58 protein-coding genes and 1 riboswitch (2 of these 59 running past the window's edge) are annotated in these 54,803 nt (G+C 70.6%); of the genes, 31 read left to right on the forward strand and 27 right to left on the reverse strand.

Annotated features, from left to right (window positions below):
• The 9 genes from ACLBXX_RS04400 to ACLBXX_RS04440 all read right to left on the reverse strand — a co-directional run.
• Positions 1–737, reverse strand: partial view of an RNA polymerase sigma factor gene (locus ACLBXX_RS04400; RefSeq protein ID WP_447656991.1) — the 5' portion only. It extends 319 nt beyond the left edge of the window; 737 of the gene's 1,056 nt are visible here — the first part of the coding sequence; its start codon is at positions 735–737; the stop codon falls past the left edge of the window.
• Positions 737–1,117, reverse strand: coding sequence for a YciI family protein (locus ACLBXX_RS04405; protein WP_447656992.1), 381 nt, complete (start codon positions 1,115–1,117; stop codon positions 737–739). Before ACLBXX_RS04405 ends, ACLBXX_RS04400 begins: the two co-directional genes overlap by 1 nt.
• 77 nt (positions 1,118–1,194) lie before the next feature.
• Positions 1,195–1,758 carry a hypothetical protein gene (locus ACLBXX_RS04410; RefSeq protein WP_447656993.1) on the reverse strand — a complete coding sequence of 188 codons (564 nt, stop codon included), beginning with the start codon at positions 1,756–1,758 and terminating at the stop codon, positions 1,195–1,197.
• A 123-nt stretch (positions 1,759–1,881) separates the two neighbouring features.
• Positions 1,882–2,685 carry an HpcH/HpaI aldolase family protein gene (locus tag ACLBXX_RS04415; RefSeq protein ID WP_447656994.1) on the reverse strand — a complete coding sequence of 268 codons (804 nt, stop codon included), beginning with the start codon at positions 2,683–2,685 and terminating at the stop codon, positions 1,882–1,884.
• Positions 2,670–3,455, reverse strand: coding sequence for a 2-keto-4-pentenoate hydratase (locus tag ACLBXX_RS04420; RefSeq protein ID WP_447656995.1), 786 nt, complete (start codon positions 3,453–3,455; stop codon positions 2,670–2,672). The genes ACLBXX_RS04415 and ACLBXX_RS04420 overlap by 16 nt, the downstream gene beginning before the upstream one ends.
• A 9-nt stretch (positions 3,456–3,464) precedes the next feature.
• Positions 3,465–4,625 (reverse strand): 3,4-dihydroxyphenylacetate 2,3-dioxygenase, encoded by a 1,161-nt coding sequence (gene hpaD, locus ACLBXX_RS04425; RefSeq protein WP_447656996.1) that lies wholly within the window; start codon positions 4,623–4,625, stop codon positions 3,465–3,467.
• A 44-nt stretch (positions 4,626–4,669) separates the two neighbouring features.
• Positions 4,670–6,202 carry a 5-carboxymethyl-2-hydroxymuconate semialdehyde dehydrogenase gene (hpaE, locus tag ACLBXX_RS04430; RefSeq protein ID WP_447656997.1) on the reverse strand — a complete coding sequence of 511 codons (1,533 nt, stop codon included), beginning with the start codon at positions 6,200–6,202 and terminating at the stop codon, positions 4,670–4,672.
• 56 nt (positions 6,203–6,258) lie between these two features.
• Complete coding sequence (locus ACLBXX_RS04435; protein WP_045300865.1) at positions 6,259–6,948, reverse strand: GntR family transcriptional regulator; 690 nt, start codon at positions 6,946–6,948, stop codon at positions 6,259–6,261.
• The gene (locus tag ACLBXX_RS04440) at positions 6,945–8,444 is read right to left on the reverse strand and encodes a fumarylacetoacetate hydrolase family protein (RefSeq protein ID WP_447656998.1); all 1,500 of its coding nucleotides are present in this window, start codon (positions 8,442–8,444) and stop codon (positions 6,945–6,947) included. The genes ACLBXX_RS04435 and ACLBXX_RS04440 overlap by 4 nt, the downstream gene beginning before the upstream one ends.
• A gap of 127 nt (positions 8,445–8,571) precedes the next feature.
• Between ACLBXX_RS04440 and ACLBXX_RS04445 the strand changes: the two genes are divergently transcribed.
• A complete protein-coding gene (locus ACLBXX_RS04445) occupies positions 8,572–9,957 on the forward strand; it encodes an MFS transporter (protein ID WP_447656999.1) in 1,386 nt (461 codons plus the stop codon).
• 124 nt (positions 9,958–10,081) lie between these two features.
• On the opposite strand, the gene ACLBXX_RS04450 is transcribed toward ACLBXX_RS04445, so the two are convergent.
• Complete coding sequence (locus tag ACLBXX_RS04450) at positions 10,082–10,690, reverse strand: TetR/AcrR family transcriptional regulator (RefSeq protein ID WP_447657000.1); 609 nt, start codon at positions 10,688–10,690, stop codon at positions 10,082–10,084.
• 114 nt (positions 10,691–10,804) lie between these two features.
• On the opposite strand from ACLBXX_RS04450, the gene ACLBXX_RS04455 reads away from it, so the two are divergent.
• From ACLBXX_RS04455 to ACLBXX_RS04505, 11 genes are all read left to right on the forward strand, one after another.
• Entirely contained in the window at positions 10,805–11,539 is a 735-nt protein-coding gene (locus ACLBXX_RS04455) for an enoyl-CoA hydratase/isomerase family protein (RefSeq protein WP_447657001.1), read from the forward strand.
• On the forward strand, positions 11,539–12,459 hold the full coding sequence (locus tag ACLBXX_RS04460; protein ID WP_447657002.1) for a 3-hydroxyacyl-CoA dehydrogenase family protein: 921 nt from the start codon (positions 11,539–11,541) through the stop codon (positions 12,457–12,459). The genes ACLBXX_RS04455 and ACLBXX_RS04460 overlap by 1 nt, the downstream gene beginning before the upstream one ends.
• Positions 12,456–14,570 carry a phenylacetic acid degradation bifunctional protein PaaZ gene (gene paaZ / locus ACLBXX_RS04465; protein ID WP_447657003.1) on the forward strand — a complete coding sequence of 705 codons (2,115 nt, stop codon included), beginning with the start codon at positions 12,456–12,458 and terminating at the stop codon, positions 14,568–14,570. Before ACLBXX_RS04460 ends, paaZ begins: the two co-directional genes overlap by 4 nt.
• Positions 14,567–14,992, forward strand: coding sequence for a hydroxyphenylacetyl-CoA thioesterase PaaI (gene paaI, locus ACLBXX_RS04470; RefSeq protein ID WP_387143642.1), 426 nt, complete (start codon positions 14,567–14,569; stop codon positions 14,990–14,992). The genes paaZ and paaI overlap by 4 nt, the downstream gene beginning before the upstream one ends.
• A 20-nt stretch (positions 14,993–15,012) precedes the next feature.
• On the forward strand, positions 15,013–16,323 hold the full coding sequence (gene paaK / locus ACLBXX_RS04475; RefSeq protein ID WP_447657004.1) for a phenylacetate--CoA ligase PaaK: 1,311 nt from the start codon (positions 15,013–15,015) through the stop codon (positions 16,321–16,323).
• A gap of 72 nt (positions 16,324–16,395) precedes the next feature.
• On the forward strand, positions 16,396–17,370 hold the full coding sequence (gene paaA / locus ACLBXX_RS04480) for a 1,2-phenylacetyl-CoA epoxidase subunit PaaA (RefSeq protein ID WP_447657005.1): 975 nt from the start codon (positions 16,396–16,398) through the stop codon (positions 17,368–17,370).
• Positions 17,370–17,675, forward strand: coding sequence for a 1,2-phenylacetyl-CoA epoxidase subunit PaaB (gene paaB / locus ACLBXX_RS04485; protein ID WP_310241776.1), 306 nt, complete (start codon positions 17,370–17,372; stop codon positions 17,673–17,675). Before paaA ends, paaB begins: the two co-directional genes overlap by 1 nt.
• Positions 17,676–17,752: 77 nt before the next feature.
• Positions 17,753–18,550, forward strand: a complete 798-nt coding sequence (gene paaC / locus ACLBXX_RS04490) for a 1,2-phenylacetyl-CoA epoxidase subunit PaaC (protein ID WP_447657006.1) — start codon at positions 17,753–17,755, stop codon at positions 18,548–18,550.
• Positions 18,544–19,038, forward strand: coding sequence for a 1,2-phenylacetyl-CoA epoxidase subunit PaaD (gene paaD / locus ACLBXX_RS04495; RefSeq protein ID WP_447657007.1), 495 nt, complete (start codon positions 18,544–18,546; stop codon positions 19,036–19,038). Before paaC ends, paaD begins: the two co-directional genes overlap by 7 nt.
• Positions 19,038–20,234, forward strand: coding sequence for a 1,2-phenylacetyl-CoA epoxidase subunit PaaE (gene paaE, locus ACLBXX_RS04500; RefSeq protein WP_447657008.1), 1,197 nt, complete (start codon positions 19,038–19,040; stop codon positions 20,232–20,234). The genes paaD and paaE overlap by 1 nt, the downstream gene beginning before the upstream one ends.
• 9 nt (positions 20,235–20,243) lie before the next feature.
• The gene (locus ACLBXX_RS04505; RefSeq protein ID WP_447657009.1) at positions 20,244–21,005 is read left to right on the forward strand and encodes an enoyl-CoA hydratase/isomerase family protein; all 762 of its coding nucleotides are present in this window, start codon (positions 20,244–20,246) and stop codon (positions 21,003–21,005) included.
• A gap of 9 nt (positions 21,006–21,014) precedes the next feature.
• Here the strand turns inward: ACLBXX_RS04505 and ACLBXX_RS04510 are convergent, their stop codons facing one another.
• Positions 21,015–22,667: a thiamine pyrophosphate-binding protein gene (locus tag ACLBXX_RS04510; RefSeq protein WP_447657010.1), complete on the reverse strand. Its 1,653-nt coding sequence runs from the start codon at positions 22,665–22,667 to the stop codon at positions 21,015–21,017.
• A gap of 151 nt (positions 22,668–22,818) precedes the next feature.
• On the opposite strand from ACLBXX_RS04510, the gene ACLBXX_RS04515 reads away from it, so the two are divergent.
• Entirely contained in the window at positions 22,819–23,127 is a 309-nt protein-coding gene (locus ACLBXX_RS04515) for a hypothetical protein (RefSeq protein WP_447657011.1), read from the forward strand.
• A 16-nt stretch (positions 23,128–23,143) separates the two neighbouring features.
• On the opposite strand, the gene ACLBXX_RS04520 is transcribed toward ACLBXX_RS04515, so the two are convergent.
• The gene (locus ACLBXX_RS04520) at positions 23,144–23,857 is read right to left on the reverse strand and encodes an IclR family transcriptional regulator (protein WP_447657012.1); all 714 of its coding nucleotides are present in this window, start codon (positions 23,855–23,857) and stop codon (positions 23,144–23,146) included.
• A 125-nt stretch (positions 23,858–23,982) separates the two neighbouring features.
• Here ACLBXX_RS04520 and ACLBXX_RS04525 point away from each other — a divergent pair, with 125 nt between their 5' ends.
• The 5 genes from ACLBXX_RS04525 (at position 23,983) to ACLBXX_RS04545 (ending at position 29,016) form a co-directional block, all read left to right on the forward strand.
• Positions 23,983–25,902 (forward strand): FAD-binding monooxygenase, encoded by a 1,920-nt coding sequence (locus ACLBXX_RS04525; RefSeq protein ID WP_447657013.1) that lies wholly within the window; start codon positions 23,983–23,985, stop codon positions 25,900–25,902.
• Between the two features lie 241 nt (positions 25,903–26,143).
• Complete coding sequence (locus tag ACLBXX_RS04530; protein ID WP_447657044.1) at positions 26,144–27,613, forward strand: NAD-dependent succinate-semialdehyde dehydrogenase; 1,470 nt, start codon at positions 26,144–26,146, stop codon at positions 27,611–27,613.
• A gap of 149 nt (positions 27,614–27,762) precedes the next feature.
• Positions 27,763–27,969: a dodecin family protein gene (locus tag ACLBXX_RS04535; protein ID WP_159845939.1), complete on the forward strand. Its 207-nt coding sequence runs from the start codon at positions 27,763–27,765 to the stop codon at positions 27,967–27,969.
• 84 nt (positions 27,970–28,053) lie between these two features.
• Positions 28,054–28,419, forward strand: a complete 366-nt coding sequence (locus ACLBXX_RS04540; protein ID WP_387143600.1) for a hypothetical protein — start codon at positions 28,054–28,056, stop codon at positions 28,417–28,419.
• 24 nt (positions 28,420–28,443) lie between these two features.
• Positions 28,444–29,016, forward strand: a complete 573-nt coding sequence (locus tag ACLBXX_RS04545) for a GNAT family N-acetyltransferase (RefSeq protein ID WP_387143597.1) — start codon at positions 28,444–28,446, stop codon at positions 29,014–29,016.
• A 48-nt stretch (positions 29,017–29,064) separates the two neighbouring features.
• Here ACLBXX_RS04545 and ACLBXX_RS04550 read toward each other — a convergent pair whose 3' ends face one another.
• The 4 genes from ACLBXX_RS04550 to ACLBXX_RS04565 form a co-directional block, all read right to left on the reverse strand.
• Entirely contained in the window at positions 29,065–29,271 is a 207-nt protein-coding gene (locus tag ACLBXX_RS04550; RefSeq protein ID WP_387143594.1) for a three-helix bundle dimerization domain-containing protein, read from the reverse strand.
• Positions 29,272–29,340: 69 nt separating this feature from the next.
• Positions 29,341–30,012 carry a VOC family protein gene (locus ACLBXX_RS04555; protein WP_447657014.1) on the reverse strand — a complete coding sequence of 224 codons (672 nt, stop codon included), beginning with the start codon at positions 30,010–30,012 and terminating at the stop codon, positions 29,341–29,343.
• An 8-nt stretch (positions 30,013–30,020) separates the two neighbouring features.
• The gene (locus ACLBXX_RS04560; protein WP_375871358.1) at positions 30,021–30,161 is read right to left on the reverse strand and encodes a hypothetical protein; all 141 of its coding nucleotides are present in this window, start codon (positions 30,159–30,161) and stop codon (positions 30,021–30,023) included.
• A 95-nt stretch (positions 30,162–30,256) separates the two neighbouring features.
• Complete coding sequence (locus ACLBXX_RS04565; RefSeq protein ID WP_447657015.1) at positions 30,257–30,622, reverse strand: DoxX family protein; 366 nt, start codon at positions 30,620–30,622, stop codon at positions 30,257–30,259.
• Positions 30,623–30,735: 113 nt separating this feature from the next.
• Between ACLBXX_RS04565 and ACLBXX_RS04570 the strand changes: the two genes are divergently transcribed.
• Together ACLBXX_RS04570 and ACLBXX_RS04575 are read left to right on the forward strand one after the other, a co-directional pair.
• A complete protein-coding gene (locus tag ACLBXX_RS04570) occupies positions 30,736–31,167 on the forward strand; it encodes a winged helix-turn-helix transcriptional regulator (protein ID WP_447657016.1) in 432 nt (143 codons plus the stop codon).
• 45 nt (positions 31,168–31,212) lie between these two features.
• Entirely contained in the window at positions 31,213–32,292 is a 1,080-nt protein-coding gene (locus tag ACLBXX_RS04575; protein WP_447657017.1) for a winged helix DNA-binding domain-containing protein, read from the forward strand.
• 48 nt (positions 32,293–32,340) lie between these two features.
• Here the strand turns inward: ACLBXX_RS04575 and ACLBXX_RS04580 are convergent, their stop codons facing one another.
• A complete protein-coding gene (locus ACLBXX_RS04580) occupies positions 32,341–33,777 on the reverse strand; it encodes a helix-turn-helix domain-containing protein (protein WP_447657018.1) in 1,437 nt (478 codons plus the stop codon).
• Between the two features lie 116 nt (positions 33,778–33,893).
• Here ACLBXX_RS04580 and ACLBXX_RS04585 point away from each other — a divergent pair, with 116 nt between their 5' ends.
• Complete coding sequence (locus ACLBXX_RS04585) at positions 33,894–35,774, forward strand: phosphoenolpyruvate carboxykinase (GTP) (RefSeq protein WP_387143573.1); 1,881 nt, start codon at positions 33,894–33,896, stop codon at positions 35,772–35,774.
• A gap of 221 nt (positions 35,775–35,995) precedes the next feature.
• Here the strand turns inward: ACLBXX_RS04585 and ACLBXX_RS04590 are convergent, their stop codons facing one another.
• Positions 35,996–37,996 (reverse strand): ABC transporter ATP-binding protein, encoded by a 2,001-nt coding sequence (locus ACLBXX_RS04590; protein ID WP_447657019.1) that lies wholly within the window; start codon positions 37,994–37,996, stop codon positions 35,996–35,998.
• Positions 37,997–38,022: 26 nt separating this feature from the next.
• Complete coding sequence (locus ACLBXX_RS04595; protein ID WP_045300911.1) at positions 38,023–38,238, reverse strand: transcriptional regulator; 216 nt, start codon at positions 38,236–38,238, stop codon at positions 38,023–38,025.
• Between the two features lie 155 nt (positions 38,239–38,393).
• Here ACLBXX_RS04595 and ACLBXX_RS04600 point away from each other — a divergent pair, with 155 nt between their 5' ends.
• The 8 genes from ACLBXX_RS04600 to ACLBXX_RS04635 all read left to right on the forward strand — a co-directional run bounded on the left by ACLBXX_RS04600 (position 38,394) and on the right by ACLBXX_RS04635 (position 44,281).
• On the forward strand, positions 38,394–39,335 hold the full coding sequence (locus ACLBXX_RS04600; RefSeq protein ID WP_447657020.1) for an ABC transporter ATP-binding protein: 942 nt from the start codon (positions 38,394–38,396) through the stop codon (positions 39,333–39,335).
• A complete protein-coding gene (locus ACLBXX_RS04605) occupies positions 39,332–40,204 on the forward strand; it encodes an ABC transporter permease (protein ID WP_447657021.1) in 873 nt (290 codons plus the stop codon). The genes ACLBXX_RS04600 and ACLBXX_RS04605 overlap by 4 nt, the downstream gene beginning before the upstream one ends.
• Positions 40,201–41,028 (forward strand): ABC transporter permease, encoded by an 828-nt coding sequence (locus ACLBXX_RS04610; protein WP_045300913.1) that lies wholly within the window; start codon positions 40,201–40,203, stop codon positions 41,026–41,028. The genes ACLBXX_RS04605 and ACLBXX_RS04610 overlap by 4 nt, the downstream gene beginning before the upstream one ends.
• Positions 41,029–41,032: 4 nt before the next feature.
• Positions 41,033–41,815 carry a hypothetical protein gene (locus tag ACLBXX_RS04615; protein ID WP_447657022.1) on the forward strand — a complete coding sequence of 261 codons (783 nt, stop codon included), beginning with the start codon at positions 41,033–41,035 and terminating at the stop codon, positions 41,813–41,815.
• Between the two features lie 96 nt (positions 41,816–41,911).
• Positions 41,912–42,586, forward strand: a complete 675-nt coding sequence (locus tag ACLBXX_RS04620; RefSeq protein WP_447657023.1) for a TetR family transcriptional regulator — start codon at positions 41,912–41,914, stop codon at positions 42,584–42,586.
• A complete protein-coding gene (locus tag ACLBXX_RS04625; RefSeq protein WP_447657024.1) occupies positions 42,583–42,990 on the forward strand; it encodes a hypothetical protein in 408 nt (135 codons plus the stop codon). Before ACLBXX_RS04620 ends, ACLBXX_RS04625 begins: the two co-directional genes overlap by 4 nt.
• Entirely contained in the window at positions 42,987–43,592 is a 606-nt protein-coding gene (locus tag ACLBXX_RS04630; RefSeq protein ID WP_447657025.1) for an SRPBCC family protein, read from the forward strand. Before ACLBXX_RS04625 ends, ACLBXX_RS04630 begins: the two co-directional genes overlap by 4 nt.
• A complete protein-coding gene (locus ACLBXX_RS04635; protein ID WP_447657026.1) occupies positions 43,589–44,281 on the forward strand; it encodes a DUF4166 domain-containing protein in 693 nt (230 codons plus the stop codon). The genes ACLBXX_RS04630 and ACLBXX_RS04635 overlap by 4 nt, the downstream gene beginning before the upstream one ends.
• A 63-nt stretch (positions 44,282–44,344) precedes the next feature.
• Here the strand turns inward: ACLBXX_RS04635 and ACLBXX_RS04640 are convergent, their stop codons facing one another.
• The 7 genes from ACLBXX_RS04640 to ACLBXX_RS04670 all read right to left on the reverse strand — a co-directional run bounded on the left by ACLBXX_RS04640 (position 44,345) and on the right by ACLBXX_RS04670 (position 51,273).
• Positions 44,345–45,826, reverse strand: coding sequence for an MFS transporter (locus ACLBXX_RS04640; protein ID WP_387145223.1), 1,482 nt, complete (start codon positions 45,824–45,826; stop codon positions 44,345–44,347).
• 228 nt (positions 45,827–46,054) lie between these two features.
• On the reverse strand, positions 46,055–46,408 hold the full coding sequence (locus ACLBXX_RS04645; RefSeq protein ID WP_387143545.1) for a Fe-S protein: 354 nt from the start codon (positions 46,406–46,408) through the stop codon (positions 46,055–46,057).
• 139 nt (positions 46,409–46,547) lie between these two features.
• Entirely contained in the window at positions 46,548–47,024 is a 477-nt protein-coding gene (gene ribH, locus ACLBXX_RS04650; protein WP_310289212.1) for a 6,7-dimethyl-8-ribityllumazine synthase, read from the reverse strand.
• Positions 47,021–48,295 (reverse strand): GTP cyclohydrolase II, encoded by a 1,275-nt coding sequence (ribA, locus tag ACLBXX_RS04655; RefSeq protein WP_387147966.1) that lies wholly within the window; start codon positions 48,293–48,295, stop codon positions 47,021–47,023. Before ribA ends, ribH begins: the two co-directional genes overlap by 4 nt.
• Positions 48,292–48,942: a riboflavin synthase gene (locus ACLBXX_RS04660; RefSeq protein WP_387147964.1), complete on the reverse strand. Its 651-nt coding sequence runs from the start codon at positions 48,940–48,942 to the stop codon at positions 48,292–48,294. The genes ribA and ACLBXX_RS04660 overlap by 4 nt, the downstream gene beginning before the upstream one ends.
• Positions 48,942–49,979: a bifunctional diaminohydroxyphosphoribosylaminopyrimidine deaminase/5-amino-6-(5-phosphoribosylamino)uracil reductase RibD gene (gene ribD / locus ACLBXX_RS04665; protein WP_447657027.1), complete on the reverse strand. Its 1,038-nt coding sequence runs from the start codon at positions 49,977–49,979 to the stop codon at positions 48,942–48,944. Before ribD ends, ACLBXX_RS04660 begins: the two co-directional genes overlap by 1 nt.
• A gap of 69 nt (positions 49,980–50,048) precedes the next feature.
• A riboswitch (FMN riboswitch) is annotated at positions 50,049–50,221 on the reverse strand.
• A gap of 92 nt (positions 50,222–50,313) precedes the next feature.
• A complete protein-coding gene (locus tag ACLBXX_RS04670; RefSeq protein ID WP_387147958.1) occupies positions 50,314–51,273 on the reverse strand; it encodes a sugar-binding transcriptional regulator in 960 nt (319 codons plus the stop codon).
• 87 nt (positions 51,274–51,360) lie between these two features.
• Between ACLBXX_RS04670 and ACLBXX_RS04675 the strand changes: the two genes are divergently transcribed.
• Both ACLBXX_RS04675 and glpK read left to right on the forward strand, forming a co-directional pair.
• Positions 51,361–53,088 carry an FAD-dependent oxidoreductase gene (locus ACLBXX_RS04675; RefSeq protein ID WP_447657028.1) on the forward strand — a complete coding sequence of 576 codons (1,728 nt, stop codon included), beginning with the start codon at positions 51,361–51,363 and terminating at the stop codon, positions 53,086–53,088.
• 72 nt (positions 53,089–53,160) lie between these two features.
• A complete protein-coding gene (gene glpK, locus ACLBXX_RS04680; protein ID WP_447657029.1) occupies positions 53,161–54,699 on the forward strand; it encodes a glycerol kinase GlpK in 1,539 nt (512 codons plus the stop codon).
• A gap of 3 nt (positions 54,700–54,702) precedes the next feature.
• On the opposite strand, the gene ACLBXX_RS04685 is transcribed toward glpK, so the two are convergent.
• Positions 54,703–54,803 carry the 3' portion of an Fpg/Nei family DNA glycosylase gene (locus tag ACLBXX_RS04685; protein WP_447657030.1) on the reverse strand. It continues 760 nt past the right edge of the window, so the window shows 101 of its 861 coding nt (coding positions 761–861); the start codon falls outside the window, past its right edge; the stop codon is at positions 54,703–54,705.

Raw genomic sequence — 54,803 nt, forward strand, 5'->3', positions numbered from 1 at the left:
GTGAGCAGCGCGGCGAGGCCCCACGCCTCCGGCTCGTCGTCGAGGAGGGTCGCGGTGAGCACCGCGAGCCAGCGCGCCTCGTCGGCGAGCGACTCGCGCGGCTCCTCGCCCTGGTCGAGCCAGCCGATGGCGTACGCGCCGTAGATCGCCTCGAGCACGGCCGGCAGCCGGGACGGCATGTCGGCGCGGGTCGGGACGCGGAACGGGATGCCGGCATCCCGGATCCGCCGCTTCGCCCGCACGAGCCGCTGGGCCATCGCGGAGGGCTCGACCGCGAACGCGCGGGCGACCTCGGCCGCGTCGAATCCGAGCACGGTCTGCAGCATCAGCGGCGTGCGGACGGCGGGTTCGATCGCCGGGTGCGCGCACGCGAAGAGCAGTTCGAGTCGGCGGTCGGGGATGGCCTCGGCGCGCTCGAGGGCGGTGAGCGCGTCGACCTCGCGCTCGTCGGCGCGTATCGCGGCGATCCCCTCGTCGAGCGGGACACCCGTGCGGTGCGCCGCTGACGAGAGGGCGTCGCGCAGTCGGTTGCGGGCCACGGTGACCAGCCACCCTTCGGGATTGGCGGGGATGCCGGCATCCGGCCACGTGCGCAGCGCGCGCTCGAACGCGTCGGCGAGGGCGTCCTCGGCGAGCACGACGTCGCGCGTGGAGGCGGCGACCACGGCAAGGATGCGGCCGTACGACTCCCGCGCGGTGCGTGCCGCGACCGCGCGGGAGTCGGAAGCGGACGGCATCAGTTTGCGAACGGGGTCCAGGCGCCGTTCTCGAAGAAGGTCGCGCTCGGACGCACCTCGACGGTGCCCCAGCTGATCGACGGCGCCTTGCCGGCCCAGCCGATCGCGGCGTCGAGGTCGGCGACCTCGACCACGAACGTGCCGCCGAGCTGTTCCTTGGTGTCGGCGAACGGACCGTCCTGCACGCGCAACGTGCCGTCGGGCGCCGTCACCGTCGTCGTGACGGCAGAAGGCTGGAGCACCTCGGCCGACACGAGCACGCCGGCGGCGTCGAGCGCCTTCGCGTACTCGTCGAACTCGCGCATGCCCTCGGCCCAGGCGTCGTCGCCCATGTCGTCAGGGGTCATCTCGGGGTAGTGGAGGAGGAGTGCGTACCGCATGGCGTCGTCCTTTCTTTCAGGGGTATCGACACCCTGATGACGATCGGCGCCCGCCCCGATCGACAGGTCGGGCGGAATCAGCCCTTGCCGAGTTCGTCGAGCATGCGTCGCTGCTCGTCGGTGAGCCCGTCGTTCAGTTCGCGGCGGCCCGCGGATGCCTCGGGGGAAGGGATCGGCGGGGCCGCAGCATCTACTGATCCGGCGTTCGAACCGGTCGCCTTGTCGTAGAGCGTGCCGGCGTGGGTCTCGACCTTGTCGTCGATGGCGCCGTAGATCGCCCAGCCGATCAGGAGGATCACCGGCGGGATGACCCAGCCCCAGAACGCGCCGAAGATGCCGCCGCCGATCGAGACGCCGGTGAAGACGACGGTGACGATCCAGACGAGGAACGCGACGGCGAAGGCGAGCAGGAACTCGACGAGCTTCTCGCCGGCCTTGGTGCGCTGATTCGCGGACTTCGCCGCCATCGAGCGGAACCACTTCTCGACGAGCGGCTTGATCCAGATGACGAGCGCCGTCAGCACGATGCCCGCCCAGAGCGCGGCCCAGCCGACGCGCGCGGGCGTGAGCCAGCCGACGATCAGCAGCACGACGATGTTGAACACCAGCAGCGACGCGAACCGCACGACCCACTTCTTCATGGATTCACTGTGCCACGTCCGGCAGCGGCAGGGGAACGGTCCCCACGCCCCCTCCACCCGCCGCTGGCGCGTCGGGCGGAGCCTCTGGGCGCGTGGGCCCAGCCGCGTCCGCCGCGTGGACGCTCAGTACGAGGCGCGCTCGCCGGAGGCGTCTGTCGGGATGAAGCGTGCGGCGAGGGCCTCGGAGCCGCGGGCGAGGAGGGCGACGTCGGCGCCGACGAGGACGAACGAGGCGCCGGCCTCGAGGTAGGCGTCGGCGGTGGCCGGGTCGAAGGCGTTGACGCCGACGGGCTTGCCGGCCGCGCGGACGGCGTCGAAGGTGCGCCTGACGGCGGAGACGACGTCGGGGTGGGTCTGCTGACCGAGCACGCCCATCGAGGCGGCGAGGTCACTCGGACCCACGAAGACGCCGTCGACGCCGTCGACCGCGGCGATCTCGGCGGCCGCCTCGACACCGGCCGTCGTCTCGATCTGCACGAACAGCGAGACGTGCGCGTCGGCGTCCTGCAAGTACCCGTCGACGCGGTTCCAGCGGGCCGATCGCGCGAGCGCGGAGCCCACGCCCCGCGTACCCCTCGGGGGATAGCGCACGGCGGCGACGGCGGCTTCGGCATCCGTCTTCGACGACACCATCGGCACGAGCAGGTTCTGGGCTCCGAGGTCGAGCACCTGCTTGATCGTCACGACGTCGCCGATCGGCACGCGCACCACGGGGGTGATCGGGGAGGCGGCGACGGCCTGCAGTTGAGCCAGCACCGACTCGAGGCCGTTGGGGGAGTGCTCCATGTCGATGAGCACCCAGTCCAGGCCCGAGCCGGCACAGATCTCGGCGACGAGCGGCGAGCCGGTGCACACCCAGATGCCCGCGAGCGGGTGGTCGGCGTGCGCGAGTGCGTCGCGGAAGGTCGGGCTCAGACGAAGCGGCATTCGATCACTCCCATGGGTCCGTAGTCGCACCTGACGGTATCGCCCCGCGACACCCACATGGGGCGCGTGAAGGAGCCCGCGAGGATGATCTCGCCCGCCTCGAGCCGCGCGCCGTGCTGGTGGAACTTGTTCGCCAGCCACGCGACGCCGGTGGCGGGGTGCCCGAGGACTCCGGCGGCGACGCCGGTCTCCTCGATCTCGCCGTTGCGGCTCAGCACGCCGGGAACCCAGCGAAGGTCGATCTCGTCGGGGCGCTTGTGGACGTCGCCGAGCACCATCGCGCCGTAGGCGGCGTTGTCGCTGATCGTGTCGACGATGGTGCGGCCCTCGAGCTCGATGTGCGAGTTGAGCACCTCGAGCGCGGGCACCGCGTAGTCGATCGCCGCGAGGGCGTCATCGAGGGTGCACTCGGGGCCCTCGAGCGGGGTCTTCAGCACGAACGCCAGCTCGACCTCGATGCGCACGTTCGAGAACTTCTCGACGGGGATCTCGGCGCCGGAGCGGTACACGGTGTCGTCGAACATCACGCCGTAGTCGGGCTCGGTGATGCCCGTCGCCTGCTGCATGGCTTTCGACGTGAGCCCGATCTTGCGGCCCACCAGCGTGCGCCCGGCGGCGATGTTCTGGTCGCGCCACACACCCTGGATGGCGTACGAGTCCTCGACCGTCGCGTCCGGGTACCGCGCCGTGATGCGCGGGATCACACCGTGCGTGCGGTCGGCCTCGGCCAGCTCGGCCGCGATCGCGGCGATGTCGTCGGGGTGCAGCATCCGTTCCCCTTACAGCTGGTGGCCGAGCTTGTACTCGCCCTGCTTGTACTCGGGCATCGAGTCCTCGTCGGGGCGGGTGTACGAGAAGCCGTCGGCGCCGATCGTGACCGCCATCTCGGACGAGTCCGTGCGCGCCACCACGGGCTGCGGGTTGCCGTCGAGGTCGAGCACGAGGGACGCCTCGGTGTACCAGGACGGGACGACGGGGTTGCCCCACCAGTCGCGGCGCTGGTTGTCGTGGACGTCCCAGGTGACGACGGGGTTGTCGGGGTCGCCGGTGTAGTAGTCCTGGGTGTAGATCTCGACACGGTGCCCGTCGGGGTCGCGCAGGTACAGGTAGAACGCGTTCGAGACGCCGTGGCGGCCCGGTCCGCGCTCGATCGCGTCGGAGCGGCGGAGGGCTCCGAGCTTGTCGCAGATCGCGAGGATGTTGTGCTTCTCGTGCGTGGCGAACGCGACGTGGTGCATGCGCGGGCCGTCGCCGCCGGTCATCGCGGTGTCGTGCACCGTGGGCTTGCGGCGCATCCACGCGGCGTAGACGGTGCCCTCCTCGTCCTGGATGTCCTCGGTGACGCGGAAGCCCAGCGACTGCATGAAGTTCACCGCGCGGGGGACGTCGGGGGTGACCTGGTTGAAGTGGTCCAGGCGCACCAGTTCGCCCGGGGTGTGCAGGTCGTAGCGCCACGACAGGCGCTCGACGTGCTCGGTCGCGAAGAAGAACTCGTACGGGAAGCCGAGCGGGTCGGTGACGCGCACCGAGTCGCCGATGCCCTTCGTGAACCCGTCCGGGCGGCGCTCGATGCGGCAGCCGAGCTCCTCGTAGAACGCGACGGCCTTATCGAGGTCCTGCGCCGACCGCACCCGGTACGAGAACGCGGCGACCGCGGCGACCGGGCCCTGGCGCAGCACCAGGTTGTGGTGGATGAACTCCTCCGTCGAGCGGAGGTAGATCGTGCTCTCGTCCTCCTCCGTCACGTACAGGCCGAGCACGTCGACGTAGAACTCGCGCGAGGCGAGCAGGTCGGTGACGACGAGCTCCATGTACGCGCAGCGCAGGATGTCGGGCGCCGGCACGGACGGGGTGGGGATCGGGTTGTCGGAGAGGATCGGCGCCTCCTGGCTCACGTAGAAGCCGGAAGAGGTGCGGGTCATCTGGTCACGGTGGGTCATGTCGCGTCCTTGCGTGGGGTATTCGGAGATGGATGCTGCGGCCCTCAGTGGCCGGCGGCATCCGCCTTTCCGAAGGTGGGGTTGTGGGCGGGGCCGAGCGTGATGTGCACGGCCTGCTGGTCGGTGTAGAAGTCGATGGAGCGGTAGCCGCCCTCGTGTCCGAGGCCCGAGGCCTTGACGCCGCCGAACGGCGTGCGGAGGTCGCGCACGTTGTTCGAGTTCAGCCAGACCATGCCGGCCTCGATGGCCTGCGAGAAGTTGTGGGCGCGCTTGAGGTCGTTGGTCCACACGTAGGCGGCGAGCCCGTACCGCACGCCGTTGGCGAGCTCGAGCGCCTCCTCGTCGGTGTCGAACGGCGTGATCGCGACGACCGGGCCGAAGATCTCCTCCTGGAAGATCCGCGCGTCCGGGGCGACGTCGGCGAACACGGTCGGCCGCACGAAGTTGCCGGTCTCGAATCCCTCGGGGCGGTCGCCGCCGGCGACCAGGCGCGCCTCGGACTTGCCGATCTCGATGTACGAGACGACCTTGTCGTAGTGCTCGGGGTGCACGAGCGCCCCGACCTCGGTCTTCGGGTCGTGCGGGTACCCCACGACGACGCGGTCGGCCTGCGCCGCATAGCGCTTGACGAACTCGTCGTAGATCGGGCGCTCGACGAGGATGCGCGAGCCGGCGGTGCAGCGCTCGCCGTTGAGGGAGAAGACGCCGAAGATGGTGGCGTCGATCGCGGCGTCGAGGTCGGCGTCGGCGAACACGACGGCGGGCGACTTGCCGCCGAGCTCCATCGACAGGCCCTTCAGGAACGGCGCCGCGTTGCCGAAGATGAGCTGCCCGGTGCGGGACTCGCCGGTGAACGAGATCAGCGGCACGTCGGGGTGCTTCACCAGCGCGTCGCCGGCGTCCTCGCCGAGGCCGTTGACGAGGTTGAAGACGCCCTTCGGCAGCCCGGCCTCCTCGAAGATCCCGGCCCACAGTGACGCCGACAGCGGCGTGAACTCGGCGGGCTTGAGCACCACGGTGTTGCCGGTCGCGAGCGCCGGGCCGAGCTTCCACGACTCGAGCATGAACGGGGTGTTCCACGGCGTGATGAGGCCTGCGACGCCGATCGGCTTGCGGTTGACGTAGTTCATCTGCCGGCCCGGCACCTTGTAGGCGTCGTCGGCCTGCGCGACGATCAGGTCCGCGAAGAACCGGAAGTTCTCCGCCGCCCGCCGCGCCTGGCCGAGCGCCTGCGTGATCGGCAGGCCCGAGTCGAACGACTCCAGCTCCGCGAGCCGGGCGTCGCGGGACTCCACGATGTCGGCGATGCGGTGCAGCACGCGCGAACGCTCGCGCGGCAGCATCCGGGGCCACGGTCCCTCGGTGAACGCGCGGCGCGCGGCGGCGACGGCCCGGTCGATGTCGGCCTTCTTGCCGGCCGCGGCCTGCACGTACGTCTCGTTCGTCACCGGGTCGAGCACGTCGAACGTGTCGCCGTCGGCCGAGTCGACGAACTCGCCGTCGATGTAGTGCCGGATGCGGCTCGGCAGGCCCTCGGGCACATGCCGCGTCGCGAGAACGGTCTGGGTGTCGGTCATTGTTGCTCCTTCGTCGGAGGTCGTGGGGACGGATGCCGCGGGCAGCGGCATCCGGTTCAGAACGCGGGAAGGCCCAAGGCCTCGTCGGGGTGCTCGTGGATCATGTAGGCGTCGAGGGTGGCCGAGCGGTGGCGCCGGGCCGCCTTCTCGATCTCACCGAGCGGGGCACCGGTTTCGATGAGGACGAGGATGTTCTCGTGCTCGCGCACCGATTCCTGCGCGCGGCCGGGCACGAAGCTGAAGGTGGAGTCGCGCAGGTGCCCGAGACGTGCCCACTCGGCGTGCACGAGGTCGAGCATCCGCGGGTTCGCGCATTTCTCGAACAGCGCCGCGTGGAACTCCTGGTTGAGCGCAGTGAACGCGCGCGGGTCGAAGTGCTCGAGCGTCTCGATCATGAGCTCGTTGATGCGGCGGGCGTTGCGGATGTCGTCGGCCGTGAGCCGGCGCGCGGCGAGCGCGGTGGCAGTGCCCTCGAGGATCGACAGCGCCTGCATGCTGTAGCGGTACTGCGAGTCGTCGACCATCGACACCCGGGCGCCGACGTTGCGCTCGAACGTCACGAGCCCCTCGGCCTCGAGCTGGCGGATCGCCTCGCGCACCGGCACGACGCTCATGTCGAGCTCGCCGGCGATGCTGCCCAGCACGAGCCGGTAGCCCGGCGTGAACTCCTGGTTGGCGATGCGCTCCTTGATCCAGCGGTACGCCTGCTGCGACTTGCTGAGCGTGTCGGCTTCGGTCGGGCTCATGCGCGGCCTTCCTCTCGGGCGTTCCGGGCGGCGTACTTCGCGCGCCATTCGGCGTTCATCGGGAAGAGCCCGTCGACGGGATGCCCCTCCGCGACGCGGTCGGCGATCCAGGCGTCCTCGTCCTCTTGGGCGAGGGCGGCGTCGACGACCTCCTCGGCGATCCCCGGCGGGATCACGACGACTCCGTCGGCGTCGCCGACGATGATGTCGCCCGGCTGGACGGCAGTGCCACCGCACGCGATCGTCACGTCGGCGTCCCACGGCACGTGCTTGCGACCCAGCACCGCGGGGTGCGCGCCGGACGAGTACACGGGGATGCCGACCGCGGCGACGGCCGCAGCATCCCGAACTCCGCCGTCGGTGACGATGCCGGCGGCACCGCGGGCGTGCGCGCGGATCGCGAGGATGTCGCCGAGAGTGCCCGAGCCGGCCTCGCCGCGCGCCTCGATCACGACGACCTCGCCGTCGCCGACGGCGTCGAACACGCGCTTCTGCGCGTTGTAGCCGCCGCCGTGGGACGCGAACAGGTCCTCGCGGTTCGGCACGAAGCGCAGCGTGCGCGCGACACCGACGACCTTCGCCTCGGGATGCAGCGGACGCACGCCGTCGACGTGCACGTTGTTCAGGCCGCGCTTGCGCAGCTGCGCCGAGAGCCCGGCCACGGGCACGGCCTCGAGCTTCGCGCGCAGTGCGGGGGAGAGCGCCGGGGTCGCGGCCTCCCCCGCGGGGAGCCCGGCCGCCTCGCGGGAGCCCCAGGCTTCCGTCCGCTGCAGATCGTCGACCGCGGGAAGCGAGCCGAGCTCGGCATCGAAGGCCGCCGAACCCTGCGCCACCGTCGTCACGAGTCGTCCCGACGACGGGCCGCCCGGAACGTCGACCTCGACCTCGACGACATCGCCGGGCCGCGCGACCGATGAGCCTGCGGGCGTGCCGGTGAGGATCACGTCGCCGGTCTCGAGCGTGAAGTGCTGCGAGAGGTCTGCGACGAGCTGGGCGAGCGGGAAGATCATGCCGGCGGCGGTGTCGTCCTGGGCGATCTCGCCGTTGAGCCACGTGCGCACACGCAGCGCCTCGGGGTCGATGGTGCGGGCGTCGATGAGCGACGGGCCGACGGGCGTGTAGCCGTCGCGACCCTTGGAGCGCACGTTCGAGCCCTTGTCGTTCGCGCGCAGGTCGTAGAGGCCGAAGTCGTTGGCGGCGGTGACCCACGCGACGTGGTTCCACGCGTCGGCGAGTCCGACGCGGCGCGCCGGGGTGCCGATCACGAGCGCGATCTCGCCCTCGAACGCGAGCAGCTCGGTGCCGTCCGGACGCTCGATGGCGTCGCCCGACGCCGCGACCGAACTCGACGGCTTGAAGAAGTACGACGGATGCTGCGGCCGACGCCCGCGCTGATCCGCACGCGACGCGTAGCTGAGGTGGATGGCGATGATCTTGCCCGGGCGGCCGGGAAGCGCCGCGAAACGGCGGTCTGCGGTCTCCGTGATCTCGTCCATGAGCTCCCTTACTCGAAGCGACCTGTTGCGTCGTATTCGAAATCGTATATGATCGTGCAGCATCCGGCAACCATTCCCCAGCGGTTCGCCGGCGACGATGTCGTCAGCCCCCGACACAGGAGTCACCATGAGCAGCGCATCCGGACCCACAGCAGGGTTCACCCCCACCGGAACCATCGCGTCCACCACGGACCGACGCCGGGTCGTGTTCGCGACCGTCGTCGGCACGACCGTCGAGTGGTACGACTTCTTCATCTACGCGACCGCGGTCGGCCTGGTCTTCGGCCAGCTGTTCTTCGCACCGCTCGGCGCCAACAGCGCGATCGTCGCCTTCGCGACCGTCGGTGTGAGCTTCCTCTTCCGCCCGCTCGGCGCCTTCCTGGCCGGGCACTTCGGCGACAAGTACGGCCGCAAGGTCGTGCTGATGTGGACGCTGATCCTCATGGGTGCCGCGACCGCCCTCATCGGATTCCTGCCGACATACGACGCGATCGGCGTCTGGGCGCCGATCCTGCTCGTGTTCCTGCGCATCATCCAGGGCATCTCCGCCGGCGGCGAGTGGGGCGGCGCGGTCCTGATGGCCGTCGAGCATGCGCCGAAGCAGCGCCGCGGCGCGTTCGGCGCCTCGCCGCAGATCGGCGTGCCGCTGGGTCTCCTGCTCGCCTCGGGCGTCATGGCGCTCATGGCGATGATCGCCCCCGGTGACGCGTTCCTCGTGTGGGGCTGGCGCGTGCCGTTCCTGCTCAGCGTCGTGCTCATCCTCGTCGGCTACTACGTCCGCCGCCGTGTCGAGGAGAGCCCGGTCTTCGCCGAGCTCGCCGAGCGCAAGGAGAAGGCGCGGATGCCGATCATCACGCTCTTCCGCAAGCACCTGCTCCTCGTGTTCATCGCCGCTCTCGTGTTCGCCGGCAACAACGCCGTCGGGTACATGACCACGGGCGGCTACATCCAGGGCTACTCGACCAACCCCGAGGGCCCGCTCGCCCTCGAGCGCGGACCGGTGCTGTGGGCCGTCGCGGGCTCGGCGGTCACGTGGCTGCTGTCGACGTTGGCCGCCGGCTTCATCTCCGACCGCATCGGCCGCCGCACGACGTACATGATCGGCTGGATCCTGCAGCTCGTCGGTGTGTTCCTGCTCTTCCCGCTCGTGAACACCGGGAACATCTGGCTGCTGTTCCTCGGCCTCGCGATCCTCACGATCGGCCTCGGATTCACCTACGGCCCGCAGGCCGCGCTCTACTCCGAGCTGTTCCCGGCATCCATCCGCTTCTCGGGCGTCTCGATCTCGTACGCGATCGGCGCGATCCTCGGCGGCGCGTTCGCCCCGACCATCGCGACGGCCCTCGTGCAGGCGACCGGCTCGACGATGTCGGTCACGTGGTACCTCGCAGGGATGACCGTCATCGGCCTGATCGCGACCCTGCTCCTGCGCGACCGCTCCGGCATCCCGCTCGGCCCGGACCACGAGGCCGAGCAGTCGGTCAGCCCGATCTACGGCCTCTCGAAGGCCTGATCGCCCTTCTGCTCAGCTGTCACGATGTGCCGGCCCGGCCGGCCGCTCGTGACAGGTGAGCAGTGGGGATGGATGCCGCGCACCCGAGCCCTGCGCGGGCTCGGGTGCGCGGCATCCGTGCGTCTCAGCGGGTGCGCATGCCGTCCAGCGCGACCGCGACGACGTCGTGCGCGAGGCGCTCGCGGTCGACGGCGCCGCCCGGCCGATACCACTCGACGATCGAGTTGACCATGCCGAAGACGAGGCGCGTGGTCACGGCGCCGTCGACGTCGGCCCGCACCTGACCCGCGCGCTGCGCTTCGTTCACGAGCGCGGTCACGCGGTGGTCGAACGCGCGCCGCCGCTCGAGAGCGGCACGTTCGACGTCGCTGTTTCCGCGCACGCGCAGGAGGAGTGTCACGTAGGGGAGCTTGTCGACGAGCACGAGCACCGCGCCCCGCAGCACCGCGCCGAGCCGTTCTGCCGGGTCGCCGGCAGAGGCCTCGGGCTGGTCGAGCACGCCCTCGAGTCCGTCGAGCGCTTCGTCGAGCGCGAGCGAGAGCAGCTGCTCCTTGGAATCGAAGTGGTGGTACAGCGCCGACTTCGTGAGGCCCAGGCGCGAGGCGAGGTCGGCGACCGACGTCGCGTCGTACCCCTGCTCGTTGAAGAGGGTGACGGCGACTGCGAGCACCTGATCGCGGTCGTAGCCGGGGCGGCCGCGTCGCGCGGGGGAGGCGTCGGTGCTCGCGGACATGCGCCCAGTCTCGCACCCTGCCGGTGTCGACGCCGCGCGACACGGTGACATTACTGAACGATCGATCAGGTAATATGGGTGCCGATCCGCGAAGAGGCGGACGCAGGAGGACGGATGCCTGAGCCGCTGAAGATCCAGCGCCGCGAGGACCGCGTCGTCGCGACGCTGTCGCGGCCGGAGGTGCGCAACGCCATCGACCAGGACACCATCGACCGGCTGCACGAATTGTGCGGCGAGCTCGAGCGCGAGCCGCGCACGCTCATCCTCACGGGCTCCAACGGTGTGTTCGCCTCGGGTGCCGACATCGCCCAGCTGCGCGAGCGCCGCGCCGCCGACGCGCGCCGGGGGATCAACACCCGCGCGTTCACCCGGGTGCGGAACCTGCCGATGCCGGTCATCGCGGCGATCGACGGCTACGCCCTCGGCGGGGGCGCCGAGCTCGCGTACGCTGCCGACATCCGCATCGGCTCGCCGAGCCTCAAGATCGGCAACCCCGAGACGGGCCTCGGCATCATCGCGGCCGCGGGTGCGACGTGGCGCCTGCCTGAGATCGTCGGCGAGGCACGGGCTGCGGAGATGCTTCTGACGGGACGGATCCTCGATGCCGACACCGCGGTCGAGTGGGGCCTGGTGTCGTCGCTGTTCGAGCCGGGCGACCTCCTCCCCGCCGCCCACGCGATCGCCGACCGCATCGCGCGCAACGACCCGCTCGCGACACGCCACACGAAGACGGCGCTCCTCGCCCCGCGCGCCGCACACCCCGAGATCGAGCTCGAGCTGCAGGCCCAGCTCTTCGAGAGCCCCGAGAAGGACCGCCGCATGACCGCGTTCCTCGAGAGGAAGCGCTGATGGGCGTGGCGCACGAAGCCCCCCGGTCGTTGAGCGAGCGGAGCGAGACGAAACGCGCTGAGCCCACCGGAGTGCCCGGGCGGGTCGGCGTCATCGGCGGCGGGCGCATGGGTGCGGGCATCGCCCACGCGTTCGTGCTCGCCGGCGCCGACGTGGTCGTGGTCGAGCGTGACGACGACGCGGCGGGGGCAGCATCCGCTCGCCTTCTCGAAAGCGTGCGTCGCAGCGTCGAGCGCGGCACCACCGATCGCGGGTTCGACGCGCTCGCCGCGGCGGTCGAGACGGCGACGGATGCTGCGGCGCTGGCCGGCTGCGACCTCGTGGTGGAGGCGGTCCCGGAGGATCGGGAGCTCAAGCTCGACGCCCTCGGGCGTGCGGAGCGCGTGCTCACGCCGGAGGCGGCGCTGGCCACCAACACGTCGTCCATCTCGATCGACGACCTCGCATCCGGTCTGGACCGGCCCGAGCGCTTCCTGGGGCTGCACTTCTTCAACCCCGTGCCGGCGTCCGAGCTCGTCGAGGTCGTCACCGGCACCGCGACCGATGCCACGCTCGTCGACGCGGCGAAGGGCTGGATCGCGGCGCTGGGCAAGACGCCGATCGTCGTGCGCGACAGCCCGGGCTTCGCATCGAGTCGACTCGGTGTCGCGCTCGGGCTCGAGGCGATCCGCATGCTCGAGGAGGGCGTCGCCTCGGCCGCCGACATCGACGCGGCGATGGAGCTCGGGTACCGGCATCCGGTCGGTCCGCTCCGGACGACCGACCTCGTCGGCCTCGACGTGCGCCTCGGCATCGCCGAGGAGCTCCACCGCGAACTCGGGGAGCGCTTCGCGCCCCCGGCACTGCTCAGGCGCCTCGTCGCCGACGGACATCTCGGCCGCAAGACCGGCCGCGGCTTCTACGAATGGAGTGACAAGTGACCGACATCCTCCCCAGCTACCTGCGCGACGCATGGTGGAGCCCCGCCTCCGAATCGGGCGCGACGGAAGTGCGCGACGCGTCGACCGGCGAGGTCGTCACGCTCGTCAGCACCGACGGCATCGACCTCGGCGCGGCGATCGCCCACGCTCGGACCGTCGGCCAGGCGAGCCTCGGCGCGCTGACGTTCCACCAGCGCGCCCTGCTGCTGAAGGAGTTCGGCATCGCGCTCACCGCGCGCAAAGAGGAGCTCTACGAGCTGTCCAAGCGCGCCGGCGCGACCACGCGCGACTCGCTGAGCGACGTCGACGGCGGCATCGGCGTGCTCTTCACCTACTCGTCGAAGGGGCGGCGCGAGCTGCCCAACGCCCAGGTGTATCTCGACGGTCCGGTCGAGCCGCTGTCGAAGGACGGCTCATTCCTCGGGCGCCATGTGTACACGCGGCTGCCCGGCGTGGCCGTGCAGATCAACGCCTTCAACTTCCCGATGTGGGGCGCGCTCGAGAAGTTCGCCCCCGCGTTCCTCGCGGGCGTGCCGACGATCGTGAAGCCCGCGACGCCGACGGCGTACGTGGCCGAGGCGTGGGTGCGGATCCTCGTCGAGACCGGGAAGCTGCCGGCGGGCTCGCTGCAGCTGGCGAGCGGCGCCGTCCCCGGGCTGTTCGACCACCTCGGGCTCGGCGACCTCGTCGGGTTCACGGGGAGCGCGTCGACGGCGTCTCGGCTTCGCGAGCAGGCCGCGCCAGGCGTCAGGTTCACGAGCGAGACCGACTCGATCAACGCGTCGGTGCTCGGCCCCGACGCGGTCCCGGGCACGCCCGAGTTCGAGGCTTACGTCAAGCAGCTCCTGGTCGAGCTCACGACCAAGGCGGGGCAGAAATGCACGGCGATCCGTCGTGCCATCGTGCCCGCCGACGCCGTCGACCCGCTCGTCTCCGCCCTCCGCGACAAGATCGCCGAGCGCGTCGTCGTGGGTGACCCCCACGCCGACCGGGTCACGATGGGCCCGCTCGTCTCGCTCGCACAGCGCGACGAGGTGCTGCGCGCCGTCGGCGCGCTCGAGGCCGCGGGCGGCCGCATCCTGCTCGGCACGACGGAGGCTCCGGACGTGACGCTCGCCGACGGCTCGACCGGTCCGGCTCCCGACGGAGCGTTCGTCACGCCCATCCTGATCGGGTTCGACGGCGCAGCCGACGCGCTTCCCGTCGCGGTGCACGACGTCGAGGCCTTCGGCCCCGTGGCGAGCGTGCTCGCCTACCGCACCGTCGACGAAGCGGCCGACCTCGTCGGCCGCGGCGGCGGGTCGCTCGTGACGAGCGTCGCGACCGCCGACCCGTCGGTGGCGGCGACCCTCCTCGCCCGCACCGCCGCGTACAACGGACGCCTGCTGTTCCTCGACCGCGACGACGCGCGTACCTCGACGGGCCACGGCGCGCCCGTGCCGCACCTCGTGCACGGCGGACCCGGCCGCGCCGGCGGCGGCGAGGAGCTCGGCGGCATCCGCGCGGTGCTGCACCACATGCAGCGGACCGCGGTGCAGGGCTCGCCCGCGATGCTCACGGCTCTGACCGGCGTGTGGCATCAGGGCGCAGCATCCCGATCCGATCGTCACCCGTTCCGCAAGTCGCTCGCTGAGCTCGCCATCGGCGACCAGATCGCCTCGCCCCTGCGCCCCGTGACCCTCGACGACATCGAGACGTTCGCGAACTTCACCGGCGACCTCTTCTACGCGCACATGGATGAAGAGGCCGCCGCCGCGAACCCGTTCTTCCCGGGTCGTGTCGCCCACGGCTACCTGCTGGTCTCGTGGGCGGCGGGGCTCTTCGTCGACCCGGAGCCGGGCCCCGTGCTGGCCAACTACGGCCTCGAGAACCTCCGGTTCATGACGCCCGTGTCGCCCGGCGACGAGATCCGCGTGGTGCTGACCGCCAAGCAGATCACGCCCCGCGAGACCGACGAGTACGGCGAGGTGCGGTGGGACGCCGTCATCCTCAACCAGCGCGATGAGATCGTCGCGACGTACGACGTCCTCACGCTGGTCGCGAAGACGGCGGACACGGATGCCGCGGCAGCCGTATCCGTTCCAGCCGAGGCCGAAGGGGTGACGGCGTGAGCGACCCCGCCGCGCACTTCGTTGGCCAGCGCCGCATGCTGCAGCGCGATCGTGCGTCCGCCGCGCTCGGCATGGTCGTCGAGCGTGACGAGCCGGGCGAGGCGATCGTGTCGATGCGTGTGCGCGACGACATGACGAACGGGTTCGCCATCACGCACGGCGGGATGGTGTTCGCGCTCGCCGACACGGCGTTCGCGATGGCCTGCAACGAGGACGACGACGTGACGGTGGCCGCCGGTGCCGACATCTCGTTCCTCAAAGCGACGCACGCCGGCCAGACCCTCACCGCGCATGCGCGGCGCCGCATCCTCTCGGGCCGCAACGGCCTCTACGACGTGACAGTGACCGACGAGACCGGCGACGTGGTCGCCGAGTTCCGCGGTCGGTCGCTGACGACCCGGCGCACCCACCCCACCGACTGACCCGACCAAGAAGAGGCGAGATGTCGACGATGACAGCGAACCCCGCAGCCCCCACCGAGACGCTCGATCCCGAGGAGCGCATGTCCCGCGACGAGATCCGGGCGCTGCAGCTCGAACGGCTGCAGTGGACCGTCCGGCACGCCTACGAGAACGTGCCGCTCTATACGCGCAAGCTCGATGACGCCGGCGTCGCGCCCGGCGACATCCGCTCGCTCGAGGACGTGCGCCTGCTGCCGTTCACGACGAAGGAGGACCTGCGCCAGACCTATCCCTTCGGCATGTTCGCGGTGCCGATGGACCGGGTGCGCCGCATCCACGCGTCGTCCGGCACCACCGGGCGGCCCACGGTCGTCGGCTACACGCAGGGCGATCTCGATCGTTGGGCCGCGCTCGTCGCCCGGTCGCTGCGCGCGAGCGGCGTGCGGCCCGGCATGAAGGTGCACAACGCGTACGGCTACGGCCTGTTCACCGGCGGACTCGGGGCGCACGCCGGCATCGAGCGTCTGGGCGCGACCGTGATCCCGATGTCGGGCGGGCAGACCGCGCGGCAGGTTCAGCTGATCCGGGACTTCGAGCCCGACGTCATCATGTGCACGCCGAGCTACCTGCTGACGATCGCCGACGCGATGGTGGCGGCGGGGATCGACCCGACCTCTACCTCGCTCAAGGTCGCGATCCTCGGCGCGGAGCCGTGGACGAACGAGATGCGCGCCGAGCTCGAGCGTCGCATGGGCGTCGACGCCGTCGACATCTACGGGCTCAGCGAGGTCATGGGGCCGGGCGTCGGCAACGAGTGCGTCGAGACCAAGGACGGCCCGCACCTGTGGGAGGACCACTTCCTGCCCGAGATCATCGACGACGAAGGGATGCCGCTTGCCGACGGCGAACGCGGCGAACTGGTGTTCACGTCGCTGACGAAGGAGGCGTTCCCGGTGCTGCGCTACCGCACCCGTGACCTCACGCGGCTGCTCCCCGGCACCGCCCGACCGGGCATGCGGCGCATGGAGAAGATCACCGGGCGCAACGACGACATGATCATCCTCCGCGGCGTGAACATTTTCCCGACGCAGATCGAGGAGCTCGTGCTCGGAATCGAGACGCTCACGCCGCACTTCGTCATCGAGCTCACCCGCGAGGGCGCGCTCGACGCCATGGCGGTGCGCATCGAGCGCCACCCCGACCTCTCCCGCGAGACGTGCGAAGCGGCCGCCGAGGTGCTCGGGCAGCGCATCAAGACGCACATCGGGTCGACGGTCGCGGTGCGCCTCGAGGAGCCCGGAACGCTGCCGCGCAGCGAGGGGAAGTACAAGCGGGTCTACGACCTGCGGTGAACGCTGGGGCGCAGCATCCGTCCGCCCGAGGTAGACTTACTGAACGAACGGTCTGTAAATAAGGAGTCGATGATGACGACCGAGGTGCTGATCGACGAGGCCGCCGAGCAGGCGGCGTTCGACGCGATCATCGAGGCGGACTCGCGCATCGAGCCGCGGGACTGGATGCCGGCGGCCTATCGCAAGACGCTGATCCGGCAGATCTCGCAGCACGCGCACTCCGAGATCATCGGGATGCAGCCCGAGGGCAACTGGATCTCGCGCGCGCCGAGCCTCAAGCGCAAGGCGATCCTGATGGCGAAGGTGCAGGACGAGGCCGGCCACGGCCTGTACCTGTATTCGGCCGCGCAGACACTCGGGATCACGCGCGACGAGATGACCGAGCAGCTCATCGAGGGCCGTGCGCGCTACTCGTCGATCTTCAACTACCCGACGCCGACGTGGGCCGACATGGGCGCGATCGGCTGGCTCGTGGACGGCGCCGCGATCTGCAATCAGGTCCCGCTGTGCCGTGCCTCGTACGGTCCGTACGGCCGGGCGATGGTGCGCATCTGCAAGGAGGAGTCGTTCCACCAGCGGCAGGGGTTCGAGATCCTGCTGACGCTCATGCAGGGGTCGCCCGCGCAGCGCGAGATGGCTCAGGATGCTGTGAACCGCTGGTACTGGCCGTCGCTCATGATGTTCGGGCCTCCTGACGACGAGTCGCCCAACTCGGCGCAGTCGATGGCGTGGAAGATCAAGCGCTTCTCCAACGACGACCTCCGGCAGCGGTTCATCGGGATGCTGGTGCCCCAGGCCGAGGTGCTGGGAGTGACCCTCCCCGATCCCGAGCTGCGGTGGGACGAGGCCGCCGAGCGGTGGCGGACGAGCGAGATCGACTGGACGGAGTTCCACGAGGTGCTCGCCGGCCGCGGGCCGATGAACGTCGAGCGCATCCGCAACCGGCGCAACGCCCACGAGGAGGGTGCGTGGGTGCGCGAGGCCGCCGCCGAGTACGCCCGCAAGCAGCAGCTGCGCGAGGCCGCCGCCACGAAGGGAGCCGCGTGATGGCCACTCCAGGTACCTCGCCGCGCGAGTCGTGGCCGCTGTGGGAGGTGTTCGTGCGCGCGAACCGCGGACTCAGCCACGTGCACGCCGGGTCGTTGCACGCGCCCGATGCCGAGCTCGCGCTGCGCAACGCCCGTGACCTCTACACGCGTCGGGGGGAGGGCACGTCGATCTGGGTCGTGCCCGCCGATGCGATCACCACGAGCGACCCCGACTCGAAGGGGGCGTTCTTCGAGAGCCCCGCGGGCAAGAACTACCGCCACGCCACGTACTACACAGCGTCGGAGGGGGTGCCTCACCTGTGACCCTTCGACAAGCTAAGGGACCGGTCGGGGCTCAGGGACCGGTCGGGGTTCAGGGACCGGTCGGTGATCACGGCGAGGTGACCGTCGAGCAGGTCGAGCTGTCGGCCGAGCTGGCCGGCGGCGAGGGCCGCGCCGCGACGGCGGACGTCGCCGAGTACGCGCTGTGGCTCGGCGACGACGCGCTGGTGCTGTCGCAGCATCTCGGCGCGTGGATCGCCCGCGCGCCCGAGCTCGAGGAGGACGTCGCCCTCGCGAACATCGCACTCGACCTGCTCGGGCATGCGCGGTCGTTCCTCCGCTACGCAGGAACCTACGACGACCGCACCGAGGACGACCTCGCCTACTGGCGGGACGAGCCCGAGTTCCGCAGTGCCTGGCTCTTCGAGCAGCCCAACGGAGACTTCGCGCAGACGATCGCGCGCCAGTTGGCGGCATCCGTGTACCTGTTCGAGCTGTACACGGCGCTGCAGCAGTCGTCCGACGAGACCCTCGCGGCGATCGCCGCGAAAGCGGTCAAGGAGGTCGAGTACCACCGCGACCACGCCGTCCAGTGGACACTCCGCCTCGCGGGCGGCACCGAGGAGTCGCGTCGGCGCATGGTCCGCGCGATCGGGGACGTGTGGCCGTACGTGGGCGAGCTGTTCCGCGACGAGCCGCTGATCGAGCGCCTCGACGGGGTCGCCGTGCGGCCGTCGACGCTACTGCCGGCATTCAGGGCCGTGATCTCCGCGGTCTTCGCCGAGGCCGAGCTCGAGGTGCCGACGACTCCCATGTCGTCCGCCGGCGGGCGTCACGGGTCGCACTTCCCGACGCTGGGCTACCTGCTCGCCGAGATGCAGGTGCTCGCCCGGCAGCACCCGGGGGCGACATGGTGATCGTCACGGCAACGGCCGAGCGCGCGTGGGAGGTCGCGGCATCCGTTCTCGATCCCGAGGTTCCCGTCCTCACGATCGAGGATCTCGGTGTGCTGCGCGACGTCGTGGTCGACGCCGGGCGCGTCACGGTCACGATCACGCCGACGTACTCGGGGTGCCCCGCGATGGACGCGATCCGCGACGACGTCGTGCTCGCCCTCACGGCGGCGGGCTTCGACGACATCGACGTGCGACTGGTGCTCGCCCCCGCATGGACCACGGACTGGATGACGGATGCGGGTGAGCACAAGCTCGTCGAGTACGGCATCGCTCCGCCCACCGGGCGTGCCGCGGTGAGCGGGCCGATCCGACTGCAGCTCTCGGTGCGCTGCCCTCGCTGCGGGTCGCTCGACACGCGTGAGCTCGCGCGTTTCGGGTCGACGTCGTGCAAGGCGCTGTACGAGTGCCGCGCGTGCCTCGAGCCCTTCGACCACTTCAAGGTCCACTGATGCGGCCCGACGCCGTCGCGGCGAGCGACAACGAGCGCATCGCCGAGACGCTGCTCACCACCGCGGTCGGCGGTCCGCGCGGCGCCAAGCATCGCGCACGGTTCCACACGCTGCGGGTCGCGGCGGTGCGTCCGCTGACGGATGCCTCGGTGGAGGTGACGTTCGCCATCCCCGAGGAGTCGAGGGACGCGTTCGACTACCTCGCGGGGCAGCACGTCGCGCTGCGGAAGGTCCTCGACGGCCACGAGGTGCGCCGCTCGTACTCGCTGTGCCGCGCGGAGGACGCCGGTGGCGCGGGTGATGGGCCGCGCACCATCAGCGTCGCGATCAAGCGCGACTCGGGGGGCCGGTTCTCCACGTGGGCGCAGACAGAGCTGAAGATCGGTGACGAGATCGACGTGATGAGCCCGCAGGGCACGTTCACCTCGAAACTCGCCGACCTCGACGACGCGCACGTCGCGGGGATCGCCGCGGGTTCGGGCATCACGCCGCTGATGGCGCTCGCCGCGACGGTGCTCGCGCGGTCGCGCACGTCGCGGTTCACGCTCGTCTACACGAACCGCTCGAGCCTCGACGTGATGTTCCTCGACGAGCTGTCGGACCTCAAGGACCGCTATCCGACCAGGCTCGCGCTGCACCACGTGCTTTCGCGCGAGCAGCGCACCGCGCCGCTGCTGTCGGGCCGCATCGACGAGCCGCGGCTGCGCCGCATCCTCGGCGACCTCGTGCTGCCCGACACCGTCGACGAGTGGTTCCTGTGCGGGCCGTTCGAGCTCGTGCAGCTGTGCCGCGACACCCTCGCCGACATCGGCGTCGACCCTGCGCACGTGCGCTACGAGCTGTTCACGACGGGCGAGGGTGAGCGGGCCGAGCCGTCGGCCGGGCGCCCGGTGGTCGTCGCGGAGGACGAGCCGGTGCGCCGCATCGAGTTCACGCTCGACGGACAGTCCCAGGCCGTCGACAGCCCTGTCGCCGCGCACGAGTCGATCCTCAACGCGGCGTTGCGCGTGCGGCCCGACGTGCCGTTCGCGTGCGCCGGCGGCGTGTGCGGCACGTGCCGTGCACGCCTGTTCCAGGGGTCGGTCACGATGACCGAGAACTACGCGCTCGAGCCCGACGAACTCGAGCGCGGGTACGTGCTCACCTGCCAGTCGCACCCGACGACCGATACCGTCGTCGTCGACTACGACGTCTAGGAGGAACGAATGATCGAACTGTCCATCACCGGCGACGTCGCCGAAGTCGTCCTCAACGCGCCCGAGAAGCTCAACGCGCTCTCGCTGCGCGAGCTGGGGGAGATGGATGCCGCGTATCGCAGCGCGGAGGAGTCCGGGGTGCGCGCGCTCGTGCTGCGCGCCGAAGGGCGGGCGTTCTGCGCCGGGCGCGACATCGCGGGCGTGGACCCGGTGACCGATGACGTGCCGGAGTACCTCGCGGGCGTGGAGACGTTGATGAGGCGGATCGCCGCGTTCCCCGCCCCCACCTTCGCGGCCGTCCACGGCGCGTGCCTCGGCGTGGGGCTGGGGCTCGCGATCGCGACGGACGTCGTGTACGTCGCCGACGACGCCAAGGTCGGCTCGCCGTTCGCCAGCCTCGGAGCGATGCTGGACTCAGGCGGCCACGCGCTGCTCTATGAACGGCTCGGTGCGCACCGGGCGCTGGATCTCATCTACACGGGCGCGATGATGTCGGGCGCGGAAGCCGTGGCCGCCGGGCTGTTCAGCCGGGCGATGCCCGTCGAGGAGGTCTTCGACTTCACCCTGCAGCGTGCGACTCTCGCGGCGTCGGGGCCGACTGCCGCGTTCGTCGCCTCGAAGCGACTGATCGCCCGTCTCCGCGGCGAGCGACTGTGGGACGCCGTCGCCGAAGAGGCCCGTGGCCAGGAAGCCCTGCGCAGCACCGCCGACTACCGCGAGGGCTTCGCCGCGTTCCAGCAGAAGCGCAAGCCCGACTTCAGCGGCGAGTGACCTCCTGACTCAGGAGTTCACGCGGATGATCTCGCGCTGATACGGCGCGATCACCGATCCCGAGATGCGGCAGTCGAGGACGAGGAAGCGACGGGATGCTGCGGGCTCGGCCGTCCACTCCCCGAGCCGGTTCAGGTCGGCCAGGGTGCGGACGACGACGCCCTCGGCGCCCACGCCCGCCGCGAGCGCGGCGAAGTCGACCTCGGGGATGAGCATCGGCTCCTTCGCGAGCCCCTTCAGGCCGTAGAGGTTGATCTCAGCGCCGTAGGCGGCGTCGTTCCAGACCACGGCGAGTCCCCGGCCGCCGGCGACCCGCACGGCGGTCTCGAGGTCGGCCAGAGCCATCAGCCCGCCGCCGTCGCCCGTCGTCAGCACGACGGTCGCCGACGGCTTCGCGAGCGCGGCGCCGGGCACCGACGGCCAGCCGAGGCCGATCGACTGGAACGCCGTGCCGACCATCGTCATCCGATCCGGCGACGCGACGGGCCAGTACATGTTCGCCCAGCCGATGAAGTGGCCGCCGTCCGAGACGACCACGCGATCCTCGGGCAGCAGCGCGCCGATGCGCGCCGCGACCGAACGGGGGTCGAGCCGGCCGTCCGGCGCGATGTCGTCGCCAGGCTCATATGCGCGCAGCGGCATGAGGTCGACGGACTCGCGCCAGCCGCTCGCCGCGCCGCCGCGCGCCTGCAGGCCGTCGGCGACGGCACGGGCCACGACGGCGGCGTCGCCGCGCACGTAGCCGCCCACGTGCGGGTGGGTCGCGGCGGGCGCGACGTCGACCTGGAACACGCGGGTGCCCGGCGCGAACAGATCGCCGAAGCGCATCGTGAACTGGTTGAGGGACGCCCCGAACACGACGGCCACATCGGCCTCGCGGACGAGTTCCATGGCGCCTTCGGCTCCGAAGCCGCCGGTGACGCCGAGGTCGAACTCGGCGCGCGGGAAGATTCCGCGCCCGAGCGCGGTCGAGGCCGTGACGGCACCGACCGCGTCGGCGACGTCGCCGAGGGCCTCGCCGGCGCCCGAGATCCACGCTCCACGACCGGCAAGCAGGAACGGCCGCTCGGCAGAGGCGAGCGCCGCGACGAGTCCCTCGACCGCGCCTTCGGCGAACGGCCCCGCGGGCACGAGGGGAGCGGGAAGGCGAGGCTCCGGAGCGTCGGGAAGCGGGCCGGCGTCGCGCGCGGCGACGTCGTAGGGGATCGCGAGCACCGTCGGCACCCGGTAGGTGAGCGCGTGCTCGATCGCGATGATGGTGGTGGCCGCAGCATCCGCCCGCCCGACCGTATACGTGCGCGCGCCGACGGCCGAGGCGAGGGCGATCTGGTCGACGTCCCACGGGCGCGGGCCCGACGTCGGCTCGTCGCCGACGACGAGCACCAGCGGCACGTGCGCCTGCACCGCCTCTGCGAGGGCGGTGAGCGTGTTCGTGAAGCCGGCGCCGTATGTCGCGGTCGCGGCGGCGAGCCGTCCGGAGGCGCGGTGGTACGCGTCGGCGGCGACGACGCCGCCGGCCTCGTGGCGCACGGCGGTGAAGTGCACGTCGGTGGAGCGCTCGAGCGCGTCGAGGAAGTACGCGTTGCCATTGCCCATTACGCCGAAGACGTGATCGATGTGGTGGGCGAGGGTGAGGGCGACGTGCGCCGAGACGGTGCTCATGGCAGGAGACATGGCGATGCCTTTCGAGACGGAACGGATCAAGAGCCGTATGTGTCTCGCGCGTGCGCGCTGCGTGCCCATTTTTCGAGCACCGGCGGGCGACGGTGCCACCGGACGTGACGAGTATAGGTCTTCGGGCAGGATGGGAGTCATGAAGACGACTCAGCTCCGCCGGTACACGCTCGTCGACGGGGAGTACGACGCCTTCGTCGCGTGGTGGAACGAGTGGATGCCGCGGGTGCGGCCCGCCGCCGGCTTCACGATCGAGTTCGCCTACGGCCTTCCCGAGACGAACGAGTTCGTGTGGGCCGTGAGCGCCCCCGGCGACGAGGACGCGTTCGTCGCCCTCGAGAAGGAGTACCTGGCGTCCGAGTCGCGGGCCGAGGCGTTCGACGGAGTGCCGCAGCGGGTCGCGGAGTACAACATCCGCCTCGTGACCGAGTACCCGACGACCGCCTGACCGAACCGGCGCCGGATCAGCCGCCCAGCGCGTCGCGGATCGCGGTCGCCGACCGGGTGAGACGCGCGGCGATCTCAGCGTCCGAGTGCGCGCTCGCGACGAACACCACGGCGATCGCCGCGGGCCCACGCCCGCGCACGTCGAGCGGCACGGCGACCGCGCGCAGGCTGGGGATGACCTCGTCGTGGCTGGTCGCGAAGCCGCGGGTGGCGGCATCCGTCACCTCCGCCGCCAGCTCCGGTGACACACCGGACGGCCACGCCGACGTCGGCAGCAGCGACAGGATCGCCTTGCCCGGAGCGCCGCGGGTGATCGGATGCCGCGTGCCCGGCCGCTGCGCGACGGGGTTCACCGCGTGGCGCGGCTCGACGCTGGAGAGCGTGACGCACTCCTCGTGGTCGAGCACCGCGAGGAAGCAGGTCACGCCGAGGTCGCCCGCGACCGCGGTGAGCTCGGGCAGCGCCTCGGCCTGAAGGTCGTGAGCGACCCCCGCGGCGAGGGCGGCGAGGCGTGCGCCCAGCTCGATGCGGCCGGCGGCGTCGCGCTCGACGAGCCCGTGGTCCTCGAGCGTGCGGAGGAGCCGGTAGGCCACGGAACGATGCACCTCGAGCCGTGCCGCGATCTCGTCGATGGACAGGGGACCACGTGCGTCGGCGAGCACTTCGAGGATCCGGATGCCGCGGCTCAGCGTCTGCGACGCAGGCGCTGTCGTGCCGTCGAGCCTTGTCATGCGGCATCCCTTCGTATACGATCTGTTCAATAGTAGAACGGTGTGTTCGAATATAGAACACGCATTCGCTCGTCGGCAAGCCCCAGGCCACGAGCCCTCGACACCGTCGTCCGAGGAGGACACCGATGCAGTTCCACCACCACGGCTACGTCTCCGCCGATCCGCGCGTGCAGGACGCTGCCGGCACCGGCATCGACCGCCCGGCCGAACTGCCCGACGAGATGGACATCCTCATCGTGGGCTCCGGCCCTGCCGGCATGCTGCTCGCGGCGCAGATGTCGCAGTTCCCGGGTGTCACGACCCGGATGATCGAACGTCGCGAGGGACGCCTCGTGCTGGGGCAGGCCGACGGCATCCAGCCGCGGAGCGTCGAGACGTTCCAGGCGTTCGGGTTCGCCGAGCGGATCGTCGCCGAGGCGTACAACATCGCGTGGATGAACTTCTGGGGTCCCGACCCCGAGAACCCCGACAACATCATCCGCACCGCTCGCACGGAGGACTACGCCTTCAAGATCAGCGAGTTCCCGCACCTCATCGTGAACCAGGCGCGCGTGCTCGACTACTTCGCCGAGGCCGCCGCCCATGGTCCGGGTCGCATCCTGCCCGACTACGGCGTCGAGTTCGTCGGCCTCACCATCCACGACGGCGGCGAGTTCCCGATCGAGGTGCGTGTGCGGCACGTCGCGGGGGAGCGTGCCGGCGAGGAGCGCACCGTGCGCGCGAAGTACGTCGTCGGCTGCGACGGTGCGCGCAGCGGGGTGCGCGAGGCGATCGGCCGCAAGCATGTCGGCGCGTTCTCTGCGCACGCCTGGGGTGTCATGGACGTGCTCGTCAACACCGACTTCCCGGACTGGCGCACCAAGTGCGCGATCAACTCCGAGGCCGGCAACATCCTGCTGATCCCGCGCGAGGGCGGCTACCTCTGCCGCGTCTACGTCGACCTCGGCGAGGTCGCGAAGGACGACGACCACCGCGTGCGTCAGACGCCGATCGACGCGGTCATCGCCAAGGCGAACAAGATCCTCCACCCCTACTCGCTCGACGTGAAGCAGGTCGCGTGGCACAGCGTCTACGAGGTCGGCCACCGCGTCACCGACAAGTTCGACGACGTCGACGTCGACCAGGGGCACGATCCCCGCGTCTTCCTCACCGGTGACGCGTGCCACACGCACAGCGCCAAGGCCGGCCAGGGGATGAACGTCTCCATGCAGGACGGCTTCAATCTCGGCTGGAAGCTCGGGCACGTCCTCACCGGCCTCAGCCCCGCGTCCCTCCTCTCCACGTACTCCGCCGAGCGGCAGCCGGTCGCCCAGCAGCTCATCGACTTCGACCGCGAGTGGTCGACCCTCATGGCCCGCAAGCCCGAGGAGATCTCCGACCCGCAGGAGCTCGCCACCTTCTACCTCGGCACGGCCGAGTTCCCGTCGGGATTCATGACGCAGTACGGTGCGTCGATGATCGTGACGGATGCTGCGCACCAGGCGCTCGCCGAAGGGTTCCCGCTGGGCAAGCGGTTCAAGTCCGCGGAGGTCGTGCGCGTGTGCGACGGCAACCCGGTGCACCTCGGCCACCACGCGAAGGCCGACGGCCGCTGGCGGATCTACGCCTTCGCCGACACGCCCGCGGCGGGAGAGGCATCCGTCCTCTCCGACTGGGCCGCGTTCATCGCCTCGCCCGAGTCCCCGGTGCAGCGCTTCACGCCGGAAGGCGCCGACGTCGACGCCGTGTTCGACGTCAAGGTGATCTACCAGCAGCCGCACGAGGAGGTCGACATCACCCGCGTGCCCGCGCCGTTCCTGCCGAAGACGGGACCCCTCGGGCTCACGGACTGGGAGAAGGTCTACGCGGCCGCGCCGAGCGCCTGGACGAGCACCGACATCTTCGAGGAGCGCGGCCTGTCGCGCGACGGTGTGGTCGTCGTCGTGCGCCCCGACCAGTACGTCGCCGCGGTGCTGCCGCTCGAGGCGACCGACGAGCTCGCGGCGTTCCTCGCCGGCGCCTTCGTCGACCAGCACGCCCCGGCGCTCGCGCGCGCCCTCAATTGAGGAGCACAGCCGAGATGAGGAGTCGCGGGCCGAGCTCGGCCCTCATCCCGGCTCTCGACCTCGAATGAGGAAGCCGGTGAGAGGCGCAACCGCTGTGCAGGCGGGCGAATCATGACAGCGAACTGTACGAGATGTACATCGGCCGGCAATGGCGGCCGCGGGCAGAATAGCCCCAGACCAACGATCGAAGAGGGTGCCGAGGCATCCGTCCACCGACAAGGGAGTCCCCGTGACCACGACGATCACCGAAACCCGTGAGTCCGAGCTGCTGGCGTCCGTCCCCGACGGGTTGTTCATCGGCGGGCAGTGGCGTGAGGCATCCGGCGGCAAGACGCTGAAGGTCTACGACCCCTCGAACGGCGACGTCGTCAAGGAGATCGCGAACGCGTCGCCCGAGGACGGCAAGGCGGCCCTCGACGCAGCCGTCGACGCGTTCCCGGCATGGGCGGCGACGCCGGCGCGGCAGCGCGCCGAGATCCTGCGGCGCGCGTTCGACCTGCTGCAGGAGCGCAAGGAGGACTTCGCGCTGCTGATGACGATCGAGATGGGCAAGCCGCTGGCCGAGGCGCGCGGTGAGGTCGCCTACGGCGGTGAGTTCCTGCGCTGGTTCAGCGAGGAGACCGCGCGCGTGCAGGGCCGCTACGGCGCGAACCCCGAGGGCACCGGGCGCATGATCGTGTCGCAGCACCCGGTCGGCCCGTGCTTCCTCATCACGCCGTGGAACTTCCCGCTGGCGATGGCGACCCGCAAGATCGCGCCCGCGCTCGCCGCGGGCTGCACCGTGGTCATCAAGCCCGCCGAGCTCACCCCGCTCACGACCCTGGCGTTCGCGAAGCTCCTCGAGGACGCCGGGGTTCCGGCGGGCGTCGTCAACGTCTTCACGACCTCGACCTCGGGTGCCGTGTCGGAGCCGATCATCCGCGACCCGCGGCTGCGCAAGCTGTCGTTCACCGGGTCGACGCAGGTCGGCCAGCGCCTCCTCGAGCAGGCCGCGCAGGGTGTGCTGCGCACGTCGATGGAGCTCGGCGGCAACGCGCCGTTCGTGGTGTTCGACGACGCCGACCTCGACAAGGCGGTCGACGGCGCGATCGCGGCGAAGTTCCGCAACATCGGCCAGGCGTGCACCGCCGCGAACCGGTTCATCGTGCACCGCTCGGTCGCCGACGAGTTCGCCCGCCGGGTCACCGAGCGCGTCAACGGCTTCACGATCGGCCGCGGCACGGAGGAGGGCGTCACCATCGGCCCGCTCATCGACGACCGTGCGGTCGCGAAGGCGGCGCAGCTCGTGCAGGACGCTGTCGAGCGCGGCGCGCAGGTGCGCACGGGCGGCAACGCCGTGGACGGTCCCGGCACGTTCTACGAGCCCACCGTGGTCACCGACGTGCAGCCGGGGTCGGAGATCCTCCGAGAGGAGATCTTCGGACCGGTGCTCGCGATCATCCCGTTCGACGACGAGGACGACGCGGTGCGGATCGCCAACGACACCGAGTACGGACTGGTCTCGTACGTGTTCACCGAGAGCCTCGCGCGCGGCCAGCGCATGATCGAGCGCCTCGAGACCGGCATGATGGGCCTCAACATGGGCGTCGTCTCCAACGCGGCAGCGCCGTTCGGCGGCTGGAAGATGTCGGGCCTCGGCCGCGAGGGCGGCGCCGAGGGCATCCACGAGTACCTCCAGACCAAGTACACGCTGACGCCGAATCCGTTCTGACCCACGCCTGAATCGATGACATGAGGAGAGCGGGTGCCCCGGGAGGGGGCATCCGCTCTCCCCGTTCTCCCGCTCGAGGTGCACCCCTTCCATCCGGGCGCGACCGGGATCACTATGGTCGTGTCGGCATCGAGCGATGTGGGGTCAAGATGAGCGTTTACCGAGTGATCGACGTCATCGGCACGAGTGCCTCGTCCTGGGAGGAGGCCGCCCGAGAAGCCATCAGCACCGCGTCGGGATCGCTGCACGATCTGCGCATCGCCGAAGTGACGAAGCAGGACGTCGTCGTCGGCGACGACGGCGCGCTGCTGTTCCGTTCGCGGATCCAGCTGTCGTTCAAGTACGCGCCGGAGTGACCCGTCGCGACGCCTCTGGTGGCGTTCCGCACGGCTCTCTATGTTGGGTGTCAGCGTGTGCGGACCGAAGCGGAGGAGTCGTTGATGGAGTCACCGGTCGAGAGTCTGACGAAGTCCGCGCCATCATGGGGCGCGAAGATGGCGTTCGGCGAGACCATCGATGTCGGCGGGCGGCAGGTGACGCCGGCGGCACTGGTCATCTTCGGGTTCGGCGGTGGCGGCGGATCCGGCAAGTGGCCCCAGCGCGGCGGGCTGCCCGAGGGTGAGGGCGAAGGCAGCGGCGGGGGCGGCGGCGGCTATGTGCTGCCCATCGGCGCGTATGTGAACGGCCCGAACGGTCCGAAGTTCCAGCCGAACCCGGTGGCCATGATCATGGTGAGCGTCCCTCTCGTGTCCGCCGCCGGCTGGGCGCTGGCGCGGATCATCACCGCGGTGAAGTCGGGGCGGTAGGAGGTGGCCCTCGCGACGTCGCACGTGATCAGGCCGCTCACTCCCGAGACGTTTCCCGCGTGGCTGGCGCTCGCGCAGAAGCACAACGGGGTCTGGGGCGGGTGCTACTGCTCGTACTTCCACGGCGACACCGAGCACACCGTCAAGAGCGAGTACGACCGCCCGACGTTCAAACAGCGGCTCGTGGACGAGGGGGTCGCGCACGCCGCGCTCGTCTTCGACGGCGATGACGCGATCGCGTGGTGCGAGTTCGGCAGTCCGGCCGAGCTTCCCGGTATTTACCACCGCAAGCAGTACGACGCGGGCGAGACGAACCCGGCGCCGTGGCGCATCACCTGCTTCTTCGTCGACCGCGACCACCGGCGCTCGGGAGTCGCACGGGAGGCATTGGACGGCGCGCTCGAACTGATCGCGCAGGCGGGCGGCGGCGAGGTGGTCTCGTTCCCCAACGAGCTCCCGGTCGGCAAGAAGACGTCGTCGTCGTTCCTCCACAACGGCACGAGGGCCATGTTCGAGAAGGCCGGTTTCACGTTCGAGCGCCACATCGGCAAGAACAAGACGGTGATGCGCAAGACGATCGCGCCGGCCGGCCCCTGACGGCGGCTCGCGCGGGCCCGGTAGGCGAGAGGACGCTGAACGGGCGGACTACTGGATCGGATGCTCGAGCCGGGCGCGTGCTTCGCGCTCGACCAGCACGGGGACGAAGTCGCGCACCTTCGCGCGCTCGAAGTGCGAGCGCGCCTCGGCGACGGCGCGCTCGATCTCGGAGCGATCTCTCGAGGGGAACCGCTCTTCCAGCCGGTCCACGACGTCGGAGAGGGCTTGATCCTCATCCGCCAGCTCACGGGTCATGTGCTCAGGGTGCTCCGCGCCCTCGGTTCTCGTCAAGCAGGCGGCGACGGGAGGTGTCGACGACGTGGATCAGTCGTAGGTGTCGGTCCACGACGCGATATCCACGCCGTGGTTGTCGGGCGAGGCGAGCGACCACCAGGCCGGAGCGTGCGAGTCGTCGGCGAGTCGCCCGCCGGCCGCGAGCGCGGCATCGACGCGGGCCTGGGCCTGTTCGGCCGGCACGAAGACGTCGAAGTGCGTCCGGCCCCTCGACGGCGAGTCCCCGCTGATGGGGTTGAAGGCGAGTTGCGGTCCGCAGCGCATCGGATCCGCGGCATCCGTGTCGCCCACGTTCTGATAGCCCAGCGCCGCGGTGAAGAAGGGGCGCACGTCGGCCTCGGAGTGCTGTGCGACGTAGATGCCGATCGACTGCGCGCGCGAGGGGTCAGGGCTCAGGCGCTGCTCGGCGGCCGCTTCCGACACGACGCCGGCGAACTCCACGGCGGCAGCGGGGATGCCCTCCGGTCCGGCGTACGGGATGCGCACGACGACGCCCTCGGGACGCACGTCGATGTCAGGACGGAGGCCGAATCGCTCCGCGGCGGCGACGATCGGGGCGACGAGCCCGGCGGCGTGAGACAGGGAGGTCGCGGTGAAGACAGCCTGCGGCCCGGTGCCGGTGACCCGCCAGTCGGCGACGCCCGGCGCCCGATGGAACCCCGCCGCCGAGATCGCGTCCGATCCGTCCGCCGATTCACCCATGGAGTCTCCTACACCGGTTCGGTCGTGCGGATCAGGCCGCAGTTCACGCACGACCAGGCGACCAGGAAGCGCTCGTCGTCGAGGATCTCGAAGTTCAGCGCGTCGCCGCACGTGGGGCAGAGTCGCGGGTCCGCGTCGTTCACCCTCATCCCGTCAGCTTAGGGAACCGGATCGCGCGCCGGGAGTCTCGAGGAGAGCGGATGCCTCGAGCCGAGGCATCCGCTCTCCTCCGTTGCCCGTGCGGTCAGAGCACGACCAGGAAGCCCACCACGGCGCTCACCGCGGACAGCACGGCGAGCACGATCGACGGGGCCGCGTTCTCCTTGCGCCGCACGTGCACCGCGACCGCGCCGATCATGACGACGGTCAGGGCAGCAGCGGCGATCGGGGTGAGGATCGGCGCGATGCCGGTCAGGAGCGGCAGGATCAGGCCGATGCCGCCGACGACCTCGGCGGCACCGATGAGCTTCACGGTCGGGTCGGCGAAGTCGTCGGCCCAGCCCAGGCCGCTCGCGACGAGCGCGGACTTGGGACGCGCGACCTTCATCGTGCCGGCCGCGATGAACGCGAGGGCGAGCAGGCCGTTGAGGATCCAGAGGGCGATGATCATGCGAATACTCCAGGGAGGGATCGTGGGGTCTGTTACTGTTTGTAAGCAACCCCATGATGCGTCACCGGAAAGACGCGTACAAAAGGCACACGGATGTAAGTAGGTGACACGCGATGTCGACCACCCTCACGGTCGAACTCCCCGGCGAGCCCACCCCGACCGGCTACGAGCGCTCGTGCGAGCAGGCCTCGCCCGGCTCCGACCACGGGCGTGCCATCCGCGACGTGCTCGACCGCATCGGCGACAAGTGGTCGCTGCTGGTCATCGGCACGCTGCGGCGCGAGCGCCTGCGCTTCACCGAGCTGCAGCGGCACATCCCCGGCATCTCGCAGCGCATGCTGACGCTCACGCTGCGCCAGCTCGAGCGCGACGGGCTCATCACGCGCACCGTCCACGCCGAGGTGCCCCCGCGGGTCGAGTACGAGCTGACGCCGCTCGGCGGCACGCTCATCCAGCTCGCGATGGCGCTCGCCGACTGGGCCATCGAGAACCATCCGCGGATCGAGGACTCCCGCGCCGCCTACGACGCCGCACACCAGCGCTGACGATCGCGGACACCCCGCTTCCGCGGCCTGGGCCATGATGGGCGAGTGGATGCCTCGACCATTCGGTCCGAGCGGCTCCGGTCGCACCGCCTGAGCGCCCCCGCGGCGACGGTCGCCGACGCGGCGCGGCACATGCTCGCGACGCAGAGCCAGGAGTTCTGGGGCGGGCGCTGGGCGCTCGCGACCCGCGTGCGCGGCCGCACGACGGTGCGCGACGTGGACGCCGCCTACGGCCGCGGCGAGATCGTGCGCACCTGGACCATGCGCGGGACGATCCACACGATCCCCACCGCCGACATGGAGTGGCTGCTGTCGCTGACCGCCGAGCGCCAGCGCCGCCAGGCAGCGGCCGTGCACCGCAACGAGGGGATCGACAGCGGCGAGGCCGACCGCGCCGAGCGCCTCGCGCGGGCAGCGCTCGGCGGGGCCAACCGCCTCACGCGCAAGGAGCTGTTCGAGGTGTGGGAGCAGGGCGGGGTGTCGACGTTCCGGCAGCGCGGCTACCACCTGCTCGTCGCGCTGTCGCTGCGCGCCGTGCTGTGCCAGGGCCCCGTCGTGCCACGGGAGAAGGGGCCGACCCGCGAGCAGTTCTTCGTGCTCGCCGACGAGTGGATCACGGATGCCGTGACCCCGGCCGATCCGATGGCCGAGTTCTTCGTCCGCTACATCGCCTCGCACGGTCCCGCCGGCGCGCGGGACTTCGCGTGGTGGACCGGGCTCCCGCTCGGGGTCTCGCGCGCGGCGGCGGAGGCGGCATCCGATCGCCTGCGTCTCGTCGCCGACGAACCCGAGCCGCAGTACATGGTCGCCGGCGCCGCACCGCGGCGCAGCGCCTCGGCCCCCGAGGTGGTGGCCCTGCCGCCGTTCGAGGAGTACTACCTGTCGTACGCCGACCGCACCGTGCCCTGCGCGCCGGAGTTCTTGAGCGCGATCGGCCCGAGCATGAACGGCATCGTCCGCCCCATCCTCGTCGCGCGCGGTGAGGCGGTCGGCGTGTGGACGCACTCGCTGGCCGTGGGCCGGCACGCCGAGTCCCCGGTGCCCGAGCTGTTCACCCCGGGGGCGGCGACCGACGAGGAGATCGCTGCCGCGCTCGACCGCTACCGCGACTTCATCACGGCATAGAACGCGGCGGCCGCCTGGGCCCGCAGCATCCATCCCTCCCGACGCGCGTCAGGCGTGGCGGTCGAGGAAGTCGTACACCTCGTTGTCGTCGACGCCGGGGAAGGCGCCGCGGGGGAGCGGCGAGAACATCTGCATGTGCACGCGCGCGCTCGGCCAGGCCTTGCCCGCCCAGCGCTCCGAGACGCCCGAGGCGACCCGGCGGCAGCAGGACTCGTCGGGGCACGTCGAGGTCGCGCGCTTCTGCGTCTCGCGTCCGCGGAACCACCGCGCGTCGTCGAAGGGCACGCCCACCGTGATCGAGAACTCGCCCTCGGCAGTGGTGCCGGTCTGCGTCGAGCACCAGTAGGTGCCGGCAGGGGTGTCGGTGTACTGGTAGTGCTCGGTGGTGCGGTTCTGCTCGGAGAAGGCGGCGCGCGCCGAGAACTTGCGGCACGCGATCTGGCCGTCGACGGCGCCGGTGACGTCCATCGGGAGCGGCAGGTCGTCGTTCTCGTAGACACGCGAGATCGCGCCCGACCCGTCGACACGCAGGAAGTGCAGCTTGATCCCCAGATGGTGCGTCGCGAGGTTGGTCAGGCGCATGCCGGCCGCCTCGTGCGTCACGCCGAACGCGTCGCGGAAGTCCTCGACGGCGAGGTTACGGTCCTTCTTGGCCTGCTGCAGGAACGACACCGACGCGGTCTCGGGCATCAGGCAGCACGCGGCGTAGTAGTTGATCTCGAGCCGCTGCTGCAGGAAGTCGGCGTAGTCGGTGGGCCTCTTGTGGCCGAGCAGGCGGTGCGCCATCGCCTGCAGCGCCATCGACCGCAGGCCGTGGCCGCCGGGGATGGACGCCGGCGGCAGGTAGATGCGCCCGTGCTCGAGGTCGGTCACCGAGCGCGTCGAGTGGGGCAGGTCGTTCACGTAGATCAGCTCGAAGCCGAGCTTTTCGGCCATGATGCTGACGGTGCGGTGCGTGAGGGCGCCCGACACGTGGCCCGCCGCCTTGAGCTGCTTCTCGGCGAGCTTCTCGATCTCGGGGAGGTAGTTGTCGCGCTCGCGCATCATGAGGCGCAGCTCGGTGTTGGCGCGGCGTGCCTCCTCGGGCGTCGCGATGGCTTCGCGCTCACGCCGCTGCAGCTCGCGGTGCAGGCCCAGGATCGCCTCGATCGTGTCGTCGGACATGCCCTTGGTCACCTTGATCGGGGTGACGCCGAGCTGGCGGAAGACGGAGCCCGACTGCGCGCGCTCGAGCTCGATCTCGAGCGCCGCGCGGCGGTTGGGCGGCTCGGCGGAGAGGAGGTCGCCGACCTCGACACCCGTCGTCGAGGCGATCGCCTGCAGCAGCGACAGCTTCGGCTCGCGCTTGCCGTTCTCGATGAGGCTGAGCTGGCTTCCGGCGACCCCGACGAGCGCGCCCAGCTCATCGAGCGTGTACCCGTGGGCGAGACGCTGATGACGGATGCGGTGGCCCAGGGTCGACAGTTCGAGTGACGTCGGGGGCATTCCTTGATGCTAGCGAAAGAATTGCAACTCTTGACACCAGATTTCGTGGGAAGAGCTGCCTGTTACGCCCGAAAGTAGAGGAAGAGCACGAATCTGCATCAACGAGGAGCGACACCATGGCCCTTGCCGACATCTTCCCCCGAACCGAAGGCTCCACCACCGCCCGTCCCGCCCTCGCCCGGACGTATGGCGAGCTGCCGACCGTTCAGGGCGAAGGCATGGTCGCTCTGCGCGCGTGGGTCGACGAGATCGCCGCGCTCACGCAGCCGGCGCGCATCCACTGGGTCGACGGTTCGCGTGCGGAGAACGACATGCTCCTTCGCGAGATGGTCGACGAGGGCAAGCTCATCAAACTCAACCCCGAGTGGCGCCCGGGCTCGTACCTCGCCCGCTCGCACCCGAGTGACGTGGCGCGCACGGAGGCGCGCACGTTCATCGCGTCGGAGCGCGAGGAGGACGCCGGCCCGACCAACAACTGGGCCGCGCCCGACGAGATCCGCGCCACCATCACCCCGCTGTTCGAGGGCTCGATGAAGGGCCGCACGATGTACGTCGTGCCGTTCTCGATGGGCCCGGTCGGCGGCCCGCTGTCGCACGTCGGCGTGCAGGTGACCGACAGCGCCTACGCCGTCACGTCGATCGGCATCATGACGCGCGTCGGCACCGACGTGCTGCGCGAGATCGCGGGCGGCGCCCACTGGGTCAAGACCGTGCATTCGGTCGGCGCCCCGCTGCAGCCGGGCGAGCAGGACGTCGCGTGGCCGTGCAACGACGAGAAGTACATCGTCCACTTCCCCGACACCCTCGAGGTCTGGTCGTACGGCTCGGGCTACGGCGGCAACGCGATCCTGGCGAAGAAGTGCTTCGCGCTGCGCATCGCCTCGGTGATCGGCCGCGACGAAGGCTGGCTCGCCGAGCACATGCTCCTCATCCGCGTCATCGACCCGGCCGGTCGCGCCTACCACATCGCCGCGGCGTTCCCGTCGGCGTGCGGCAAGACCAACCTCGCGATGCTCCGCCCGACGATCCCGGGCTGGCGGGTCGAGACCCTCGGCGACGACATCGCGTGGCTGCGTCCGGGTGAGGACGGCCGCCTCTGGGCCATCAACCCCGAGGCCGGCTTCTTCGGCGTCGCGCCGGGCACCGGCCAGTCGACCAACGTCACCGCGGTCGAGACGCTGTGGGGCAACACGATCTTCACGAACGTGGCGCTGCGCCCCGACGGCGACGTGTGGTGGGAGGGCCTCACCGACGAGCCGCCGGCACAGCTCACCGACTGGGAGGGCAACCCGTGGACGCCGGCCTCCGGCCGCCCCGCCGCTCACCCGAACTCGCGGTTCACCGTCGCCGCGGCCCAGTGCCCGCAGATCGCCGACGACTGGGACGCCCCGCAGGGCGTCCCGCTCGACGCGATCCTGTTCGGCGGCCGCCGTGCCACCAACGTGCCGCTCGTCGTCGAGGCGACGGACTGGACGCACGGCGTGTTCATGGGCTCCAACATCTCGTCGGAGAAGACGGCGGCCCAGGAGGGCACCGTCGGCGAGCTGCGCCGCGACCCGTTCGCGATGCTCCCGTTCTGCGGCTACAACATGGCCGACTACTTCGGCCACTGGCTCAAGGTCGGACAGCAGCTGCGCTTCGACCGCGCACCGCGCGTGTTCCAGGTGAACTGGTTCCGCAAGGGCGCCGACGGACGCTTCCTGTGGCCGGGCTTCGGCGACAACTCGCGCGTCATCGACTGGATCATCCGCCGCATCGAGGGTGAGGTCGGCGCCGTCGAGAGCCCGATCGGCCGCCTGCCTCGCACCGAGGACCTCGACGTCGACGGCATCGACGTGCCGCAGGCCGATCTCGACGAGCTGTTCGCCGTCGACCCGCAGCTGTGGCTGCACGAGGCCGACCTCACCGAGGAGTTCTACCGCACCTTCGACGGCCGCGTCCCCGCTCCGCTGTGGGCCGAGCTCGCCGCGCTCCGGTACCGCCTGCAGCGCGCCTGATCCGGTTCCGACGCCTCGGCCCCGCCTGTGCGAGGGGTCGAGGCTTCGGTCTGGGTCGCGACCGGTGACGGTCGCACACAGACCGGCGCCCGGGCCCCCTCTTTGGAGGGGGGGGGGGGGGCGGTTCTCTCTCCGGGGGGCCGGCGCGGGCGGGGCCCCCCCCCGCGCCGGGCCCCCGGCCCTCTTCTTGGCAGAGGGGCCGGGCGCCTATTCTCTCCGCGTCAGACCAGCAGCTGGTGCTTCGCGAGGTCGCGGTAGAGCGGCGTGGTCTGCACGAGCTCGGAATGCGTGCCCTGGCCGACGACGCGGCCGTGCTCCATGACGACGATGTGGTCGCTGTCGACGACGGTCGACAGGCGGTGCGCGATCACGACGAGCGTGCGGCCGGCTGCGACGGCGTCGATCGCCTCGCGCATGCGCTGCTCGTTGAGCCCGTCGAGCGACGACGTCGACTCGTCGAGCAGCAGGATCGGGGGAGCAGCCAGCAGCGCCCGCGCGATCGCGAGGCGTTGACGCTCGCCGCCCGAGAGCATGACGCCAGACTCGCCCACCGGCGCGTCGACGCCCAGCGGATTGCGGTCGAGCACCTCGCCGAGGTTCACGGCGCGGAGCACGGCTTCGCAGTCCGCATCGGAAGCCTCGGGCGAAGCCAGACGCAGGTTGTCCCCGATCGTCCCGGCGAGGGTCGGGGCGTCCTGTTCGACGTAGCCGAGCTGCGCCCGCAGCGCATCGCGGTCGAGTGTGCGCACGTCCGTGCCGTCGAGGAGGATCGCCCCGTCGGTCGGGTCGTAGAAGCGCTCGATCAGCGCGAGGGTCGTGCTCTTGCCGGCACCCGACGGCCCGACGAGCGCGACGCGCGCCCCGCGCGGGACCGAGAACGACACGCCCCGCAGCACCTCGGTGTCGGCGGAGACGGATGCTGCGGCATCCGCCAACCCCTCCAGTCCCGAGTCGCCCGCCCCGTCGCCCAGGATGATCGTCGAGGTGTCGACGTGTGCGCTCTCGAGCACCGCCAGCGCTTCGGACTCGGCCTTGCGCCGCGCCTGGACGACGTTCTCGGGGTAGCGGAACCGCACGTCGCGGAACTCGATCGCGGCCGCTTCGACGGGCTCAGCGACCGCCCCCTGAGCAGGTCGAAGCGCGCGTGCCGCGATGTCGTCGTCGTCCTGCGCCTCGGTCGGGAGGTCGAGCACCTCCTGGATGCGACCCAGGGCGCCGAGCGCCTGACTCACCGAGGTGATGGCGCCGAAGAACGAACCGAGCGGGGCGATGAGCATGAACAGGAACATGATGAAGGTCACGAGGCTCGCGATCGACAGCGCGCCCGTGGCGACGCGGAAGCCGCCGAGGCCGATGACGACGAGCAGCGACACCTGCAGCGCGACGTTGGCGATCGGCACGACCAGCGCCGACACCTTCGCGATGCGCACGCCGACGTGGTAGGCCTCGGTCGCCTGCGCGGTGACCGCGTCGACCTCGCGCGCCGTCGCGCCCGACGCGCGGACGGTGCGGATCGAGCCGACCGCGCGCTCGACGCCCGACGCGAGGGCGCCGACCTTCTCCTGCTGCTCGGTCGAGGCGGTGCGGATGCGGCCGCTCAGCAGCACCACGCCGAGCACCGAGATGCCGATCACGAGCACGATGATGGCGAGCAGGACCGGGTCGATGATGGCCATCGCGATGAGTGCGCCGGCGAAGAGCAGCCCGTTGCCGATCGAGTCGGCGAGGCCCTGGGTGAGCGCGGCGTAGAGGAGCGTCGTGTCGCTGCCGACGCGCGAGACGAGGTCGCCGGTGCGGCGCGCGTCGAACTCGCTGATCGGCAGGTGGAGGATGCGCGAGATGAGCCGGCGCCGGCTGGAGTACACGACGGCGGTGCCGGTGCGTTGCAGCAGGTAGTGCTGCCAGCCCGAGATGAGCGACGCGAGCAGCACGAACCCCACGAGCGCCCAGATGAGCAGCCCGAGGTCGAGGTTCTCCTGCACGCGCGTGATGACCTGGCCCACCAGGAGCGGCTGGATGAGCGACGCGCCCGCGCTCAGGATGCTCAGCACCACGACGACGGCGAGCGTGCGCTTGTGCTCGAAGAGGTAGGGGAGCAGCTGCGAGAACGTCGCGCGCGGCCCCTCTTCGGCCTTCCCGCGCCGGGAGCGCCCGCGGCGGGCGCGGGGGGACTCCGCCGCAGCGGGGGCGGGAGGGGCTTCGTCGAGATCGGCGGAGGGCATGGGTGTACCTCGTTCGTGAAGGGGGCTTACCTTCGACCGTACTTCTTGTGGACGGCCTGTCGGCTCACGCCGAGGGCGCCCGCGATCGCCTGCCACGAGAAGCCGAGGTTGCGCGCCTTGCGCACCTGCACCTCCTCGGCGCGCGCGAGCTCGCGGCGCACCTCGGCGAGACGGTGCAGTTCCGCGATCGGCTCGCGACCGCCTGCCGCCCCGATCAGGGTGGTCAGTTCGTCGCCGCTCATCGGGCAGCCTCTCGTTTTCGGTCACGGGATGCCGCGGCCCGCGGCATCCCGTCGTCAACCGTAGTTGACACTCGTCAGGGTGTCAACTTGCGTTGACGACGACCGTACGCGGTGGGCCACTGGGCGGTGTCGGAGCGGGGCGTTAGGGTAGTCCGGTGCCCGCCCCCGTGATCACCGCTGAGAACCTCGTCAAGGCCTACAAGGTCAAAGGCAAGCCCGACTTCCTCGCCGTCGACGGCCTGTCGTTCGAGGTGGCGCCGGGCGAGTCGTTCGGGCTCCTGGGCCCGAACGGTGCGGGCAAGTCCACGACGATGAAGATGGTGGGCGCGGTGTCGACGCGCACCAGCGGAGATCTGTCGATCCTCGGGCTCGACCCCGACCGCTACGGCCCCGAGATCCGGTCACGCCTGGGCGTCGTGCCCCAGCAGGACAACCTCGACGGCGAGCTCAACGCCCGCGAGAACCTCTACATCTACGGCCGCTACTTCGGCCTGCCCGGCAAGGTGTGCCACCAGAAGGCCGACGAACTGCTCGCGTTCGCGCAGCTCGAAGACAAGGCCAAGAGCAAGGTGGAGCAGCTCTCCGGCGGCATGAAGCGGCGGCTCACGATCGCGCGCGGCCTCATCAACGACCCGCGCATCCTGCTGCTCGACGAGCCGACCACGGGTCTCGACCCGCAGGCGCGCCACGTGCTGTGGGACCGCCTGTTCCGCCTCAAGGAGCGCGGCACGACCCTCGTGCTGACGACGCACTACATGGATGAGGCCGAGCAGCTCTGCGACCGGCTGATCGTCGTCGACAAGGGCCGCATCATGGCCGAGGGCACCCCGGCGTCGCTCATCCGCGAGCACTCGAGCCGCGAGGTGCTCGAGGTGCGCTTCGGCTCCGACCGCAACGAGCAGGTCGCGCCGCAGCTCGAGGGCATCGGCGACCGCGTCGAGGTGCTGCCCGACCGCATCCTCGTCTACGCCAACGACGGCGAGGCGGCGCTCGAGACGGTGGCGCACCGCGGGCTCACCCCGATCACGTCGCTCGTGCGCCGCTCGAGCCTCGAGGATGTCTTCCTCCGGCTCACCGGAAGGTCGCTGATCGAATGAGCCTTCCTTCCGAAGACGCCACGACCCGCGTGCAGCCCTCGCTCGACGAGCTGCGCGACGAAGCGATGCAGTGGGGCCGCAAGCCCCGCGCGTTCGGCACCTGGTACGTCACCGAGCACATGGTGCGCGCGATGCGCGCGTACGGCTGGACCATCATCGTCGGCGCGCTCGGCCAGCCGATCCTCTACCTGCTGGGCCTCGCGGTCGGCCTCGCCGCGCTCATCGACGCCCCGATCACGCAGAACGGCGTCGAGGTCTCGTACCTCGTGTTCGTCGCGCCGGCCCTGCTGATGACCGCCGCGATCTCCGTCGCGTCGGAGGAGTTCTCGTATCCGGTCATGGCCGGCTTCAAGTGGCGCCGCTACTTCTTCGGCTTCAGTGCGACCGGGCTCTCGCCGGGGCAGATCGCCGGCGGCGTCATCTCCGGCGCCTCGGCCCGCATCATCGTCGTGGTGGTCGCGTACTACCTGTTCCTGTGGCTGTTCCAGGCGGTGCCGAACCCCGAGACCGGGTGGCTCACGATCCCGATCGGCCTGCTCGCGGGCCTTGCGTTCGGCATCCCGTACATGGCGTACGCCGCGTCGATCACGGACGACAAGGGCCAGGTCGCGCTCGTGCAGCGCTTCATCTTCATGCCGATGTTCCTGTTCTCGGGCACCTTCTACCCGCTGGCCACGCTGCCGCTCTGGCTGCAGTGGATCGGGTGGGTGTCGCCGCTGTGGCACGCGACCGAGCTCGGCCGGGTCGCCACCTACGGCCTGCCCATGGACCCGTTCGTGATCGTCGTGCACGTCGGCTACCTGCTCCTGCTGTCGATCGGCGGCTACGTGATCGGCCGCCGCATCTTCCAGAGGAGGCTCGGCGCATGACCGTCGCGACCGGAACCGAGACGGGCGCGATCCGCGCCGGCGGCGTGCGCGCGCTGTGGGCGGGCAACCCGCAGTCGGTCGTGCAGCGCGGCCTCATCGCCGCGCGCTCGTCCAGCTGGGCCGTCGTGCTCTCGGGCTTCTTCGAGCCCGTCTTCTACCTCGCATCGATGGGCATCGGCCTCGGCTCGCTCATAGGCGACGTGCAGACCTCCAGCGGCGTGGAGGTGCCCTACGCGGCCTTCATCGCGCCCGCTCTGCTCGCCGTCTCGGCGATGAACGGCGCGATCTACGACTCGACGTGGAACGTCTTCTTCAAGCTCAACTACGGCAAGCTCTACGAGGGCATGTTGGCGACCTCGCTCGGGCCGCTCGACGTCGCGCTGGGCGAGATCCTCTACGCGCTGCTGCGCGGCCTGCTGTACGCGACCGGCTTCATGATCATCATGCAGATCCTCGGCCTCAACCTGGCGTGGACCGCGATCCTGGCCCTGCCGGCGGTGCTGCTCATCGCCTTCGGGTTCGCGAGCCTCGGCATGGCCGTCACGAGTTACATGAAGACGTTCCAGCAGATGGACTGGATCAACTTCGTGCTGCTGCCGATGTTCCTGTTCTCGGCGACGCTGTACCCGATCACGATCTACCCCGAGTGGATCCAGCACATCATCATGGCGTTCCCGCTGTGGCATGGCGTCGAGCTCGTCCGCGGTCTCACCACGGGCATCCTCACCCCTGAGATGTGGTGGCACGTCCTCTACTACGTCGTCATGATCGCCATCGGTCTGGTGTTCACGACGAAGCGCCTCCGCGCGCTGTTCCTCGACTGATCCCGTGCTGGTCGTCGAACTCGTCTTCTGCGCGATCGGCATCGCGTCGGCCGTCGTCGTCTCGATCGGCTTCGGCACCATGCCGTGGGACGACAGTCTCGGCGAGATCGTCGGCACCTTCGGGATCCTCATGGTGCTCGTCGCGGTCTACATCCGCATCTGGTGGGCGAGGACCGGCGACGGGCGCGACTCCCGCACGAGGCTGATGTGGTACCTGCCCGCGGCGATGACGGCGATCATCACGCCGAGACTGCTCTCCGCCGGTACCGGCGCCGACTGGCCGCCCTTCGTCGACGTGATCTGGATCCTCGTCTTCGCGTACCTGGCGGCGCTCCTGGGATTCCTCGCGCTGTTCCTGTTCCTCCTGCCGCTCGAGGCGCTCGGGCGCGGCATCCTCCGCCTGCTGACCGGCAAGTCCGGTGGCGGATGGCTGCTCTTCTGGGGCACCGCCGGCGCGCTGCTCACGACCTTCGTCTTCGTCGGCGCGTTCGCTCTGGACGACCTGCCACCCGGACGCGCGGGCGCGCTTCCGGTGCTGTTCGCGCTGCTCGGGATCCCGTTCGGCTACACCGTCGAGTCCGAAGCGCTGCTCTGGGTCGCCCGCGCGCTCGCGCTCGTGCTGATCGCGATGCTGCTCGCGTCAGCGCACTTCGGAGGCAAGCAGCGGGAGCGCGAGCAGGCGGAGCGCGCCGCCGATCGCGAGACCCTGCGGCAGCGTCGGCAAGCCCGGCGCGAGGCGCAGCTCACGCGCGACCGCTCGCTCCGCGACGGCGCCGACCCTTCCTGACGCGGAGGCCCATCACGCGCGCTGCGCTCCGCGGCGGAGGAGGCGTCCTGCACGGTCGCCATTGAACATGTTCAGAAATGAGACTAGTTTCTGAACATGTCCAGTTCTGTCGGCACCGCAACCAAGAGCGAGCGCACGAGAGCGCTCATCCGCGACATCGCCCTGCGCTCGTTCCGGGAACGTGGCTACGACCAGACCACGATCCGGCTCATCGCGTCCGAGGCCGGCGTGTCGGTGGGCACGACCAACTATCACTTCGCGTCGAAGAACGACCTCGTGCAGGAGCTCTATCTGGACGTGCAGCAGCAGCACCGCGCGGCGGCGCTCCCGCTCCTCGAGACGAGCGACGATCTCGTGGAGCGGCTCGGCATCGTCTTCCGCACGGGGCTCGCGCAGCTCGAGCCCTACCACCGCTTCGCCCCGGAGTTCCTCTCGGCGGCGGTCTCGCCGCGCTCGTCGATCAACCCGCTGTCGAGCGACTCCTCGGAATCGCGCGAGATCGTGGTCGGGCTCTTCCGCGAGGCGATCGCCGGTGCCGCGGACAAGCTCCCCGCGGAGTTCGACGAGGATCTGCCGTCGGCGCTGATGCTCGGCCACCTGCTGCTCGCGCTGTTCTGGGTCTACGACACGTCCGACGGCCGGGAGCGCACGAGGAGGCTCCTCGATCGGGGTCTCCGGCTCCTCAAGCTGTCGCTTCCTCTGGTCCGGCTGCGTGTGCTCCGCAAGCCTCTGCGCGAACTGCTCGACCTCATCGCCGAGGTGCAGGCGTGAGCCACGGCGAAGCCGCGGCGACGGCATCCGAGGAGTCCCCGGCCGCGGCGGACGTGGGCCTCTGGAGCGAGCGGTGGTTCCGCGTTCTCACGGTGCTGAATGTGCTCATCGTCGTCGCGTCGGCGTGCGTCTGGGCTGCCTCGCTGAGCGATGGGCTGCCCACGGCGGCATCCTGGGTGATGTTCGTGCTGCCCGTCGTTCCCGCCACCGTCGCCGTGCCGGCCGTTTCGGCGGTCATCGTGGGGTCGGCCGCGGCGTTGTCCTCACTCAACATGTTCGGCGAGAGACAGAAGGGGCGGCGCTTCCTCCGCGCGATGACGGTGTGGGGCACCATCGCTCTCGGCGCACCGGTCGCGTTCGCGGCGGTGTGGCTCTTCGTCGCGGCGATCGGATCGCTGCGGTGACCCGGCGCGCGATCTACGTCAGCATCCGCATCGCCGCGCCGACGGAGCGGGTGTGGCAGCTCACTCAGGACCCGGCGCTGCACGCGCGCTGGGACGTGCGTTTCAGCCGCATCACTCCGACCGCACCCCTGGCCGGCGGCGGCACGCGCTTCGTCTACGAACGGCAGCTGCCAGGCCGCACCATCACAGGCACCGGAACGACGATCGGCGAACGCGAGCGTCCCGATGGTACGCGCACGTCCGCACTCCGTTTCGACAGCGACAGCCGGCTCTCGCCGCTCGGCTCCGGTCAGGGCTACTGGCGGTACCGCCCGGACGGCGATGGCGTCGTCTTCACGACCGGGTACGACTACAGCCCGCAGTGGGGTCGCGCGCTGGATCTGATCGTTCGGCCGCTGATCGGCTGGGCGACCGCCTGGAGCTTCGATCGGCTGCGGATCTGGGCCGAGACCGGCACTCCGCCCGAGCGGTGGCCCCTGCGATCCGCGCTGCGGCTCTGGCGCGCAGAGCGTCCTCGCGCCGCCCGGTGCGAGCGCCGTCCTCGCGGCCGTCGGGTGATGGAGGACGCCCCGACGACACTCCACGAGCTGGTGCAGCCGTGAGCGCCCCGACCGCGGTCGCGACGTCGATCTTCGCGCGCGCGATGGGGGACGACTTCGCCCGCCTCCACCCCATGCTCCAGCGTCGCTTCGGAGTCGGGCTCGCGGCGGGCTACGCGTGCGTCGGTCGCGGCATCATGAGCACGATTCGCCGGGGCCCCTGGTGGACGATCCCCTTCCTTCAGATCGGGCGCTTCCGCAACATCCTCATTCCCGAGACGGGGCAGGGCATCGCGTTCACGATCGAGAACCATCCATACCGCGACCCGTTCGGACGCGAGACGGTCACCTTCGTGCGTCATTTCCGGATGCCGCGTGCCGTGCGCCGCTTCGACGCCACGATGGTCCTCGGCGATGACGGCCGGATCCTCGACTACCTCGGCAGCCATCAGCATCTCGCAGTCGACCTCCGGCTGACAGCGGAGCCCGACGGAAGCCTCCTGCTGCGGTCCGACCGGCAGCGCTTCTACGAGGGCCCGTTGGGCTTCCGGTTCCCGATGCTCTTCAGCGGTCGGGCCGAGCTGCGTGAGAGCTACGACGATGTCGCACAGGTCTTCCGCATCCGCCTCGAGGTGCGCAACCGCGTCTTCGGGTTCCTGTTCGGGTACGAGGGTGAGTTCCGCTGCGATTTCCCCGAGGCGGCCGATGCCCCCTCGCACACGAAGCCCGTCCGGCACGAGCGACGCACGTGAACGGAAACGACGGATGCCTCGACCCGGCCGGGTCGAGGCATCCACCGTTCTGAGAGACCGGGACTAGAGCGAGCCGGTGGCTCCGACACCCAGGTCGGCGTCGTAGTCGACGTCCTTGGTCTCGGGGGAGAGGAGGAGCGCGATGAAGGTCAGCACGCCCATCGCCGAGAGGTACAGCCCGACGAGCCACGGGCTGCCGTCGGCCCAGGCCCACAGCGCGACCGCGACGATCGGCGCCAGGGCGGCACCGAGGATCGACGACACGTTGTACGAGATCGCCGAGCCCGAGTAGCGGACGTTCGTCGGGAAGAGCTCGGGCAGGACGGCGCCCATCGGACCGAACGTCGAGCCCATCAGCATGAAGCCGAAGATCAGGAACGCCTGCGTCAGGGCGCCGGTGAACTTCGGGTCGAGTTGCGGCGACAGGAACAGGTTGAACGTGAGGCCGAACACGATGATCAGGCCCGTCACCCACAGCAGCAGACGGCGGCGGCCGATCGTGTCGGCGATCGGACCCGACAGCAGCGTGAAGATGCCGAAGAACACGACGCCGATGATCTGCATCAGCACGAAGTCGGTGTAGCCGAAGCCGAGGCCCGGGTAGAACTGCGCGGCGAAGGCCGCCGGGTCGAACGCGGTGCCTGCGGCTTCCGCCGCCTTCTGCGCGGCCGCGGACGCGACCTCGAGGTCGGCCGCCTTCGTGCCGTACGAGAGCGTGAAGTTCGTCATCAGGTAGAACAGCACGTAGGTCGCCAGCATGATGAACGTGCCGAGGATCAGGTGCCACCAGTGGTGACGCAGGACCGTGCCGAGCGGGAACTTGCGGATCGCGCCCTTCTCCTCAGCCTTGACGAACGTGTCGGACTCGACGAGGCGCAGGCGCACCCACAGGCCGATGATGACCATGACGGCCGAGAACAGGAACGGTACGCGCCAGCCCCACGCGAGGAAGTCGGCCGAGCGCTGACCCGCACCGTCGGGGTGGGGGAGCAGGAAGTTGATCGCGAGGAACACCGAGTTCGCGATGATGAAGCCGAGCGGTGCACCGAGCTGCGGGAACGTGCCGTACCAGGCGCGCTTGCCCTTCGGGGCGTTCTCGGTCGCGACGAGCGCGGCGCCCGACCACTCGCCGCCGAGCGCGAAGCCCTGGAACAGGCGCAGGATCAGCAGCAGGATCGCAGCCCACACGCCGATCTCGTTGAACGTCGGCAGGCACCCGATGAGGAACGTCGCGATACCCATGGTGAGCAGCGACGCGACGAGAGTCGCCTTGCGGCCGAACCGGTCGCCGAAGTGCCCGAACACGATCGCGCCGAGGGGGCGGGCGATCATGGCGGCGCCGAAGACGCTGAACGACAGCAGCAGCGACGTGGTGTCGTTGCCGGTCGGGAAGAAGAGGATCGGGAAGACGAGGACGGCGGCGGTCGCGTAGACGTAGAAGTCGTAGAACTCGATCGTGGTGCCGACGAGGCTCGCGAGGATGACGCGGGAGCGGGGGTTTGCGGGTGCCGCGGAGGTCGCGGCGGTCGTGCTGGGGGAGGACATATTCACCTGGGGCATGCGCGGAGCGAGGCATCCGGATGGGATGCGGCGGTGGGCGGACGCCGGGCGCAGGGTGACGCGTCAGGCGGCACTGCACTGGATCACCGTGGGTGCGGGCGTTGTCGCCCGGCACAAAAGACCAGCCTACTCCCGGGATTCCGCCCCGGCCGCAGAGACGGAAAACGGATGCTGCGGCCCAGGGCCGCAGCATCCGTTTCGCGTGTCAGGAGGTCAGCGCCAGAGCACCGCGATCGCGGCGTTGGCGAAGGTGAGCACACCGATCGACCAGAAGATGGCGCCCGGCACCGAGCCGGTCTTGCGCTGCCGGCCGGCGCCGATGCCCAGGAGCGCGCCGATGACGACGAGGATGACGAGCTTCACGCCGATCTTGACGTAGTTGAGGTCGTAGTCGATGCCCCACGGGGCGGCGAGGATGAGGCCGGCGAGACCGGCGATCGCGAGGCCCCAGTTCATGAGGCGCGTGATCTGGTGCTTTCCGTTCACCGCTTCGACGACCCAGGCGCCGAAGAGGATGGCGAAGCCCACGAGGTGGACGAGCACGACGACGTGGCGGAGGATTTCCATGCCATCAGTCTAGCTGAAGGTTGGTCCGCCGCCAGGTGTCCCCGCCCCAATTCTCCCCGCCGGAATCGGAGATCCCGCGAGGATCGGCCTGTCACCCGTGGGGCGGCCGATTCTCGCGGGATCTCCGGTGTTCGCCGGCTCAGGCGCGCAGGTCGCGGAGCACCACAGCGGTGCGGATGGCCGCGTCGGCCGCCTCGAAGCCCTTGTCTTCGACGGAGCCCTCGAGGCCGGCGCGCGCGATGCCCTGGGCTTCGTCGTCGAGCGTCAGCACGCCGAATCCGACCGGCTTGCCGGTGTCGAGCGCGACGCGGGTGAGGCCGTCGGTCGCCGCGTTCGAGACGAACTCGAAGTGCGGTGTTCCGCCGCGGATGATGACGCCCAGCGCCACGACCGCGTCGGCTCCGGCCTCCAGGGCCGCCTTCGCCACGACGGGGAGCTCGAACGAGCCGGGCACGCGGACGAGCCGGTGCGAGGCGCCCGCGGCATCGGCGGCGCGTGCGGCGCCGGCGATGAGGCCGTCGGTGATCGTCTCGTGCCACGTCCCCGCGACGACGACCACGTCGAGTCCGCTGCCGTCGACCGGTGCCGTGGCCTCGGGTGCGCCCTTGCCGCTCATCGTTCTGCTCCTTCGTGCATGTGTGCGATGGCGTCCGCGAGGTCCGCCTCGTTGATGATGTGACCCATGCGATCGCGCTTGGTCTCGAGGTACTGGTGGTTGTTCGGGCCGACGCCGACCAGGAGCGGCACCTGCTCGACGATGTCGAGGCCGAGCTCGCGCAGCTGCTTGACCTTGTCGGTGTTGTTGGTCAGCAGGCGCACCTTCTCGACACCCAGGTCGGTGAGGATGCCGGCCGCCGCCGCGTAGTCGCGGGCGTCGGCGGGGAGGCCCAGCGCGAGGTTGGCGTCGACGGTGTCGAGGCCGCGCTCCTGCAGCGAGTACGCGCGCAGCTTGTTGATGAGGCCGATGCCGCGACCTTCGTGGCCGCGCATGTAGATGACCACGCCACCGTCCTGCTCGATGGCGTCGAGGGCGGCCTCGAGCTGCGGGCCGCACTCGCACTTGAGCGAGCCGAACGCCTCGCCCGTCAGGCACTCCGAGTGCACCCGGACGAGGGGCGCGTCCGAGAGCTCGCCCGCGACGACGGCGATGTGATCGGTGCCGGTGACGCGGTCCTTGTACGCGAGGAAGCGGAACTCTCCGTGCGCGGTGGGCACGTGCGCCTCGGCGCGCAGGCTCACGCGGCGCTTGTGCGCATTGCGGATCGCGGGGTCGCACGGGGCGTTCTCATCGAGATAGGCGGCGAGCTGCTCGATCGTGATGACCGGGATGCCGTACTCCGCGCCCAGCTCCTGGAGTCCGGGCAGGCGCATCATGCTGCCGTCCTCGGCGACGACCTCGCCGATGACGCCGACCGGTGCGAGCTCGGCGAGCTTCATGAGCTCGACGGCGGCCTCGGTGTGGCCCGCGCGCTCGCGCACGCCGCCGTCGACGGCGCGCAGCGGCAGGATGTGGCCGGGGCGGATCACGCTGGTGGGCGTCGACTCGGGGTTGGCGAGCACGTTGAGCGTGTGGGCGCGGTCCGCGGCGCTGATGCCGGTCGACACGCGGTCGGCGGCGTCCACGCTCACCGTGTACGCGGTGCCGCGCGCGTCCTCGTTGTTCTCGACCATCGGCGGCAGGTCGAGGCGGTCGGCCCAGTCGGCGGGCATCGGCGCGCACAGGAAGCCGCTCGTCCAGCGGACCGTCCACGCGACCCACTCGGGAGTGGCGAGCTGGGCCGACAGGATGACGTCGCCCTCGTTCTCGCGGTTCTCATCGTCCGCGACGATGACCGGCCGGCCGGCGCGCAGCGCCTCCAGGGCCTCGGGGATCGTGGCAAGGCTCATTTCGAGCCTCCTTCCGTGGGTGCGGACGCGTCCGCGGGGAATCGAGCGAAAGACAGCAGCCGCTGCACGTGGCGCGCCAGGATGTCGGTCTCGAGGTTGACGCGGTCGCCCGCCACGCGGGCGCCGAGGGTCGTCGCGGCGAGGGTCTCGGGGATGAGCGAGACCTCGAACCAGCCGTCGCCGGGGGCGGCCGCACTGGCTCCGCTCACGGTGAGGGAGACGCCGTCGACGGCGACCGAGCCCTTGTCGACGACGAGCGGCGCGAGCTCTGCGGGGACCGAGATGCGCAGCACCTGCCACTGTTCGCCGGGTCGCACCTCGAGCACTTCGCCGGTGCCGTCGATGTGGCCTTGCACGATGTGCCCGCCGAGGCGGCCGTGCGCGGCCGTCGCGCGCTCGAGGTTGACGACGCGGCCGGCGGAGACGCCCTCGAGGGTCGACATGTCGAGCGTCTGCTTCATCACGTCGGCCGTGAACCAGTCGGAGCCCTGGTCGACGACGGTGAGGCACACGCCGCTGACCGAGATGGAGTCGCCGTGCGCGGCATCCGACACGGCCTTCGGCCCGCGAACCGTCACACGCACGCCGTCTCCCGACGGCTCGACAGCGGTGACCTCGCCGATCTCCTCGATGATTCCGGTGAACATCACTCGTCTCCTTCCGAAGCGGGGTGGGCGACGAACAGCAGATCGTCGCCGAGTGGGATGACGGATGCCACGGCCAGGCGTCGCGCCTCGCCGATGGTGGTCACCCCGATGTCTTGCACCGCGAGCCGGTCGCCGCCGAGCAGCACCGGAGCGACGTATACGAGCAGTTCGTCGGCGAGGCGCTCACGCAGGAACGACGCCGCGACGGCAGGGCCGCCCTCGACGAACACGCGCTGCACCCCGCGGGTGCGCAGGTCTTCGAGCAGCGCGCGCAGACCGCCTGAGGCGTCGTCACCGGGGTACTGCACGAACGCGTGCGGATGCTGCCGCACGGCCGCCGCCTCGGGCACGGCGCGTGCGCCCACGACGACCGGGATCGGCTGGTGGGGCAGGAGCGACCCGTCCTCGGCGCGGGCGGTGAGCGCCGGGTCGTCGGCGAGCACCGTGCCGGTGCCGGCGACGATCGCGTCTGCTTCGGCGCGGCGACGGTGGACGTCGGCGCGAGCCTCTGTCCCGGTGATCCATTTGCTGGTGCCGTCGGATGCCGCGGCCCGGCCATCGAGGCTCTGGGCCCACTTCACCGTCACGTGCGGCCGGCGCAGGCGCTGGACCGTCAGCCACGAGTCGAGGAGCGCCGTCGCCTCGTCGGCGAGCAGGCCGGCCTCGACCTCGACGCCGCCTGCGCGCAGCCGCGTGGCGCCGCCGGAGGAGTGGTCCCCAGGATCGGCGATCGCGTAGACGACCCGCGTGACGCCTGCGGCGATGAGGGCCTCGGAGCACGGCCCGGTCCGACCGGTGTGGTTGCAGGGTTCGAGGGTCACGATCGCGGTCGCGCCGCGCGCGGCGCCGGGCGCGAGCCGCGACAGCGCGTCCACCTCGGCGTGCGGGGTGCCCGCACCGCGGTGCCAGCCCTCGGCGAGCACATCGCCGTCCGGCGACAGCAGGAGCGCGCCGACCTGAGGGTTCACGCCACGCGGACCGCGTCGGGCGATCGTCAGCGCCCGACGCATCGCGTCGTGTTCCGCTGTGCTCGCCATCCGGCCCCTCGTCTCGTCGTTCTCGACGCCCCGGGGCATGGGAAGCGGAGGCGCGCATGGCGACGCCTCAAGTGCTGCCTCCCATCCGGACTAGCGACCTGCTTCCCTCAGGAAACCTGTCGCATCACCGTCGGTTCCGGAATTTCACCGGATCGGCCGCGGCGGCATCCGAATCGGATGCTGATGCCTTGGCTCGCGGACTGTCACCGCCGGTTCGGATTCTCACCGACCCCGGAGCACGTTGATGCTCTCGAGTGTAGTCAACGCGGCATCCGTCCATTCATTCCATGTCTTCGAATGAAGTCCGCGCGCCCCGCTCAGGCGGCTTCCGGCCTCACTCCAGGAGCGCCCGCGCGGTGGCCTCGTCGACGATGAGATCCGTCGCGATGTGCGCGGCGAGGGCGCCCCGGAGGCTCGCGACCTTCGACACCCCCGACACGACGCAGAGGCGCCGGGGGATGCCGCGCAACAGGTCGAGGCTCGGGCCGGTGGCGCGGTCGTTGAGGGCGATTCCGTCGCTCGAGCCGTCCGCGCGGTAGAAGACGGTGGCCACGTCGCCGACGACGCCCTCGTCGGCGAGCTGATCGAGCTCGGCCGGCTCGAGGTAGCCGCCGCTGTAGACGTGGCTCGGCACGCGCGATCCCGCGGAGCCGGTGCTGAAGAGCACCAGGTCCATCGCGGGGAGCATGTCGAGGATGCGCCGCGTGCTGCGCTCGCGCCACATCGCGTCCTTCGTGCCGGGGTCGTCGAAGAACGCCGGCACGGGGAACTGCTGCGCGCTCCCGTCGTACGCGGCGGCGAACCGGCTGAGGATCTCGCTCGCATAGAGGAGACCGGTCGAGTGGGTGTTGCCCGAGCCGTTCAACTGCACGAATGTCGCGCCGTGCACCGGCTTGGGCACGAGGTGGCGGCTCACCGCCGCGGTCGTCGACCCCCAGGCGACGCCCACGATCATGTCGTCCTGCACGAGGTCCAGGAGCGCGTGCGCGGCGGCGATGGCGACGCGCTGCAGCCGGTCGACCTCGGTGGTGTCGTCGGGCACGGGAACGACTTGGGCGAGGATGCCGAAGCGCTCGGCCAGTCGCTCCTCGAGTCGCTGCGGCGCGGCGAACGGCGACCGGATGCGGATGTCGACGATGCCCGTCGCCCGCGCGTGCGTGAGCAGTCGTGACACCGTCGAACGCGACGTGCCGAGCTCCTGCGCGATCGCGTCCATGGTGCGGTCCTGCACGTAGTAGAGGTGCGCGGCCGTGAGCGCGCGCTGCATCGTGCGGGCGTCGCCGATCTGGTCCATGGATCCATGGTGCACGTATGTGCATATCGCCTGCAAGGACGTCCAGCGGTGTCATGATGGGACGACAGCACGACGACGGGGGATGCGATGACGGCGCGGGCAGCGGAACGAGGATGGGCGGCTCTCGCCGAGCGGCCTTACGCCGACGTGCTCATCATCGGCGGCGGCATCAACGGTCTCGCGACGTTCCGCGACCTCGCGATGCAGGGAGTGGACGTCGCACTCGTCGAGCGCGACGACTTCATCAGCGGCGCGTCGGCTGCGTCGTCGCACATGATCCACGGCGGCATCCGCTACCTCGAGAACGGCGAATTCCGGCTTGTGCACGAGGCCGTGACCGAGCGCAACGCGCTGCTGCGCACCGCCCCGCACTACGTCAGGCCGCTGCAGACCACCATTCCGATCTTCTCGACGTTCTCGGGAGTGCTGTCGGCGCCGCTGAAGTTCCTGCGCCACGGCGGCGGGAAGCACCGTGAGCGCGGGGCCGCGCTGATCAAGATCGGGCTCGTGATCTACGACTCCTTCTCCCGCGGGGGCGGGGTGTTCGGCAAGGGCACCGTCCCTCGACACACCTTCCACGGGCGCAAGCGTTCGCTCGCGCAGCTGCCTCAGCTGAACCCCGACGTGAAGTACACCGCGACCTACTGGGACGCGTCCCTCCACGACCCCGAGCGCCTCGCCATCGACGTGCTGCGCGACGGCCGCGCGGCGGGCGGCGATCGGGCGCGCGCCGCCAACTACACCGCGGCGGTCGGGGTCGACGGAGGACGGGTCGTGCTGCGCGACACGCTGACCGGCGAAGAGGCGCGGTTCTCGGCATCCGTCGTCGTGAATGCCAGCGGTCCGTGGACCGACCTCACCAATCTCGCCCTCGGCGACCCGACCCGGTACATGGGCGGGACGAAGGGCTCGCACGTCGTGCTCGACCACCCCACGCTGCTCGCCGCGACCGGCGGGCGGGAGCTGTTCTTCGAGAACGAGGACGGGCGCATCGTCCTCATCTACCCGCTGAAGGGCCGCGTTCTGGTCGGCACCACCGACCTCGAGCACGACATGGCCGACCCGATCGTGTGCACCGAGGCGGAGGTCGACTACTTCATCGAGCTCATCGGCCAGGTGCTGCCGTCGATCCCGGTCGAGCGCTCGCAGATCGTCTACCGGTTCGCCGGCGTGCGGCCGCTCCCCGGCCACGACGATGTCTCGCCGGGGTTCGTCTCGCGTGACTACCGGGTCGAGTCCGCGCCGCTGTCCGGTGGGGACGCGACGGTCCTGAGCCTCATCGGCGGCAAGTGGACGACCTTCCGTGCCTCGGCCGAGCATCTCGCCGACCGCGCCCTCGGGCTGCTGGCCCGACCACGCCGCAGTTCGACCCGAGGCGTGCCGATCGGCGGGGGCCGCGGATACCCGATGACCGAGCGCGCCCGCCGGCAATGGATCGCGGCTCACGCCGCCGACGTGCCTGCCGCCCGCGTCGCGATGCTGCTCGACCGCTACGGCACCGTCGCCGCCGCCGTCGTGGACGCGCTCGCCGCGGATGCCGACGACGCCCTGCTCGAGCACCTGCCGGGCTACAGCTCGGGCGAGCTGCGGCACCTCGCTGCGACGGAGGACGTGACGCATCTCGACGACCTGCTGCTGCGGCGCACGAGCATCGCGTTCGTCGGCGAGGCGACGGCGGAAGCGGTCGCCGAGGCGGCCGACGCCGTCGCGCCCGTGCTCGACTGGGACACCGCTCGAACCGCGCTCGAGGTGGAGCGTGCGCTGGACCGGATCCACGCCGCGGACCCGTCCTGGATCCCCGCCGCCGCGCGATAGCCTGACCGCACGCGCGCTGGGCGCGCGGCCGACCCGCGCGGGCGATGTCGCCCGCCGAGCAAGGAGACGACGTTGCCCGACCACGTGCTGTCCATCGACCAGGGCACGACCTCGACGCGTGCCATCGTGTTCGACGCCGCCGGTGCCGTGGTCGCCGTATCGCAGCGTGAGCACGAGCAGATCTTCCCCCGGGCCGGTCGCGTGGAGCACGACCCGGTCGAGATCTGGACCAACACCGAGTGGGTCATCGCGTCGTGTCTCTCGCGCGCCGGACTCGCAGCATCCGAGGTCGCCGCGATCGGCGTGACCAACCAGCGCGAGACGGCGATCGTCTGGGAGAAGCGCACCGGGCGTCCGGTGCACAACGCGCTCGTGTGGCAGGACACCCGCACCCAGCCCCGGATCGACGAGTTGGCGGCCGAAGGAGGCGCCGATCGATTCGCCGAGACTACGGGGCTGCCGCTCGCCACGTACTTCTCGGCGTCGAAGGTCGCGTGGATCCTCGACAACGTGGACGGAGCGCGAGCGGCCGCCGAAGCGGGAGAGCTGCTGTTCGGCACACCCGACACCTGGGTGGTGTGGAACCTCACGGGCGGCGCCCGCGGCGGCATCCATGTCACCGACGTCACCAACGCGTCGCGCACGCTGCTCATGGACCTGCGCACGCTCGACTGGTCGGACGACCTGCTCGCTGTGTGGGGCATCCCGCGCGCCATGATGCCCGAGATCCGCTCCTCATCCGAGGTCGTCGGTCACTCCTCGCTGCCCTCGGTGCTCGACGGGGTGCCGATCGCCGGGATCCTCGGCGACCAGCAGGCGGCGACCTTCGGGCAGGCCGCGTTCGACGCGGGGGAGTCGAAGAACACCTACGGCACGGGCAACTTCCTGCTCGTGAACACCGGCACCGAGATCGTGCGATCAGGAAGCGGCCTCATCACCACGGTCGGCTACCGCATCGGCGACGAGCCCGCCCGCTACGCGCTCGAGGGATCCATCGCCGTGACCGGGTCGCTCGTGCAGTGGCTGCGCGACAACCTGGGCATCATCCAGCGCTCCGAGGACGTCGAGACCCTCGCCACGAGCGTCGACGACAACGGCGGCGCCTACTTCGTGCCCGCGTTCTCCGGGCTCTTCGCGCCGTACTGGCGCCCCGACGCGCGTGGCGCGCTCGTCGGACTCACGCGCTACGTCAACAAGGCGCACATCGCACGCGCGGCGCTCGAGTCGACGGCGTTCCAGACGCGCGACGTGATCGACGCCGTGGTCGCCGACACCGGCCGCACGCTCGACGAGCTGCGCGTCGACGGCGGCATGACGCGCGACGACCTCCTCATGCAGTTCCAGGCCGACATCCTCGGCATCCCGGTCGTGCGCCCGAAGGTCGTCGAGACGACCGCGCTCGGCGCCGCGTACGCCGCAGGTCTCGCGACCGGCGTCTGGAGCGACCTCGACGAGCTCCGATCGCACTGGCGCGAGGACGTCCGCTTCGAGCCGCAGATGCCCGAGGACGAGCGCGAACGCCGCTATCGCCAGTGGCGCAAGGCCGTGTCGAAGGCGCTCGACTGGGTCGATGACGACGCTCGCGTGCTCATGGGCACGACCGGCGACTGAGAACTACTTCAGGAGGCGCGAGAGGCGGCGGTCGGCGAGGATCTTCCCGCCGGTCTGGCAGGTGGGGCAGTACTCGAGCGAGTTGTCCGCGAAGAAGACGCTCC

The sequence above is a fragment of the Microbacterium sp. C23T genome (assembly GCF_053345975.1).

Bases quoted from the DNA above. Each gene is read 5' to 3' on its own strand.
- ACLBXX_RS04405 (WP_447656992.1), bottom strand. From the start codon at position 1,117: ATGCGGTACGCACTCCTCCTCCACTACCCCGAGATGACCCCTGACGAC.
- ACLBXX_RS04410 (WP_447656993.1), bottom strand. From the start codon at position 1,758: ATGAAGAAGTGGGTCGTGCGGTTCGCGTCGCTGCTGGTGTTCAACATC.
- ACLBXX_RS04415 (WP_447656994.1), bottom strand. From the start codon at position 2,685: ATGCCGCTTCGTCTGAGCCCGACCTTCCGCGACGCACTCGCGCACGCC.
- ACLBXX_RS04420 (WP_447656995.1), bottom strand. From the start codon at position 3,455: ATGCTGCACCCCGACGACATCGCCGCGATCGCGGCCGAGCTGGCCGAG.
- hpaD (WP_447656996.1), bottom strand. From the start codon at position 4,625: ATGACCCACCGTGACCAGATGACCCGCACCTCTTCCGGCTTCTACGTG.
- hpaE (WP_447656997.1), bottom strand. From the start codon at position 6,202: ATGACCGACACCCAGACCGTTCTCGCGACGCGGCATGTGCCCGAGGGC.
- ACLBXX_RS04435 (WP_045300865.1), bottom strand. From the start codon at position 6,948: ATGAGCCCGACCGAAGCCGACACGCTCAGCAAGTCGCAGCAGGCGTAC.
- ACLBXX_RS04440 (WP_447656998.1), bottom strand. From the start codon at position 8,444: ATGGACGAGATCACGGAGACCGCAGACCGCCGTTTCGCGGCGCTTCCC.
- ACLBXX_RS04445 (WP_447656999.1), top strand. From the start codon at position 8,572: ATGAGCAGCGCATCCGGACCCACAGCAGGGTTCACCCCCACCGGAACC.
- ACLBXX_RS04450 (WP_447657000.1), bottom strand. From the start codon at position 10,690: ATGTCCGCGAGCACCGACGCCTCCCCCGCGCGACGCGGCCGCCCCGGC.
- ACLBXX_RS04455 (WP_447657001.1), top strand. From the start codon at position 10,805: ATGCCTGAGCCGCTGAAGATCCAGCGCCGCGAGGACCGCGTCGTCGCG.
- ACLBXX_RS04460 (WP_447657002.1), top strand. From the start codon at position 11,539: ATGGGCGTGGCGCACGAAGCCCCCCGGTCGTTGAGCGAGCGGAGCGAG.
- paaK (WP_447657004.1), top strand. From the start codon at position 15,013: ATGTCGACGATGACAGCGAACCCCGCAGCCCCCACCGAGACGCTCGAT.
- paaA (WP_447657005.1), top strand. From the start codon at position 16,396: ATGACGACCGAGGTGCTGATCGACGAGGCCGCCGAGCAGGCGGCGTTC.
- paaB (WP_310241776.1), top strand. From the start codon at position 17,370: ATGGCCACTCCAGGTACCTCGCCGCGCGAGTCGTGGCCGCTGTGGGAG.
- paaD (WP_447657007.1), top strand. From the start codon at position 18,544: ATGGTGATCGTCACGGCAACGGCCGAGCGCGCGTGGGAGGTCGCGGCA.
- paaE (WP_447657008.1), top strand. From the start codon at position 19,038: ATGCGGCCCGACGCCGTCGCGGCGAGCGACAACGAGCGCATCGCCGAG.
- ACLBXX_RS04505 (WP_447657009.1), top strand. From the start codon at position 20,244: ATGATCGAACTGTCCATCACCGGCGACGTCGCCGAAGTCGTCCTCAAC.
- ACLBXX_RS04510 (WP_447657010.1), bottom strand. From the start codon at position 22,667: ATGAGCACCGTCTCGGCGCACGTCGCCCTCACCCTCGCCCACCACATC.
- ACLBXX_RS04515 (WP_447657011.1), top strand. From the start codon at position 22,819: ATGAAGACGACTCAGCTCCGCCGGTACACGCTCGTCGACGGGGAGTAC.
- ACLBXX_RS04520 (WP_447657012.1), bottom strand. From the start codon at position 23,857: ATGACAAGGCTCGACGGCACGACAGCGCCTGCGTCGCAGACGCTGAGC.
- ACLBXX_RS04525 (WP_447657013.1), top strand. From the start codon at position 23,983: ATGCAGTTCCACCACCACGGCTACGTCTCCGCCGATCCGCGCGTGCAG.
- ACLBXX_RS04535 (WP_159845939.1), top strand. From the start codon at position 27,763: ATGAGCGTTTACCGAGTGATCGACGTCATCGGCACGAGTGCCTCGTCC.
- ACLBXX_RS04540 (WP_387143600.1), top strand. From the start codon at position 28,054: ATGGAGTCACCGGTCGAGAGTCTGACGAAGTCCGCGCCATCATGGGGC.
- ACLBXX_RS04550 (WP_387143594.1), bottom strand. From the start codon at position 29,271: ATGACCCGTGAGCTGGCGGATGAGGATCAAGCCCTCTCCGACGTCGTG.
- ACLBXX_RS04555 (WP_447657014.1), bottom strand. From the start codon at position 30,012: ATGGGTGAATCGGCGGACGGATCGGACGCGATCTCGGCGGCGGGGTTC.
- ACLBXX_RS04560 (WP_375871358.1), bottom strand. From the start codon at position 30,161: ATGAGGGTGAACGACGCGGACCCGCGACTCTGCCCCACGTGCGGCGAC.
- ACLBXX_RS04565 (WP_447657015.1), bottom strand. From the start codon at position 30,622: ATGATCATCGCCCTCTGGATCCTCAACGGCCTGCTCGCCCTCGCGTTC.
- ACLBXX_RS04570 (WP_447657016.1), top strand. From the start codon at position 30,736: ATGTCGACCACCCTCACGGTCGAACTCCCCGGCGAGCCCACCCCGACC.
- ACLBXX_RS04580 (WP_447657018.1), bottom strand. From the start codon at position 33,777: ATGCCCCCGACGTCACTCGAACTGTCGACCCTGGGCCACCGCATCCGT.
- ACLBXX_RS04585 (WP_387143573.1), top strand. From the start codon at position 33,894: ATGGCCCTTGCCGACATCTTCCCCCGAACCGAAGGCTCCACCACCGCC.
- ACLBXX_RS04590 (WP_447657019.1), bottom strand. From the start codon at position 37,996: ATGCCCTCCGCCGATCTCGACGAAGCCCCTCCCGCCCCCGCTGCGGCG.
- ACLBXX_RS04595 (WP_045300911.1), bottom strand. From the start codon at position 38,238: ATGAGCGGCGACGAACTGACCACCCTGATCGGGGCGGCAGGCGGTCGC.
- ACLBXX_RS04605 (WP_447657021.1), top strand. From the start codon at position 39,332: ATGAGCCTTCCTTCCGAAGACGCCACGACCCGCGTGCAGCCCTCGCTC.
- ACLBXX_RS04610 (WP_045300913.1), top strand. From the start codon at position 40,201: ATGACCGTCGCGACCGGAACCGAGACGGGCGCGATCCGCGCCGGCGGC.
- ACLBXX_RS04620 (WP_447657023.1), top strand. From the start codon at position 41,912: ATGTCCAGTTCTGTCGGCACCGCAACCAAGAGCGAGCGCACGAGAGCG.
- ACLBXX_RS04640 (WP_387145223.1), bottom strand. From the start codon at position 45,826: ATGTCCTCCCCCAGCACGACCGCCGCGACCTCCGCGGCACCCGCAAAC.
- ACLBXX_RS04645 (WP_387143545.1), bottom strand. From the start codon at position 46,408: ATGGAAATCCTCCGCCACGTCGTCGTGCTCGTCCACCTCGTGGGCTTC.
- ribH (WP_310289212.1), bottom strand. From the start codon at position 47,024: ATGAGCGGCAAGGGCGCACCCGAGGCCACGGCACCGGTCGACGGCAGC.
- ribA (WP_387147966.1), bottom strand. From the start codon at position 48,295: ATGAGCCTTGCCACGATCCCCGAGGCCCTGGAGGCGCTGCGCGCCGGC.
- ACLBXX_RS04660 (WP_387147964.1), bottom strand. From the start codon at position 48,942: ATGTTCACCGGAATCATCGAGGAGATCGGCGAGGTCACCGCTGTCGAG.
- ribD (WP_447657027.1), bottom strand. From the start codon at position 49,979: ATGGCGAGCACAGCGGAACACGACGCGATGCGTCGGGCGCTGACGATC.
- ACLBXX_RS04670 (WP_387147958.1), bottom strand. From the start codon at position 51,273: ATGGACCAGATCGGCGACGCCCGCACGATGCAGCGCGCGCTCACGGCC.
- ACLBXX_RS04675 (WP_447657028.1), top strand. From the start codon at position 51,361: ATGACGGCGCGGGCAGCGGAACGAGGATGGGCGGCTCTCGCCGAGCGG.